The sequence below is a fragment of the Micromonospora sp. NPDC023888 genome (assembly GCF_040639415.1).
GTDB lineage: Bacteria > Actinomycetota > Actinomycetes > Mycobacteriales > Micromonosporaceae > Micromonospora.
The window spans coordinates 55,113-100,476 of record NZ_JBEZZW010000028.1; the positions used below are offsets into that span (position 1 = coordinate 55,113).

Here is a 45,364-nt window from a genome sequence, read left to right on the forward strand (position 1 = left end):
CGAAGGAGTTCCTCGCCGGCTTCTGGATCGTCGACTGCGACAGCCCGGAACGGGCGGTGGAGCTGGCCGCGTACATCTCCACCGCACCCGGCCCCGGCGGCCGGCCGCTGAACATGCCGATCGAGGTGCACCCGGTGATGTCCGCCCCGGCACAGGAACTTGACGGCTGATCACCGACCCCCGCATCGAGGACCTGCTGCGCGAGTTGGCGCCGCAGGTCCTCGGCGTGCTCGCCCGGCGTTTCGGTGACTTCGCCACCGCCGAGGACGCGGTGCAGGAGGCGTTGCTGGCCGCCGCCACCCAGTGGCCGACCGAAGGGTTGCCGGCGAACCCGCGCGGCTGGCTGATCCAGGTCGGTTACCGCCGGATGATCGAGCTGGTCCGCGGTGAGCAGGCCCGGCGTCGCCGGGAGGACCTGGTCGCACGTCGCGACCCGGACGACCGGCAGTACGCACCGGCCGCCGACGAGGAGTTGACAGCCGAGCGGGACGACACTCTGGTCCTGCTGATGCTCTGCTGCCATCCGGCGCTCGCCCCGACGTCGGCCGTGGCGCTGACCCTGCGCGCCGTCGGCGGGCTGAGCACCGCCGAGATCGCCCGCGCGTTCCTGGTGCCCGAGGCGACCATGGCGCAGCGGATCAGCCGGGCCAAGCAGCGCATCCGCGCATCCGGGCTACCGTTCCGGATGCCCGAGGAGGCGGAGCGGGCCGACCGGCTCGCCAGCGTGCGGCAGGTGCTCTACCTGGTCTTCACCGAGGGGCACACCAGCACCACCGGCCCGGACCTACGCCGGATCGACCTCGCGGTGGAGGCGATCCGGCTGACCCGCGCATTGCACGCGCTGCTGCCCGACGACAGCGAATCGACAGGGCTGCTGGCGTTGATGCTGCTCACCGAGGCGCGCGGTCCGGCGCGGACCGGGCCCTCCGGCGAGCTGATCTCGCTGGCCGACCAGGACCGCAGCCGCTGGGACGCGGCGGCGATCGCCGAGGGCACCGCCCTGGTCACCCAGGCCCTCCCGCGTGGGCCGATCGGCCCGTACCAGGTGCAGGCCGCCATCGCCGCCCTGCACGACGAGGCGCCGAGCACCGAGCAGACCGACTGGCCGCAGATCCTGGCGCTCTACGAGGTGCTGGAACGGCTCGTCGGCAGCCCGGTGGTGGCGCTCAACCGGGCCGTGGCGACCGCCATGGTGCACGGACCGGCGGCCGGCCTCGCCGCCCTCGACGCGTTGGCCGACGACCCCCGACTCGCCGGGCACCACCGGCTGCCCGCCGCCCGCGCCCACCTGCACGAGATGGCCGGCGACCGGGAGCAGGCAATCATCGACTACCGGGCCGCCGCCGCCCGCACGAGCAGCCTGCCCGAACAGCGTTATCTGACGATGCGGGCAGCCCGGCTGGCCACCGAGCGCGTTGATCCTTCGTAGGACAGGCCCGCGCGGCGCAACGCAGGGCAGCTTCGGCCGGCGTGGGCATCGCCGACGCCAGCCTGGGCGGCGGCGGGTTCGTCGACCACGAAGGGGGACGCATGGCGTACGTGCTGCTGGGGATCGCCATCCTCGCCGAGGTGCTGGCGACCAGCCTGCTCAAGTCCACCGCCGGGTTCAGCCGCCTCTGGCCGACGGTGGGTTGCCTCGCCGGGTACGTGCTGGCGTTCATCCTGCTGGCTCAGGCCGTCAAGCAGATCCCGGTGGGTGTCGCGTACGCGCTCTGGTCCGGTCTGGGTACCGCCACCATCGTGGCGATCGGGGCGGTGTTCCTGGATGAGCCGGTCGGGCTGTCCAAGCTTGCCGGAATCGCACTGATCATCGCCGGGGTGGTCATCGTGAACCTGGCCGGCGAACACTGACCGCGCCCGTCCCGGCGGTCGGTCCGGCCGGGCCGGCCCGCTTCAGCTCTTGTCCAACCAGAACCGATCGCCCGCAACCACCGTGAGGTCCGTCAGAAAGAGCCGGATCCGCCCATCCGACCTCGCCAGCGTCAGCGGCATGCCGTACCCGTCGGTCTCCACGACCACATCTTGACTGTGGTAGCGGTCCGGGGTCGACAGCCACCACTTGCCCGAGCCGCTGAAGGGCGTCGAGTAACGAGACGACTGGATGTTGAGGGGCAGATTCCGCGCGTCGAAGGTGTGGTCGGGATTGAGTGTCAGCGCGACACTGTCGCGACCACTCCAGTCGCCCACCACATCGGCCGCCATCGCCGCCGGTGGTGGCCGCAACAACAAGCTGGCCGTGGTGTAGACGCCGAAACCCATCAGCAGCACGGAGGTCATCCCAAGCGCCACCAGAACCAACGCAGTCCGCCGTTTCACGGGGTGAGCCTAACGATCGGACGGGTGGGCCACCGTCCCTCATGGACGTGCCGCGTCCCACAGCGGTCGCCGCAGCCGATTGGGGTGGCCGGGCCCGGACGGGCCCGGCCACCGCTGTCGGGCTTCGTTGATCAGCTCACCGTGCAACTCACCGGCGGTGTCGGGTTGCTGCCGGTCCAGCCGCCCAGGAACCCGAAGCTGACGCTGGCGCCGGCGGCCAACCTGCCGTTGTAGGCCAGGTTGCGCGCGGTCACCGCCGACCCGCTGCTGGTCAGTATGGCGTTCCAGGACTGGGTGACGCTCTGGCCGTTGGCGAAGGTCCAACGGATGGTCCATCCGGTGATCGCTGTGGTGCCCGCGGTCACTCGTACCTCACCCTGGAAGCCGCCCTGCCACTGGTTGGTCACCGTGTAGGTCGCCGTGCAGCCACCCGCGGGCGGCGGCGTGGTCGGCGGCGGCGTGGTGGGTGGCGGCGTCGTGGGTGGCGGGGTGGTGGGCGGGGGCGTCGTGGGCGGGGGCGTGGTCGGCGGGGGCGGGCCACCGAAGACGCTGGCCTCCCGGGCGGTCTGCCGGATGCCGTTGGCGCCGTTGAAGAGGCGTTGACCCCAGGTGGTCAGGCTGGCCGGGTTGAAGTTGGTGGCGAGGTCGAGATATTCCACCCCACCGCCGTTGCCACTCCACGACCAGCCCAACCAGCCGATCCCGTTGGCCTGGCTGTACGCGAGGATGGTGTCCTCGTCCGGGTCCCCGTCGGAGTGGTTGAAACCGAACTCGCCGACCACGATCGGCAGCCCTGCGGCACGGAACCGGCCCAGATAGTCGCTGATCTCCGCGGCGGTGTCGAAGACCCCGTACATGTGGATGGAGAAGACGGTGTTGCGGGCCGGGTCGGCGGCGAAGACCGAGGCGGCGTTGTCCCGCATGGTGAAGGACCAGTCCTGACCCCAGTTCGGCGCGTCCACCATGATCGTGTGGGTCAGCCCGCCGTTGCGTAGGCGTTTGATCGCGTTGGCGTTGTCGGTGGCCCAGGAGCCGTAGTTCTGGTTGCCGTACGGTTCGTTGCCGATGTTGACGATGACGTATCTCTCCTGGCCGACGAGAACGTCGGCGAGGCTGAGCCAGTAGTCGACGGCCCGGTCGAGGGTGACCGCCCCGCTCTGCTCGCCGTACCCGGTGGTGTCGTGGACCTCGAGCACGCAGATCAGCCGGTTGGCCTTGCAGGTCGAGATGACGTTGGCGACGTCGGCGTTGGTGTTGCGGGTCCACCGGTCCCCGCTGGAGAGCACCACCCGCACGGTGTTCGCGCCGAGCGCCTTGACGTCGGCGAAGGAGCTGGTCTGCTGCGGATACCAGGTGTGCGCGTGGTTGACGCCCCGCATGATGAATTCGGTGCCGTTGGCGTCGTACAACTTGCCACCCGCTACGGAGAAGCCAGCTGCGGCGTGCGCCGGCTGGCCGAACGCCAGCACGGCGACGAGCAACGCGAGCAGGGCGGCGCCGGTGGCGGTGAGTCGAGTCTTCATGGCCTTCCTCAGGGAGGACCCCCGGTGCCCGACAGGGGTGGGACGTGACAGGGGAAGGCGGCTGCAGCCCGGCAGCCGCGCCCGACTCCCGGCGCGCACGCATCAGCGTAGGGCGATGGATTGGCCCCCGCAACCGGTTCAGTTGGCCGGCCCGGAGGCCGGACAGCCGCAACGGCCCACGCGAACGCGGGCCGTCACGGGGCGGTCATCCCCACCACAGGATGTGCGCCACCTCCGGCTCTTAACCGGTTAAGACCGACGGTAGGCAGGTCACCGTCATCCGTCAAGCACTGCCATCCCGGAACCGGACGGGAGGGTTGACCGCGGCCGACCGGGGTATCCCGGGAACGATCAGTCGGTGAGAGGGGATACCAGGATGGTCAGCGTCGGTTACACCCTGATGGGCGAACAGGCCGGTCCCAAGCAGTTGGTCGACCACGCGGTCCGGGCCGAGGCGGCCGGCTTCGACCAACTGGTGATGTCCGACCACTACTACCCGTGGCTGGACTCCCAGGGCCACTCCCCGTACGCCTGGTCGGTGCTCGGCGCGGTCGCCCACGCCACCTCCCGCGCCCAACTGATGTCGTTCGTGACCTGCCCGATCCGCCGCTACCACCCGGCCGTGGTCGCGCAGAAGGCCAGCACGATCGGGGCGCTCTCGGACGGCCGGTTCACCCTCGGTCTGGGCGCCGGGGAGAACCTGAACGAACACGTGGTCGGTGGCTGGCCGCACGTGCAGCAGCGGCACGAGATGTTCGAGGAGGCGTTGCAGATCATCCGGCCGTTGCTCAACGGGGAGACGCTCACCTTCTCCGGCAACCACTTCGACGTGCCCGACGCCTACGTCTGGGACCGCCCGGAACGGCCGGTGCCGATGGCAGTCGCCGCGTCCGGTCGGCAGTCCGCGACCTTGGCCGCCGAGTACGGCAACGGCATCATCTCCACCGAACCCGACCGGCACATCATCGAGATGTACGACGACGCCGGCGGCGCCGGCCAGCCCCGGTACGGGCAGGTCGCCATCTGCTACGGCCCCGACGAGGCGGAGTGCCGCAAGATCGTGCACGACCAGTTCCGCTGGTTCGGGATGGGTTGGAAGGTCAACGCCGACCTGCCCGGCCCGGAGTCCTTCGCCGCCGCCACCCAGTTCGTCCGGGAGGAGGACGTCGCCGAGGGCGTCCCCTGCGGCCCGGACGTGGACAGGCACGTCGAGGCGTTCCGCAAGTTCGTCGACGCGGGCTTCACCCACGTGGCGATCATCCAGGTCGGTGGGGAGACCCAGCCGATGTTCCTGGACTGGGCGCAGGAGCAGCTACTGCCCCGGCTGCGGGCGTTGTGAAGCCGACGCCCAGCGGCCACTTCGGCCCGACCGAGCTACGACTCGCCATGGCCGCGCCCCGGCCGGCCGCCGGGTTGACAAGCGATTGGCGGCTCGTCGACGGGCTACGCACCCACACCCGGCGCAGCACGACCCCGGGGACCGGGACGCCACCCGTGGTGCTGGTGCACGGCCTGGCCGTCTCACACCGCTACCTCACCCCGCTGGCCGTCGCGCTCGCCACCACCCATCCGGTGTACGTGCCGGACCTGCCCGGCTTCGGGCTGACCGAACACCCCGACGGCGCGTACGACGTCCAGCGGCACGCCGCGCACCTGGCCGCCTGGCTGGCCGAGTACCGGCTGCCGCCGGTCTGCCTGCTCGGGCACTCGTTCGGCGCGGAGGTGGCCGCCGCGCTCGCCGCGAACCACCCGGACGCGGTACGCGCCCTGGTGTTGGCCGGGCCGACAAGTGACCCGTCGGCCCGGTCCCGTACGGCGCAGTTCGGCAGGTGGCTGGTGGACTGCCTGCGCGAAGCGCCGTTGCAGGCACCGATCCTGGTCCGCGACGTCTGGAACGCCCGGCCCTGGCGGGTCTACGCGACGGTGTCGCACTCGGTGCGCAACCCGGTCGAGGGCGACCTCGTCCGCGTCACCGCGCCAACCCTCGTCGTGACCGGTGATCGTGACCCGGTCGTACCGGCACCCTGGCGCGACGAGGTGACCCGGCTCGTGCCGGACGCGCGCCTGGTGGTCGTGCCCGGTGCCGCACACAACGTGGTCACGACCGCCCCGACGGAGGTGGCGGACGCGTGCCGCCGCCTGCTCGCCCCGCATCCGGCACTCTCGGACAGGTGACCCTCATGCGCTTCGGCAACACGGAGATCCGCCCGCTCGGCGGTGGCCTCGGCTGCCTCCTGATGATCCTCTTCTCGATCCTCGCGTCGGTGGTGCTCACCGTCCTGCTCAACCTGGTGCTCTGAGGCGTCCCGTCGGCGGCGCCGGCCCCGGACGCCGAGCACCTCGGGCCAGCGCCACGCCTCAGGCGTCGGTTGCCTTCGGGCCCAGGTCGAGTGTGGTGAGCAGCGGGTAGTGGTCCGAGGCGCGGTCCGCCGTTGCGCCCCGGACCACCCGGCACTCCCGCGTCCGCTGCGCCACCGCGCGGGTGCCGAGCAGGTAGTCCAGGCGCATTCCGGCGAACTCGGCCCCGCCGAAGCGGGTGGGCACCGTGTGGCCGTCGGCCTCCGGTGCCCCGACGTTGCGCGACGGCCAGAGGTCGACCAGGTCGGCGGCGAGCAGCCGGGCGATCGCCCGGGTGTCCACGGCCCCACCGAAGCGGCGCAGATGCCGCCGCCGGTAGAGGGCCGGCATCCCGGCCAGCCGCTCGGTGTGGTCGACGCTCGGGTCGAGCGAGTTGAGGTCACCTGTGACAACTGTCAACGGCCCCCGGGCCCGTCGCACCGCCCGGACCAGCCAGTCGGCCTCCATCCGCCGCCGTCCACCGGAGTACGGGTAGAGGTGCGTACCGAGCACGGTGAGCGGGCCGGCGGCGGTCGCCACCACGACACGGACGGCGGCGTGGTGGAACGGCCGGCGCAGCGTCCCCGCGTCGACGACCTGGTAGGGCGGCCGGACCAGCACCGCCACCGGCTGCCCCAGACAGGACCGGGCCAGGTACGGCGTCATCCCCACCCGACCCGCCACGGCGGCCATCAGCCCGTCGCGGTCGAAGCCGCGCAGCTCCTGGAGGGCCAGCACGTCCGGTGCCTGCTCGTCGATGACCCGGACCACCTGATCCAGCCGGTCGGCGCCGCCGCGATCCCGACCGCCGGTGCGGATGTTCCAGGTCATCAACCGCAGCACGTGGCCCTCAGTCGGCTCGGCCGGCGCGCGCCAGCTCGTCGTCGAGGGTGTCCACGTCCTCCGACTCGATGGCCGGTTGGTTGCCTTCCTTCAGGTCCGCGTTCGGGCGGACGACGAGGTAGAGCAGCCCGATCCAGAGCGCGGAGAGCAGGATCGCGCCCATGAAGTCGGTCGGGTGGTGCATGCCCCGGTACATCCGGGAGGTGGCGACACCGGCCGGCATGATCACGGCCAGCGCCACGAAGATCCAACGCCACCACCTGTCGGTACGCGGGAACACGATGACAGTGATGGCCAGCCAGACGCAGATGGTGGCCGCGATGTGCCCCGACGGGAACGACGAGGTGGGCATCTGCCCGTCGAGGTTCTCCACGGCCGGGCGCGGTCGGTCGACGGCGCGGGCCGAGGCGAGGAACAGGGTCAGCTCCCCCACCATCGCCAGCGCCAGGAACAGCACCGGACGCCAGCGCCGCCACACCGCCAGCACCAGTGGGCAGAACACCAGCGAGATGATCAGGATCGCGTGGGTGTCACCGAACTTGCTCCACCACCAGCTCACGTCGGTCAACACGTCGGTGTGCCGCTCGGCGAACCACCGCGGCACGTCGGTGTCGAGGGTGTCGAAGACGGTGCCCTTGGCGTGGTAGCTGACGTACGTGCCGAAGCCGTACAGCGCGCCGAACACGAGCACCCAGCCCACCAGCAACTCGGCCACCGCCGAGCGGGGGTGGGCCAGCACGTGCTCCTCGGCCGGGGCGGCGGCGATGTCGTGCCCGGCCTCCGGCTCCAGGCCCTCGGTCAGCGGCGGCACCGGCCGCCCGCGCTCGCGCCGCCACAGCCGGAACGCGTACGCGGTGACGCCCAGCCAGGCCGCGCCGAGCAGCCAGCCGGCCAGCACGTCGGAGATGAAGTGCACGCCCAGCGCGATCCGGGTCAGACCGATCACCGCCACCAGCACGCTGACACCGACGATCGCCGGCTTGCGCCAGCGGGGCGCCATGGCCGGCAGGAACACCAGCAGCAGAGCCCCGTACGCGACGAACGAGCCCAGCGCGTGCCCGCTCGGGAAGCTGTTGCCCGGCGCGCTGGCGATCGGCACGTCCACCACCGGACGGAGCCGACCGACAAGCGTCTTCAGCGACGGGTCGAGGATCAGGCCACCGACCCCGGTGATGATCAGGTAGACGGCCAGCCGTGGTTGTCTCCGAATCAGCAGCCCGACCACGGCGACGCTCACCAACCAGATGAGGATCGGTCGGCCGCCCAGGTCGGTCACCGCCTGCAGAACGGTGACCAGGGCGTGGTGCGGGGCGACGAGCCCGTTGAACCACTCGGCGACGGCGTGGTCGCCGTCCTGCAACGGGCTCCACCGCACCCGGACGAGCAGCAACAGCAGCCCGAAGGCCACCCCGGCGCCGGTGACGGCCGCCAGACCCGCGACGCTCCGCTCGGCGAAGTGACCGATCGGACGTCGCGCCATCTCCTTGACCGCGGTCACTCCGCACCTCCCTTTTCATCTCTGGCGAGGCGCTTTACCCGATCCGCGTCCGTCGTACACGCCGGGTGCCGCCAGGGCCTGTGTCAAAGCCCCTGGCCGGCCTGCGGCGGGCCCAGCTCGACCGAGGACTTTGACACAGGCCCTACAGCGCCGTCATGTCCCCGGTGTCGAGCAGCTCGGCACGGTCGGTGTCGGGCTCCCAGAGGTCTGGTTGGGCCGGCTCCCGTACCCCGATGCGCAGCGCCTCCAGTTGGGCGGCGAAGGCCAGCCCGCCGAAGAGCGCCATCCCGGTCAGGTTGGCCCAGAGCAGCAGCGCCATCATGCCGGTCAACGCGCCGTAGGTCTGCCCGAAGCCGTCGCTGAACCGCACGTACGCGGCGAGCAGCAGGCTGGCCAGCCACCACAGGGCCGTGGCGATGCCGGCGCCGAAGAACAGCCAGGACAGGCCGGGCTGGTTGCGTCGGGGCGCCTGCCGGAACAGCACGGCGACGGCCAGGACGGTCAGGCCGAGGCTCAGGGGGAAGCGGACCACGTCCCAGATGCCGTTGGCGAACGCACCCCACTCGTAGTGCCTGCGCACCGAGTCGCCCATCGCGCCGCCGCCGACCAGGATCAGGAACCCGGCGAGCGCGGGCAGGCCGGCGGTGACGGCCAGCACCGCGGCGCGGAGGTACTTGCGCAACGCGGGGCGGTCCCGTTCGACCCCGTAGATCCGGTTCGCGCCCCGTTCGATCTGGGCCATGGTGGTGGTCAGCGCGAACAGGCCGGTGAGCAGGCCGAGGGTGAGTGCCAGTTCTCCCGCGTCCTCGACGCGTTCCCCCTCGCCCAGCAGCTCGGCGACCATCTGGGCGCTCTGGCCCGGGGTGAGCGCCAGGACGGTGTCGGCCACCACCTGACCGCCCTCCTCGACGCCCAGTTCGCTGATCAGGCCGGTGAGGGCGATCAGGAACGGCACCACGGCGAGGCAGAGTTGCAGCGCGAACGCCCGTGAGTGGCTGAACCCGTCGCCGTAGCGGAACCGGATGAAGGCGTCCCGCAGCAGGGGCCAGCCGCCCTGCCGGCGCAGCGTGTGCCAGGCGTCGTCGGCGGACAGCTCCTCGTCGGCCATCAGCCGGGTCTCCGGCACGATCCGGGTGCTACTCACGGCGCGCGTCCTCGATGAGCTGCTCGCCCCGCTCTCCGGCGCCCTGCGCGTCGACAGCCAGGTCGGGGACATCCTCGGGTTGGGGGACGCAGAGCCACAGCGCCTCGGTCCGGATGTCGGCCCGCAACTGTCGGCCCGGGGCGATGAGGTCGCCGTCCAGTTCCCGGGGCTGGGCCCGGTTGCTGGTGACCACCACGCGCCGGCCCCGGAACACCTCCATCTGCGGCACCTGGCCGCTGCGGCGGATCACCGCCCAGCCGAGCGCGAGCCAGTGCCGCAGGTTGCGTGGGGTGAGTACGGCGACGTCGAGCCAGCCGTCGTCCGGCTCGGCCTCGGTGAGCAGGGTCACCCCGCCCTGGAGCCGGCCGACGTTGGCGATCAGGACCGAGCGGGCCCGGCGGCGCACCGGCGGGCGGTCGTCGATGCGGATCTGCACCCGCATCGGCCGGTCCCGCAGGTGCCGGGCGGCACCCACGACGTACGCCGGCCAGCCGATGCGGGCCTTGGTGGTCTCGGAGGTGGCGGCGAGCATCTGGGCGTCGAAGCCCATGCCGGCCATCACGGTGAAGTACTTGTCCTCGACGGCGCCGACGTCGAGCAGTCGTCGGCCCCGCTCGATGGCGACCTGCAACCCGGCGGCCAGGTCGGTGGAGAGACCGAGGTTGGCGGCGAGCAGGTTGCCGGTGCCCTGCGGCAGCACGGCGAGGGCCACGTCGGTGCCGACGAGCGCGCTGACACAGGACATCACGGTGCCGTCGCCACCGCAGGCGAAGACCAGGTCGACACCGGCCTTGACGGCCTGCTCGGCCTGACCGCGGCCCGGGTCGTCGACAGTGGTTTCGTACCACTGCGGCTCCGGCCAGCCGGCCGCGTTGAGCGCGTCGTTCACGGTCCGGCGCAACTCGTCGAGATCGTCGACCTTCACCGGGTTGACCACCACGGCGGAGCGCAACCCGCCGTCGCCACCCGAGGGCCGCCTGTCCTGTCCAGCATCCACGGGCGCCAGTGTGCAGCACGGGGGCACCTTCAGCGACCCAGCGGGGGGCTCGCGTCGAAAGTGCCACAGACACGTTTCAACGCGAGCGCACCCGTCAGGCCGCCGCCCGTAGCGCGCTCTCCACCCGCCGGCGCAGATCGTCGAGGTCGATGCCGGACTCGGTGAGCACAAGCGCGCCCAGCCCGTGCCCCTCCCGGAGCACCCCGAGCAGGATGTGCTCGGTGCCGATGTGCTTGTGGCGCAGGCGCAGCGCCTCGCGCAGGGACAACTCAAGCGCTTTCTTGGACCGGGGCGAGAACGGCCCGCCGAGGTAGCGCTTGCGCCCCCACCTGCGGCGCGGCGCCGGTACGGCCTCGCGCAGCGCGTCCGGGCCGAAGGACTGCTCAATGCGGGCCACGATCGCGGCCAGGTCGATGCCGATCTCCCGCAGGGCCGCCGCGTCCGCGTCGCCGAGGCCGGCGCCGCCGCTGACGGTGTGGCGGCGGACGCGCTCGCGCAGGTCGTCGGCGCGCACGCCGGCGTCGGCGAGCACCCGGCTGGCCAGGCCGGCGTCGTCGGCGAGCAGGGCGAGCAGCAGGTGCTCGGTGCCGACCGGCCGCTGGCCCTCGGCCCGCGCCTCCTCCAGCGCCCGGCGCACCACGTCGCGCGCCCGGTCGGTGAACCGTTCGAACATCACGCCTCCCAGGATGGGTTGACCGCCGGTCGCCCGGCGTGCTTCTTGTGCACCGCCTGCCGGCTGACCTCGAGCGCGTCGGCGATCTCCTGCCAGGACCAGCCCTGTCGACGGGCGTTGTCCACCTGGACCACCTCAAGCCTCTCGAGCAGCCGGCGCAGCGCGCGGACAGCGCGCAGCCCGACCCGGGGGTCGGTGCTGCCGGCTGCCGCCGCGAGTTCTGTCGCCTGACTCATGTCGTCAACATACGTTGACAACGCCAGTGCCGTCAACCCCGGTTGACGAGCCGGTGGTGCCCGAACCCGCCCGCCGCCGTGTCCACCCGACTACCCTCGGTCAGGGACAGCGTGGTCGTGCCGGGCGCGACGCCCGGGAGGTGATATCGATGGCCGTACCCGCCGACGCAGCGGTGCTGGTCGGCCTCGGCTCGGAACTCGACCTTCCGGTCGTCGAACAGGCCGCGCAGGAAGCCGCCGGACACGGCCGCCCACTGCACCTGCTGCACACCTTCGACTGGCACGCGGCCTTCGCCGCGGACAGCGTCGCCGCACCCCGCGACCGGGCCGAAGAGCTGCTCACCCGGGCCGCCCAACTCGCCCACCAGGCCGAACCCGGACTGACCGTGGGCAGCGAGATCGTCGAGAGCGCGATGCTGGCCACCCTCATCCGCCGGTCGGAGACAGCCTTCCTGCTGGCGGTCGGCGACAGCGGGATGGCCGGCAGCGGCCAGTGCGTACCGGCCGAGACGTCCGCCGTGCAGTTGGCCGCACGGGCCGGTTGCCCACTGCTCGTGGTCCGCCGCGAACCGCCACCGCAGGGCCCGGTGCTGGTCGGCGTGGACGGCTCGCCCAGCTCACACCTCGCGCTGCAATGGGCCGTGGAATGCGCCGCCCGCCGGGACGCCCGGCTGCTCGCGCTGCGGGTGGTGGAGCAGGACGAGGACACCGACGCCGTCGCCGAGCAGCTCAGCGAGGCGGTGGCCCGGCATGCCGGCCGCAACGGCTCGGTGCCCATCGAGTGCCGTGTCGTACGCGGCGAGCCCGGTCAGGTCCTGATCGACACATCCCGCGCGTCGCAGGTGGCGCTTGTCGCCGCCCGCGGCGACGAACCGGGACGAGCGATGCTGGGCGCCGTCGCGCAATCCCTGCTCTACCACTCCCCCGCGCCGGTGATCGTCGTCCGTGGGTTGACCGAGGCGCCGCTGACCGGTCCGGACGCACGGCCGGCCCGGGACCGACGGCCCTGACCCGGGGGCGTCCACGGCGGCGAAGCTGGACGCCGGACGCCCCACTCCTACCCGCGAGAGGCAGCCTGATGGACACCGCTCTCGACGTGCAACGCGCCCTCACCGACGACGAGCTGCGCCGGCTGGACGCCTACTGGCGCGCCGCGAACTACCTCACCGTCGGCCAGATCTACCTGCTGGGCAACCCGCTCCTGCGGGAGCCGCTGACCCCCGACGACATCAAGCCGCGGCTGCTCGGGCACTGGGGCACCAGCCCCGGGCTCAACCTCATCTACGCCCATCTCAACCGGGTGATCGTGGCGCGTGACCTCAACGCCATGCTGGTCACCGGCCCCGGGCACGGCGGCCCGGCCATCGTGGCCAACACCTGGCTGGAGGGCACCTGGTCGGAGCGCTACCACGACGTGGCGCGCGACGAGGCCGGCATGTCCAAGCTGTTCCGCCAGTTCTCCTTCCCCGGCGGCATCCCCAGCCACGTCGCGGCGGACGTGCCGGGCTCCATCCACGAGGGCGGCGAGCTGGGGTACGCGCTGAGCCACGCCTACGGCGCGGCCTTCGACCACCCGGACCTGGTGGTGGCGTGTGTGGTCGGCGACGGCGAGGCGGAGACCGGGCCACTGGCCGGGAGCTGGCTCTCCGACGTGTTCCTCAACCCGGCGCGCGACGGCGCGGTGCTGCCCATCCTGCACCTCAACGGCTACAAGATCGCCAACCCGACCGTGCTGGCCCGGATCCCCGAGGCCGACCTGCTCGACCTGATGCGCGGGTCGGGCTACCAGCCGTACGTGGTGGCCGGCGACGACCCGGCCGTGGTGCACCGCACGCTCGCCGCGACGATGGACCGCGCGCTTGACGAGATCGCCGAGATCCAGCGGCGGGCCCGCTCCGGTGGGGTCGTCGACCGTCCCCGCTGGCCGATGATCATCCTGCGGACCCCGAAGGGGTGGACCGGCCCCAACGAGGTGGACGGCCTCCAGGTGGAGGGCACGTACCGCGCCCACCAGGTGCCACTGTCGGGGGTACGCGACAACCCGGCCCACCTGGCCGAGTTGGAGCGGTGGCTGCGCAGCTATCAGCCCGAGGAGCTGTTCGACGCCACCGGCGCGCCGGTGGACGAGCTGCGGACGCTGCCGCCGCGCGGGGACCGGCGGATGAGCGCCAACCCGGTCACCAACGGTGGCGTGGTGTTGCGCGACCTGGCCCTGCCCGACTTCCGCGACTACGGAGTGGACGTCCCCGAACCGGGCCAGCCGATGGCCGGTGCGACAGGGGTGCTCGGCCCGTGGATCCGCGACGTCATCAGCGCCAACCCGGAGACGTTCCGACTGTTCGGCCCGGACGAGGTCGCCTCCAACCGGCTGGGCGCGGCGTTCGAGGTGACCGGCCGGGCGTGGGTCGCCGCCACCGTTGCGGGCGACGACCACCTCTCCCCCGACGGCCGGGTCATGGAGGTGCTCTCCGAGCACCTGTGCCAGGGCTGGCTGGAGGGCTACCTGCTGACCGGCCGGCACGGCATCTTCACCAGCTACGAGGCGTTCATCCACATCGTCGACTCCATGCTCAACCAGCACGCCAAGTGGCTCAAGGTGACCCGGGCCATCCCCTGGCGGCAGCCGATCGCCTCGTTGAACTACCTGCTCTCCAGCCACGTCTGGCGGCAGGACCACAACGGCTTCTCCCACCAGGACCCCGGCTTCATCGACCACGTGGTCAACAAGAAGGCCGAGGTGGTGCGGGTCTACCTGCCGCCGGACGCCAACACCCTGCTCGCCACGATGGACCACTGCCTGCGCAGCCGGCACTACATAAACGTGGTGGTGGCCGGCAAGCAACCCGCGCCGAACTGGCTGACGATGACCGAGGCGATCCAGCACACCCGACGCGGCCTGGGGATCTGGGAGTGGGCCAGCAACGACGGGGGCATCGAACCGGACGTGGTGCTGGCCTGTTGCGGGGACGTACCCACCCTGGAGACGTTGGCCGCCGTCGAGCTGCTCCGCCAGCACCTCCCGGACCTGCGGGTGAGACTCGTGAACGTGGTCGACCTGATGCGACTCCAGACGGACACCGAGCACCCGCACGGGCTGACCGACAACGAGTTCGACACCATCTTCACCGAGGACCGGCCGATCATCTTCGCGTACCACGGTTATCCCTGGTTGATCCACCGGCTGACGTACCGCCGCAACAACCACGACAACCTGCACGTACGCGGCTACAAGGAGGAGGGCACCACCACCACCCCGTTCGACATGGTGATGCTCAACGACCTGGACCGATTCCACCTGGTCATCGACGTCATCGACCGGGTACCCGGGCTGGGCGCCCGCGCCGCGCACCTGCGCCAACGGATGGTCGACGCCCGGCAGGCCGCCCGCGACTACACCCGCCGGTACGGCGAGGACGACCCCGAGGTCGCCGAGTGGCGCTGGGTCCGCGAGACCGACCCGACGAACCCCTGAGGAGGACGACGTGCGCGACGCGGAGATCCTGGTCGGCTACGACGGCTCCACCGACGCCTCGATGGCGGTGCAGTGGGCGCTGGAGGAGGCTCGGCACAGCGGCCAACCGGTGCGGCTCGCGTACGTCTTCGAGTGGCTGACCGTGGCCGGCTGGGTCGGCCCGGGTGTGGCGCCCGGGGTCTGGCCGGACGAGACCGCCCGCCGGCAGGTCGAGGACCTGGTCCGCAAGGCCACAGCGGACGCCGCCGCCACCCACCCCGGGCTGACGATCACCGGCGAGGTGTACGACGGACCACCTGCCCTGGTGTTGCAGGAACGTTCGGCCAAGGCCGGCATGCTGGTGCTCGGCAGCCGGGGCCACGGCGGATTCGGTGGCCTGCTGGCCGGGTCCACCGCCGTGTCGGTGGCCGCCCACGCACACTGCCCGGTCGTGGTGGTCCGCGACGGGACGGCAGGTGGGCCGGACGACCCGGTGGCGGTCGGGGTGGACGGTTCGGAGCCGTCGCTTGTGGCGCTCGGCTTCGCCGCGGAACGGGCGGCGCGGCGGCAGGTGCCGTTGCGTGTGCTGCACGCCTGGACTCCGGGCCCCGGTGGGGCGGCCGGGGTGCCCGACGAGCGGGCCGCGGTGGAGCAGTCGCTGGAGCCGTGGCGGCGAACCTTTCCCGAGCTGAGCATGACCGTCGACGTGATCCCGGGCAGCCCGGCGGCGATGCTGATCGAGGCGAGCCGGTCCGCGCAGTCGGTGGTGGTCGGCAGCCGGGGCCGGGGTGGGCTGGCGGGGATGCTGCTCGGCTCGGTCAGCCAGCAGGTGATCCAGCACGCCGGCTGTCCGGTCGCGGTGGTCCGGGAACGCTGACCGCCCGGCGGTCGCCGGCTGCCGACGGCTCGGGTGAGCTGCGGCACCGCCCTGCACCACGCCCGGCTGGCGCTGCGGATCGGGTACGGCCAGCCGGGCCGACCGACCCCCCGACGGGTGGGCAGACCTCGTCGAAACGCAGAAAAGCCGCCCAGGGCATGGTCAACGAGGCCGCCGATTGCGAAACTGCTTCAATCTGCGTGAGCACGGCCAATCGAGGCTCGTGACGTATGTGGCGGCCATGCGTGCCGTCCCGGTGACACCACGTGCCCGAGGCTGGCTCGACGTCGGCTGCAACCCGGACGGAGAAGGCAATGCCCAGCACACCGCTGTCCCTGGCGCAGCCGTCCGCGCGGGCGGCCGAGTTCGGCCGGGACGCGCTCATCGTCTGCGAGAACCTGGTGCGGATCTACCAGACCGGCTCGATCGAGGTGCAGGCGCTGCAGGGGCTGGACCTGGCCGTGGAGAGCGGTGAGCTGGTCGCCGTGGTTGGCGCCTCCGGGTCGGGCAAGTCGACGCTGCTGTCCATCCTGGCCGGCATCGACGCCCCCACCGCCGGGCGGGTCCGGGTCGACCGCTGGAATCTGCTGGCGATGTCCCGCGCGGACCGGGTGGACTACCGGCGGCGCACCGTGGGGTTCGTCCGGCAGCAGACAGCGAGCAACCTGATCCCCTACCTGACCGCACGGGAGATGGTGGACCTGCCGATGACGGCGGCCCGTACCGCGAAGCAGGAGCGCCGGGAGCGCGCGGCCGAGCTGCTGGACAGCCTCGGTGTCGCCGACTGCGCCGACCGACGCCCCGGGCAACTCTCCGGAGGGCAGCAGATGCGGGTCGCGATCGCCGTGGCGCTTGCCAACCAGCCGCGGGTCCTGCTCGCCGACGAGCCGACCGGCGAGCTGGACGCCGCCACGTCCGCGGAGGTCTTCGGCGTGCTGCGGGACGTCAACCGGCGCTACGGCGTCACCGTTGTCGTGGTGACCCACGACCCGGAGGTCAGCGGTCAGGTCGAACGGACCGTCGCCATCCGGGACGGGCGCACCAGCAGCGAGGTGCTGCGCCGCACCACCACCGACGCGGCGGGTGACACCCACCTGATCGCCGAGGAGTACGCCGTGATGGACCGGGCCGGGCGGGTCCAGGTGCCCCGCGAGTTCCGCCAGGCGCTGGCGCTGACCCGACGGGTCCGGCTGGCCCTGGAAGCCGACCACATCACGATCCGCCCCGACTCGGGAAGCGGCGAATGAGCGGCGAGCCGCTGCTTCGCGTGCGCGGCGTACACCGGCGCTTCCGCACCGGGCCGACCGTCGTCCATGCCCTGCGCGGCGTGTCGTTCGACGTGGCCGCCGGTTCCATGGTGGCGCTCGTCGGCCGGTCCGGCTCGGGCAAGACCACCCTACTCAACGTCATCGGCGGCCTGGACCGCCCGGACGCCGGCACCGTGCACGTCGACGGCACCGACGTCACCGCGCTCGACGAGGACGGCCTGTCCCGGCTGCGGCGCGAGAAGGTGTCGTACGTCTTCCAGAGCTTCGGGTTGATCCCGGTGCTGTCGGCCGCGGAAAATGTCGCCGCCCCGCTGCGGCTGGCCCGCGTCGCCCCGGCCGAGCGTGAGCGGCGGGTCGAGTTGCTGCTGGAGCTGATCGGCCTGGCCGACCACGCCCGGCAGCGGCCGGCCGAGCTGTCCGGCGGCCAGCAGCAGCGGGTGGCGATCGCCCGCGCGCTGGCCGCCTCGCCCCAGCTTCTGCTCGCCGACGAGCCCACCGGGCAACTGGACGCCGAGACCGGCCTGTCGGTGATGGCACTGCTGCGCGGGATAGTGGAATCCGAAGGCGTCACCGTTGTGGTGTCGACGCACGACGCGGTGATGATGGCCCTGGCCGACCGGGTGATCCGCATCCACGACGGGCACCTCGACGAACAGGCGGCCGGGCAGCCGGGCGAGCCCGTGCCGGACGCCAGGTGACGCGACGATGCTGAGGCTGGTCAGCCGGCGCGCCCGCGCGCAGTGGCCGTTGCTGGCTGCCCTCCTCGGGGTCGTCACGATCGGCGCGACCCTGCTGGGCACCTGCACCCTGCTGAGCACCCGCACCGCCGAGCGGGCGCTGGAGATCGCCATGGCCCGCGCCGCCCCCGCCGCCGTCGACGTGACCGTCTACACCGGGTCGGTCGAGGGCCGGGACGCGGCGTCCGTCGCCGCCGACACCCGCAGCGCGGTGGCCTCCGCGCTCGCACCGTTCCCGGTGAGGGCAACCGCGCGGGCATCGACAGTGCTGCGGGCGCTGCCGCCCGCGCTCGCCCCGGGCACCACCGTCGCGCCCCAGGCGTACCTGTCCGGGCTGGACGACCTGCCGGCCCGAGCCGAGCTGGTCACCGGGCGCTGGCCGCAGCACCCTGGCGACGCGGTGCTGCTGGAGTCCACCGCCCACCTGCTCGGCCTCACCCCCGGTCGCCGGGTGCGCCTCGGCGCCGAGCTGGCCCACGCGCCCGTCCCGGCCATCGACGTGACAGTCGTCGGTGTGGTACGCCCCCTGCCGGGGCGCGGCTGGGACCGCGACCCGCTGGCCGCGGCCGGCTCCGCCATCGGCTACTGGGACGGCCGATTCATGCAGCCGGTAAACGCCTACGGCCCGTTCCTCGTCGACCTCGCCGACCTGGTCACCACCGGCGCCACAGTCGACCGGATGGAGGTCACCACCCATCCGGACCTGTCCCACGCCCACCGCCGCGACCTGGAGGCCGTCGCCGCGGCGGTGCGCGGTGCCGACCGCCGGCTGGCCGGCACCCTCGGCGACCGCGTCCAGCTCGCCCGTGTCGCCTCCGACCTGCCGCTGACCCTGCGATCCGCAGACGACCAACGGCACGTCACCGCCGCCGTCGTGCTCGCCATCGCCGTCCTCGGCAGTGTCCTGACCGCGACGGCACTCGTCCTCGCCGGCCGGCTGACCGCGGGCATCCGCGCCGACGAGACCGCCCTGCGGTCCGCCCTGGGCACCAGCGGCCGCCAACTCGCCGCCACCGCGACACTCGAGGCCGGGCTCGTCGCCGCCGTCGCCGCCGCGCTCGCGATACCGGCCTCGTCGGCCCTGCACGCCGGCCTGACCCACCTGCCGCCGCTGGACGGCGCCGGCCTGACCGTCCGGCCGGCCATCGCCGGTGCCCAGGTCCTCGCGGTCGCCGGCGGCGCGCTGGCGCTCGCCGCTGTCCTCACCGTCCTGGCGATCCGGCCCGTCCCGGCACCCGGCGACCGGCGCACCCGCCGCGAACTGCTGGCCCGATCCGGTGCCGACCTGATCCTCGCGGTATTCGCCGCCGCCGGCTGGTGGCAGCTGTACGCGCAGCCCGCCACCGCCAGCCCACGCGCCGACGCGGTCCGGGTGCTCGCGCCGGCGCTGCTGCTCACCGCGGGCGCCGCCCTGGCGCTCCGGGTGGTCCTGCCCGCCCTGCGCGGCGCCGACCGGCTGGCGTACCGCGCCCGCGGGCTGGCGCTTCCCTTGGCGGTTTCCGAGAGCGCCCGCCGGCCCCAGGCGGTCGCCGCCGGGCTGCTCGTCGGGCTGGCCTGCGCGGCCGGGACCTTCGGCCTCGCCTTCGACGCCACGTGGCACCAGTCGCAGCGCGACCAGGCCGCGCTCGCCGTCGGCACCGATCTGGCACTCACCCTCGGCACGGCGCCGGTGGCCGGCGACGGCGCGGTCGTCAGCGCCGCCACCGCGGGGGCGGTCAGTCCGGTCCTCGACCGGGGTACCAGCGTCGGTCAGTGGCTCGGCACCGCCGGCGAGGCGCCGCGCCTGGTCGCCGTCGACACCACCCGCGCGGACGCGCTGCTGCGCGGGCGGTTGGACGACGACCGCGGATGGGCCGACGTTGGCGCCACGCTGGCACCACGTACCCGGGTCACCGGCCTCGCCATCCCGACAGGCGCGCCGCTCGTCCTGAGCGGGACCGCGGTCAGTGACACCCCGCTCGTTGTGAGGCCCCGGCTGCTGGTGCAGGACGCCACCGGCCTCCGCACCTCCTGTACCGGTCCAGCCGTACCGCTCGACGGCCGGGAGGTTCGACTGCCGACCTGCGCGACGGCTGACGGGCAGCACCTCGTCGCGGTCGCCCTGCCGGTCACCACCGACGCGGTCGGCAGACCCGTCGCCGTGGCCGTCACGCTCACCGTCCCGTCCGCCGGGTCGGCGGAGAGGTCCACTGACGGATCGGACTGGACCGCCACGTCCGCGCCGCCGGTCCCGACCAAGCTGAGCGACCCGACCGTCACGGTGTCCGCCACGCCGACGGGAACGGCGCTGCGGATGGCCGCGACCGTCGACCTCGGCGGCGCCGAGGACGCCGCCCGGACCCTGGTCGCCAGCGCCTTCCCGGACCCCGGCCCGGTGCCCGTCGCCGTCTCCGCCCGCTTCGCCAGCGAGGTCGGTGCCGAGATCGGTAGCCAGCTCAGCGTCACGGTCGGCATCACGCCCGTCCCGATCGTCGTCACCGAGGTCGTGCCGGCCGTACCGTCCGCACCCGGCGCCGTCGCCGTCCTGGCCGACCTGGACACGCTGTCCCGCGCACGCGTCGTCACCGGCGACCTCACGTTCCCGGTCGACGCCTGGTGGGTGGGCCACCCAGCCGACGGTGCCGCCGAGCGGGCCACCGCCCAGCACCTGGGCACCGTCGTGACCCTCGAGGCGGAGACCGCCCGCCTCACCGGCGGCCCGCTGCGCGCCGGGCTGCCGGCCGCGCTCCGGCTCATCGTCCCGGCCGCGGCGCTGCTGCTGCTCGCCGGCGTCGTCCTGCACGTCACCTGCGACCTCCAGGTCCGCGCCGTCGAGGTGGCGCGGCTGCGCGGCCTGGGAATGTCCCGGCGCGGCATCCGGGGCGTGCTGCTCGGCCAGCACGCCGGCGTACTGCTGCCCCTGCTCGCGGCGGGCGCGGCCGTCGGCGCGCTCGCCACCCGCGTCGTCACTCCCCTGCTCGTGCGCTCCGACACCGGCGCCGCGCCCGTTCCGGCCGCCCAGCCACACTGGCCGTGGCCGGCCGAGGCCACACTGCTCGCCGTCCTGCTGCTCGGATGCCTGCTGGCGGTCGCCGTCGTGGTCGCCGTGCAGGTCCGCCGGGCCGACGCCGCGCACCTGCGGGTGGCGCCGTGAAGCGGTGGCTGACCCGCAGGTGGCCGGCGCCGCACTGGCCCAGCATCCGCGGCCGGGCCCGTACCGACGCCGGACCGCTGCTGCTCACCGCCGCCGTCATCGCGGCCGTGGCGCTGCTCGCCGGGGCCGTGCCGGCGCTGCTCAGCGCCGCCGCCGACAGCGCCGTGCAGGACACGGTCCGCCGCGCCGGCCAGGACTCGAACGTCCTCGCACACGCCGACTGGGAACGCGACGACGGCCCGACCGGCGGGCGGGTCCGGGCACCCCGCCTCGCCGACGCCGTCGACGACTTCCGCGCCCGGGCGACCTACGCGCTCGGACCCGACCTGGACGCCGCGCTGCTCCCGCCCATCGCCGTCGTCACCGGCCCGATCCTCAAGGTCACGAACGGCAGCGTGCCGCGTACCTTCCAGTTCACCTACCTGACCGGTGACCTCGGTGGCCCGGCCGTGACCTGGATCGCCGGAAACGCGCCCGGCTCCGCTGTCCCCGACGACTACGTCGAGACGCCCTACGGCGGACCGCCCTGGCCGGTGCAGGTCGGCCTCTCCGAGGCGGACGCCGCCGCACTTGACCTCGGCCCCGGCGATCGGATCCCGGTCCGGGACGGCCGGGGTCGCGACAAGGACGTCCGGGTCAGCGGGATCTACCGACCCGCGGACGGCGGCGACCCCGCCTGGCGACTCGCCCCGTCGCTCCTGCGCCCCGTGCCCGGCGCCGACGGCGTGGGGACCACCCGGTTCGCCGGCCTGCTGTCGCGCGAGTCGTTACCGGACGCCCGGCTCGCCGTCGACCAGGACCAACTACGGCGCACCGTCCACTTCGCCACGGAGCCCGACGCGCTCACCTGGGACACCACCGCGGCTCTCGCCGGCCAGGTGGTCAAGCTCAAGGCGGCCTCCGGCTCGTCAGGCGAGCGCGACCAGTCCCTGAAGTGGGAATCGCAGCTCGACACGGCGCTGCGCGACGCCCGGACACGGATCAGCGCCGTCGCCGCACAGGCCGCCGTCCTGCTCACCGGGGTGCTGACCGCCACGGTACTGGTCCTGCTGCTCGCCGCCGAACTGCTGGTCCGCCGCCGTACCCCGGCGTTGAGCGCCGCCCGACAGCGTGGGGCGGCGCTACCCGACCTCGGTACGGAACTGACCATCGAGTCCACTGTGGTGTCCCTGTCGGCCGCCGCCGTCGGGCTCGCACTCGCCCGCGCGGCGGCGCCGGGCGTCGCGTGGGCCTGGGCCGTTCCCGCTGTCCTGGCCGGTGCCGTCGCCGGGCCGGCGTTCGGCACCCTCGCCGCCGCCCGCGCCAGCCGCGACCGGCGTCAACCCGCCAACCCGGCCGCTCGGCGCTGGATCCGGGCCACCGGCCACCTGCGCCGCGCCGCCGTGGAGACCGCTGTCCTGATCGCCGCGGTCGCCGCCTTCGGCACGCTGCACCAGCGCGGGCTGCTGCCCGTCGGCTCCGACGGCGACACCGGTGAGCTGACCGGCGACCTGATCCTGCCGATCAGCGCCCCCGCTCTGGGCGCGCTCGTCGGCGCGCTCGTCCTGCTCCGGCTGCTACCCCTCGGGGCGCGGTTCGCGCTCCGACAGGCCCTGCGCTCGCGCCGCCCGCTGGCCGTATTCGGTGCCGCCCGGGCGGCCACAACGGCCGGGCGCGCGCTGCCGCTGCTGGTTCTGGTCAGCACCACGGCGCTCGCGTCGTTCGCGCTCGTCCTCGGCACCACCGTCACCCGGGGTCTGGCCGACGGCTCGTGGAGCACCGTCGGCGCCGACGCCCGCCTGGACGTCGGCGCCGGCGCCGAGGCCGCCACACCCGCACTCGCCGAGCGCATCGCTGCCGCACCCGGGGTGGGGCAGGTCGTCGTCGCCCAGGTGACCGACTCGGCGCGCGTCCTGACCGAATCGACACCGCTCACCCCACGACTGGTCATCGTGGACGCCGACGCGTTCGAGCGCCTGCTGGCCACCACCCCGCTGCCCGACGCGCCGGAGCTGACCCGGCTCACGGCACCCGGTCCCGGCCCCGGGGACGTCCCGGCGCTGGTCCGATCGAGCGACGGCGTTCTGCCGGCCGGTACGCGGTTGCAGCTCACCCGGGACGACGCCCCGGCGATCCATCTCACCGCGGTCGGTACCGCTCCCTCCGTCGGCGGCGCCGGAGACGTCGTCATCGTGGACGCCGCAGCCCTCGCCGACGCCGGGCTGCCCGCCGTTCCGAACACCGTCTGGGTGACCGGTTCCGGCGCGGCGCGGGCCGTGTCGAACAGCGGGGTCGCCGCCGACGTGGTGCTGCGCGCGGACGCCCTGCGGACGCAGCGGGCGGCGCCACTGACCACAGGGCTGCTACGGCTGGCGTGGACGGCCGCCGCGGTACTGCTGGCGCTGGGCCTGCTCGGCCTCACGCTCGCCGCCGCCGCGGGTGCGTCCGAGCGGTGGCAGACCCTGACCCGACTGCGGACCCTCGGCCTGCGGCCACGCGACGCCCGCTGGGTCGCCGCCGGGGAGCTGCTGCCGCCGGTCGTGGTCACCGCGGTGTGCGGCCCGCTACTCGGGGCCCTGCTCGCACGTTCGCTGCTCGGCCCGCTCGACCTGCGGCTGCTCACCGGCCAGGCCGCCGACCCGGGCGCGGTCCTGCCGTGGTGGCTGCTCGGCCTGGTGAGCGTGGCGCTGCTGGCGGCGGCCGCCGCGGTCGTACCTGTCGAGTCGGCGCTGCGGCGACGCGACCGGCTGGGCGAGGTGCTCCGCGCCGGCGATTGACAGGCCAGTGGCACTGCCGGGTGGTGGTTCGAGATCCGGTGGCGGATCTGCCCGCGGCAGCACCGTCAGGTGAGCAGCCGGTCCAGTGGTCGCGGGATCGCGCCCGGGTCGAGGGCACGGACGAGCGCGCGAGCGTAGCGCGCCTTACGGCCGCTCATCGTGCCCATGAAGCGGCGCAGTTGCCGCTCGATCGTCCGCCCACGCTGCGCGGGCTGGTTCTGGAAGACCCGGAACCGGGCCAGATCCCGCTCGGCGTCGATGACCCGCTCGACACCGACGCTGCCGAGCGCGCGGATCAGCTCGTCCTCCAGGTCGGTCACGCAGACCTGGAAGCCGAGCGCCTCCATGTCCGGGCGGGTCAGGTCGCCGCCGAAGCCGGCCTGCTCCAGCCCCCGCCGGGAGAAGCCCTCCTCGGCCTCGTCGCAGAGCCCTCGTACGGTCAGTGCCAGCCCCTGCGCGCCGAAGAGCCGCAGGTACCTGGCGACACTCATCGCGCCGCCGATCGGCAGGACGCACACGCCCTCGCCGGCCAGGTCGCGGCCCCGCCGCTCGGCAAGTGCCTCGACCGCGCACTGGTCGCTGAAGCCCTCGACGAGCACCACGGTGCTCAGGTCGTCGGCCACCTCACGGGCCACTGTGGCGGCTGCCGCGGCGTCGGCACCGCCAGCCGCCCAGACCTGCACGGCACCTCGGAAACGGTCCGGCTCTCGCACAGGGCAGAGTCTCGCAACCTCCGATGAGGACCGCCACCGGATTGGGTACGGCAACGGCTCGTCACCGGGTTTCGATGACGAGCCGTCTTCTCTGGTGGGCGATACTGGGTTTGAACCAGTGACCTCTTCCGTGTCAAGGAAGCGCGCTCCCACTGCGCCAATCGCCCGTGGTGACCGCCGGAACCGGCAGTCAGCCCCCGTCGGGGCGAATCACGAGCGGACGACGGGATTCGAACCCGCGACCCTCACCTTGGCAAGGTGATGCGCTACCAGCTGCGCTACGTCCGCACGTCCCCGGCAAGCGCCGGCGACAGGTGAACTCTACCCGATGCCAAGATCGCTTGACGCGGCACCCTGGGCGGTGACGGTTGCGCTGGTCCGGGCCGGGGTACTGAGGGGCACGACAGCACACCACACCCCCTAAGGAGGCTGTCGTGGGTATCGGCACCAGCATCTTCCTGATCGCGCTCGGCGCGATCCTCACCTTCGCGCTGGACGCGAGCGTCGGCGGCATCAACCTCGACGTGGTCGGCTGGATCCTGATGGGCGCCGGCGTCCTCGGCCTGATCATGACCACGCTGATCTGGGGACGCCGCCGCCAGGTGGTCACCACCACCGAGCAGCCGGTGGAGTACCAGCGGGTCGAGGAACGGCGGGACATCGCCCCGCCGCTGTGACCCGACCACGCCCCACCGCCGGCGCAGCCGGCGGAGCGCGCCATGCCGGGCCGGCCGCCTCGACGAGGGCAGCCGGCCCGTCGCCGTAGGTACCGGCCCGTCGTACGGCGGTCAGTCCAGGCAGGTGAGCGCGACTTCGGCGTACCGCGTCAGCGCCGCCCGGTCCGGGTTGATGGCGCCCATCACCCGTAGACCCTGGAGGCTGGTCACCAGGAACCCGGCCAGGTCGCTGGCGCTGCGGTCGGACGTGATCTGACCCCGTAGCTGCGCCTCGGCGAGCAGGTCGTAGAGCGCCAACTCAAGGGACTGGGTGGTGGAGCGGAGCCGCTCGGCGACCCGCAGGTCCTGGTGGGCCCGTTCCATCGACGCCCCGACGATGAGGCAGGCGAGGTGCTGGCCGTCGCCGGTGATGTCGTCCACCGTGCCGATGAACACCTCGCGGATGACCGCCCGCGCGTCGTTGCCGGAGCGCAGCAGATCGACCATCGGCGCGGCGTAACGCTGCCGGTAGAGGTCGAGCACCGCCAGGTAGAGGCCGTCCTTGCTGCCGAAGGCGGCGTAGATCGAGCCGCTGCCCAGGCCGGTCGCCTCGGAGAGGTCGCGCATGGAGGTGCCCTCGTACCCCTTGCTCCGGAACACGTCCATGGCGGCGGCGACCGCGGCGTCGAAGTCGAACTCGCGGGTTCGTGCCATGCCCGGAACGCTACCCGCTATCTGGAACGATCGACAAAGTACCGCCGGTCACAGCCCTCGGATGCGCCATTTCCCCAGGTGAGGACCGCACGGAGGCCGCCCCAACATCCGGATCATGGAGTCTCTCGACACGGTGCTTGCCGCGCACCGGGCGACACGTTCGTGCCGGCCTACACCCGGGTGTCCGGAATTCCGGCCGCCGGGGTGGCCGCGACGATCGAGCGGGAGAAGGCGTTCACCGGCGACGGCAGGGTGCTCAGACTGGCCGGGCCGCCTCGGCTTCCGGCCGGTGGGCGAGTTCCGCGTGTTGACGTTCTAGATCGACTCGGTTTCGCGGAAAGCGCGGTGTTCCCGCGAGGTTGACAGCGCGACTTCACCGAAGCCGAGTGGATCACGCCCAGGGCCGACCGTCCGCCACAAACACGAGCGGCTCGTCACCGGAAACCGGTAACGAGCCGCTGATCTGCTGGTGGGCGATACTGGGTTTGAACCAGTGACCTCTTCCGTGTCAAGGAAGCGCGCTCCCACTGCGCCAATCGCCCGTGCTTGTTGCCGAGGTGGGGACGGGATTTGAACCCGCGTACACGGCTTTGCAGGCCGTTGCCTCGCCTCTCGGCCACCCCACCGAGGTTGCCCCCGTCATGCGTGGCGGCAGCTCCGAGCGGACGACGGGATTCGAACCCGCGACCCTCACCTTGGCAAGGTGATGCGCTACCAGCTGCGCTACGTCCGCACGCCCCCGGACGTTCCCGGGTGACGGATGAGAACTTTAGCCGAGCCGGTGAAAGACTGCCAACTCGGGGTCACCTCGGCGCGTCCCGTCGAGGGCGGGCGGGATCGGGACCACCACCGGCAGGCTTCCTAGGGGGCTGGTCAGGTGCCGCCGACGGCCACCGACCGTCACGCTCGGCCGCCACCGGCCGATGACGGCCATCACTGCGCCGAACGCCGGCCACCAGGCACTTCGTACGTCCTCCACTCGCGGCGGACCTCGGTGAACGCTCTCTCAGGAACGATCGACGGCACCCCGAGGAAGTGTCCGGCTTCCGACTGTCGCATCGCGGATCCGGCCGCAGCGGTAACTGTTCGTGTTCAGTCGGATGGGCTACGGTAACGGTCGTGACGAGACGTGCGGCCGAGATCCGCCTGGATGCCCTGCTGCGCACCGCCTGTGACGTGATCGTGGAGCGCGGTCTGGCCAACACCCGCACGGCCGACGTGGCACAGGCCGCCGGCGTGAGTCAGGCACTTGTGTTCTACCACTTCGCCACCAAGGAGCGCCTGCTCGCGCAGGCCTTCGCGTACGCGGTCGAGCAGGATCTGGCCCGACTGGACACGGTGACCCGCTCCTCGGCTCCCCCGCTGACCAAACTCCGCCGGATCCTCAAGCTCTACACCCCCGCCGGTCGGGCGACCTCGTGGTCGATGTGGATCGACGGGTGGTCCGAGTCGCTGCGTACCCCGGAGTTGGAAAAGGTGTCCCGCCGGCTCGACCTGCGCTGGCGGCAGGACCTGGCCGAGGTGATCTCCGCCGGGGTGGCCGACGGCACCTTCCAGTGCGCCGACCCGGACGGGGCCGCCTGGCGAATCAGCGCGGTGATGGACGGCCTCGCCGTCCAGCTCGCCGTGCACGACCGGGTGATCTCCCGTCGGCAGTTCGGCGAGTGGGTCCGGCTGGTCACCGCCCGGGAGCTCGGCCTGGATCTCACCGCCCTGGACTGAGCCGGGCAGCCAGCGCAATCACCCACACCAGGCCTGGCAAAACGGCTCGGCCCGGCCCGCCGACCGGAACAATCGGCAGCATGGATCTGCTGGAGGCGTACCGCCGGAGCCTGGCCGAATTCGTCGACCGGGTGGACCAGATCGAGGCCGGCCAGTGGTCCGACCCGACACCCTGCTCCGACTGGGACGTACGCACGCTCGTCAACCACGTGGTCAGTGAGGACCGGTGGAGCGTCCCGCTGCTCGCCGGCCGGACCATCGACGAGGTCGGCGACCGACTCGACGGCGACCAGCTCGGCGACGACCCGATCGCGGTGGCGCGGGAGGCGGCCGCGCAGGCCGAGATCGCCGCCACCCATCCGGGCACGCTCGACCGCAGCGTGCACCTCTCCGCCGGCGAGACCCCGGCCGCGGAATACCTTCAGCAACTCCTCGCCGAGCATCTCGTCCACGGCTGGGACGTGGCGGTGGCGATCGGCGCGCAACCGCGGTTCGACAGGGACGTGGTGCACGTGGCCACCCGGTGGTTCGCCGGCCAGATCGACGACTACCGCCGCAACAACCTGGTCCGGACCGGGGTGCGGGTGCCCGACGACGCCGACGAGCAGGACCAGCTGCTGGCCGCCTTCGGCCGCGACCCCGACTGGACACCTGACGACTGACCTCGCGCGGCGGGCCCGACGAGCGACCACCCGGGGCGTCACCGGCGGCGGTGCACGTTGGCGCGCGCCACGTCGCCGCCGTAGTGGGCGAGCACCCGACGGTCCATCACCCGTCGCCACAGCGGTGGCACGAGCGCGACGACCACCATCGTGGCGTAACCGGCCGGCAGCCGCGGTGAGGTGTCGAAGGTGCGCAGGGTCTGGTAGCGGCGCAGCGGGTTGGCGTGATGGTCGCTGTGCCGCTGGAGCTGGAAGAGGAAGACGTTGGTGACCACGCGGTCGCTGTTCCAGCTGTGCCGAGGGTCCACCTTCTCGTAGCGGCCGGCGGCGGTGCGTTGCCGGGCCAGCCCGTAGTGCTCCAGGTAGTTGACCACCTCCAGCAGGGAGAAGCCGACCACCGCCTGGAGGACCAGGAACGGCAGCACCCCGGGGCCGAAGGCCAGGGTCAGCGCCGCGTACAGCAGCAGGGTCATGGCCCAGGCGTTGAGCACGTCGTTGCGGTGGGTCCAGGGTGACCGGCCGCGGATCCGGAACCGAGAGGTCTCCAACCGCCACGCCGAGCGCAGGCTGCCGAAGACGGTACGCGGCCAGAACGCCCAGAGGCTCTCCCCCAGCCGGGAGCTGGCCGGATCTTCCCGGGTGGCGACCCGTACGTGGTGGCCGCGGTTGTGCTCGACGTGGAAGTGCCCGTAGCCGGTCGGTGCCAGGGCCACCTTGGACAGCCAGCGCTCCACCCGCTCCCGCTTGTGGCCCAGCTCGTGGGCGGTGTTGATGGCGATGCCGTTGACCACGCCGACCGTGGCGACCAGGCCGGCGGCAGCCGGCATCGAGAGCGTGTCGTGGGTCCACACCGCACCGCAGAGCACCAGGGCCCCGTACTGGGCCGGCAGGTAGAGGTAGGTGAGCCAGCGGTAGTAGCCGTCGGCGGACAGGCGGGGCACCGCCTCCTCCGGTGGGTTCTGCCGGTCGTCGCCGAGCAGCAGGTCGATCACCGGGATCAGGCCGAACACGACGACCGGGGTGAGCCACCAGGCCCAGGCGCCGCCGCCGGCCCGCCACAGCGCGAATCCGGCGAAGGGCAGCGCCGGCACCAGGAGCGCCAGTGGCCAGAGCGCCCTGCGCGGATCTCGCCACCGGGTGGGCTCGACGGTCGGATCGACATCGACGGCCATGACCAACCTCCGGTCTCGCGTCCCTGTTCCGACTGTGGCAGTCGCCCCGGAAATTTACAAGAGGACAGTTTTTGTAAAGTCGACTATTTTCGATCAACCGGCGCGTCGAGCGGCCCGGGCCTTGCCGCCACCACAAGCGACTGATATTCACAAACGCACATGCGTCATCGCGCATCGACGGCCGGCGACCGCCGGCCATTTCGCTCCCACGAGGAGGTCCCGTGCCACTACCCGAATGGTCACCCCCGATGAGCCGGCGGCGACGCCGGCTCATCGCCGTCCTGGCGACGACGGCCATGGTCGCCGCGTTGCTCCCCACCGGCGTGAGCACCGCGGCCCCCACCGGCAGCGCGGCGTCCGCCGAGCGCCGGTCCGGACCGTTCAGCGAGGGGCACGAGCCCGCCGACGTCGACAACCGCACCGGTACGGCGGCACCCGACGCCCGCCAGCGCGGCCTGGCTCGCGCCGCCGACCCCGACGTGCGGTGGAACCGACTCGGCACCCCGCAGGCGCTCGGCCCCGGCCGCACCCCGCTGGCCAGGGGGCTGCCCGCCGACCCGGAGGCCGCCGCCCGCGCCTACCTGACCGCCAACCGCGACCTGTTCGGCCTGGACGCCGCAGCGGTGGCCGCCATGGAACGGGTGCTGGTCCGACCGATCGGCAGCGGCGCCGTGGTCACCCTCCGGCAACGGTTCGGCGACCTGCCCGCCGGGCCGGACGGTCTCGTCACCCTCGCCGTCACCAAGGGCACGGTGCTCTCGGTCAGCTCCTCGCTGGCCCGCAACACCGGCACGCCCGCGCCGGCCACCCGCACCGCCGAGCAGGCGTACGCCGCCGCCCTCGCCGACGCCAGGCTGACGGCCAGCGCGGTGTCCAGCCACACCATCCGGCAGGTGGCAGTGCCCACCCCGCTGGACGGGCCACGGGCCGCCTACGAGGTCACCATGATCGGCGCGGACAGCGAGAACCCAGCCGCGTTCACCAGCTACGTGGACGGCGGCACCGGGCAGGTGCTGGTCCGCGAGGACCTCGTCGACTTCGACTCCGACAACCCGAGCTGGGCGGTCTTCCCCGCCACGCCGCCCCGCGACCTCGGCCCCGGGCAGGACCCCCGGGTGCGCTGGTGCGGCGACTCCGCACCCGGCTGTCAGGCCGCCTTCCGCGACCCGGCCACCGGCCAACCCTGGGACGTCGACGCGGCCACCGGCACACCCACCTTCACCTCGCGCGGCAACTCGGCCAACACGGTGCTCTCCTGGGGTGCCGGCACCCCGATCGTCCCGGCCACCACCAGCCCGGACCGCCGCTACGAGTACCCCTTCACCGACCAGTGGCACCAGGCGAGGTGCAACCCGCAGGCGTTCACCTCCGCCCAGCGCAACGACGCCGACGCGTCGATCGCCAACCTCTTCGCCATGCACAACCGGATGCACGACTGGTCGTACCAGTTGGGCTTCACCGAGTCGGCGTGGAACCTCCAGGCGGTGAACCTCACCCCGGACGGGCTGGGCGGTGACGCCGAGCAGGGCCGCGCCCAGCAGGGCGCGCTCACCGGCAACCGGAACAACGCCAACCAGGGCACCGGGCGCGACGGGCTGCCGCCGACCACGAACATGTACCTGTGGCAGCCGCAGGCCGGTGGCCCGTACCCGCCGTGTGTGGACGGCGACTACGACATGACGGTGATCGGCCACGAATACACCCACGCGATCACCAACCGGATGATCGCCGGCCCGGACAGCGGGATCGGCGGCCACCAGGGCGGAGCGATGGGCGAGTCGTGGGGCGACCTGCTCGCCGCCGAGTACCTCTTCCAGAACGGGTTGCGCGCACCAGGTGAGACGCCCTTCGTGACCGGTGGCTACGTCACCGGCAACCTGGTCAGCGGCATCCGCAACTACGACCTCAGCCGCAGCCCGCTCAACTACTCCGACATCGGCTACAACACCGGCGGCCCCGCCGTGCACGCCGACGGGGAGATCTGGGGCGCCACCAACTTCCGGGTCCGCGCCGCACTCGTCAAGCGGTACGGCCTCGGCACCCCGCAGCGGCAGCTCGACTGCGCACAGGGGAAGGTCGCCGCCGACAAGTGCCCCGGCAACCGGCGCTGGTCGCAGTTGGTCTTCGACTCGTTCCTGCTCCAGGCCGCCAGCCAGGTCAGCATGCTCGACATGCGGGACAACATGCTCACCGCCGACCTGCTCCGCTTCGGCGGCGCCAACCAGGACCTGATCTGGGCCGAGTTCGCCCGCTCCGGGATGGGCCGCGACGCCGCCACCAACGGCGCCGGCGACACCGACCCGACGCCGAGCTTCGCCTCGCCGCGCGGCGGCAACGCGACGCTCACCCTGCGTCCGCGCGGCGACAGCGCCGACGCGCCGATCCGGGTGTACGTCGGGGCGTACGAGGCGCGGGCCACGCCGATCGCGGACACCGACCCGGCGACGTCGATCCCGGACACCGTGGAGCTGGTGGCCGGCACGTACGACCTGCTCGCGGTGGCTCCCGGCTTCGGGCACCAGCGGCTCAGCGTGGACGCCAAGGCCGACCAGGACGGGTATGTGGACCTGCGGATGAGCCGCAACCTGGCGTCCACCGCGTCCGGGGCGACGATCACCGGCGACGGGGTCAACCTGGACCGGATCGCCGACGACACCGAGGCGACGAACTGGGCCTCCCTGGACGGGGTGGCCGGCCGGCAGCTCACCGTGGCGTTGCCCGGGGACGCCCCGCAGACGGTCAAGCGGGTGAACGTCAGCGCGATGCTGCGCCCGGCGATCACCGGCGACGCCGACACCGGCAGTCAGAACGCGCTCAGCGCGCTGCGCTCGTTCGCGGTGTCCGCCTGCGACGCGACGACCACCGACTGCGCGGACCCGGCGCGCTGGCAGCGGATCTACACGAGCGCGGGCGACGCGTTCCCCGGCGAGGCGTACCGGTCGTACAGCCGGGACATCAACCTCCGGACGTTCGCGGTGCCCACCACCCTCGCCACCCACCTGCGCCTGGAGGTGTTGGCGAGCCAGTGCACCGGCGGCCCGCGGTACGCGGGCGAGCAGGACGACGACCCGGCCACGACGACGGACTGCGCGACCGCCAGCCCGGCCCGTACGCAGGTCAGGATCGCCGAGTTCCAGGCGTTCTCGAAGTGACACCGTGGGGGCCGGCGGACTGCCCGCCGGCCCCCACGTCCCCCGATCAGCGGCGGGCCGGTCGCCAACGGTCGGCCGGGACCGGCCGCTCCCAGCGCCGGTCCACCGGCGGATCCTCGGCCTCGTCGGCCGTGGCCCGGGTCAGGTGTCGCAGCCGCAGCAGCAACCCCATCCCGAGGAAGAGCAGCAGCCCGCCGAGCAGGAACGCGGCCTGCACCACGCCGAACCCGCCGGCCTGCGCCACCGGCCGACCGGCCGGTGGCGCGGCGTCGGCCGGGTAGTCCCCCGCCGGCTCCGCCGTCGACGTGTCCTCCTCGACCGGGGCGCTCGCCGGCTCACTGGGCTGCGCCGGGGTGGCGCTCGGCTTCGGCGTGGCGGTGGGGGTGGCGCCCGCGCCCCGCACCGGGCGGGTGGCCGTCTGCCGGGCCAGCAGGCGCGCGTTGGCGTCGTACGCCTCGGCGGCGAGGGTGACCCGCCCCTGGGTGACGTCCTCGGCGAAGGCCACCCGGTAGCGTGCCGTGACCGTGCGGCCCGGGCAGAGCGTGCCCGGGTCGAGCTGCCGGTCGGTCAGCCGGGCCACGTCACCCTCGGTCCGGATCTCCAGGGGAAAGTCCCCGGCCTCCTCCACCCGGTCCATCTTCACCTGGTCGAGTCGGATGCCCTGCACGCTGAGCACCATCGACCAGCGCACCTTCAGGCATCCGCCGCGCCGATCCGTCTGGGACACCACCGCGGAGATCGTCCGCACCTGATCCCCGGCGGTGAACCGGGCCGGCAGGCCGCTCATCTCGGTGGCGAAGGCCGCCTGCGCCGGCGCGGCCAGGGTCAGCACCGCCCCGGTCACGCCGGCAACCAGAGCCCCGACCCGCAGCGCGTACCGCCACACGATCACCACCACCTCGCCTCTTCTCGTCGCTCCCGGGAAACGCTAGGAGGAAACGGGCGGGCCGGACAGAGGGGTGTCTTCGCATCGGACGCCAAGGACGGGTGGTGATTTCACCGAGAGTGGTGAACCCCTTACCCGCACTGCCGTCTCCTCGACGCACCTCCCCGCGTCGGCGGGGTTGCCGGTGCGCGAGAATCGCCAGGTGTCCGAGCTCTCCAGCACGTTCGTCCGGCTGCACGCCCGGCTGGCCCCGGTCCCCTTCGTCCCCGAGGTGCGACTGCACCAGGCCGACGAGCCGATCGGGCTGTGGGAGCTGACCGAGGGCGAGTTCTCCACCGACCGGCCTCCGCCGTTCTGGGCGTTCGCCTGGGCCGGCGGTCAGGCCCTCGCCCGCTACGTGACCGACCACCCGGAGCTGGTCGCCGGCCGCCGGGTGCTCGACCTCGCCTCCGGCTCCGGCCTGGTGGCCATCGCCGCCGCCCGCGCCGGGGCGGCGGCGGTGCGGGCCGTCGAGGTGGACGAGCTGGCGGTGGCGGCCGTCGCGCTCAACGCCGAGGCCAACGGGGTACGCGTCGACGCCGAGTTCGGCGACATCCTCGACTCCGACGCCGGAGACGCCGAGGTGGTGCTCGCCGGTGACGTCTTCTACAGCGACGCGATGGCCCGGCGGGTGCTGCGCTTCCTGCTGCGTGCCGCCCGTGCCGGGGCGCCGGCGCTGGTCGGTGACCCCGGCCGGGCGTTCCTGCCCCGCGACCGCTTCGACGAGTTGGCCGCGTACGACGTGCCGGTGCCGGAGGCGCTGGAGAGCGTCCGGGTGAAGCGCACCACCGTCTGGCAGCTGCGCGCCGGGTTGCCGGGAGCCGCCCGCTAGCGTGTCGACGTGCTGTTCTCCAGCTGGGGGTCCGCGGTCCAGGCACCCTGGCCGGACGTCGCCGAGGTGAGCGACCACGTCGGCGTACGCCACCTGGTCGTCACCCGGCACGCGCTGGTCCGTCAGGTCCTGGCCGACCCGGTCAGCTACCGGCCGGACAACGCGCTGGACGCTGTGACACCGATGCCGGTGACCGCGCTGCGGGTGCTCGCCGGGCACCGGTTCCGGCTGCCGCCGACCCTTGCCAACAACTCGGGCGCCAGCCATCCCCAGATCCGGGCGATCGTCGCGGCGGCGTTGCACCCCGAGCGGGTCGCCGCGCAACGGCCCTGGCTCACCGCGCTGGTCCGGGACCGGGTCGCCCGCCTCGGTGCCCGGCTCGACACCGGCGCGCCGGTCGACCTGTACGCGGACCTCGCCGCCGACCTGCCGCTGCTGGTGCTGGCCCGGCTGGTCGAGTTGCCGGACGCACCCGTCGGCGCGGTCAAGGAGTTCGCCCGTGCCGCGCTGGAGTTGTTCTGGGCGCCGCTGGACGCCGACCGGCAGCTCGCACTCGCCACCGAGGTGGGCCGGTTCCACCGCGTACTGCGGGACTTCGCGGCCACCGGCGGCGGGTTGGCCGCCGAGCTGCGCGCGGCCGGGCACTCGCCGGACGTGGTGGTCGGCGCGCTGTTCTTCCTGCTGGTCGCCGGGCAGGAGACCACCTCGCAGTTCCTCACCCTGCTGCTGCACCGGCTGGCCGGCGAGCCCACGGTGCGGGCCGGCCTGCGCACCGGCGACGTCGCGGTGGCCGACGTGGTGGAGGAGGGGCTGCGACTGGAGCCGCCGATCGTCACCTGGCGGCGGGTGGCGGCGACGGACAGCACGCTCGGCGGTACGGCGGTGCCGGCGGGCAGCAGCCTCGTGCTCTGGCTGGGTCGCGCCGGCCGCGACCCGGCGGTCGTCGAGGCGCCCGACGAGTTCCGGCCGGGCCAGCGTGGGTCCCGCCGACACCTGGCGTTCGGGGCGGGCGCCCACCGCTGTGTCGGTGACGTGCTGGCCCGGATGGAGGCGGCAGTGGTGGTGGCCGAGGCCGCACCGCTGCTGGACGGGGTGACGGTGGTCCGCCCGCCCTGGTGCCCGGACAATCTCACCTTCCGGATGCCGGACGCCTTCGTGGTGCGGTCAGTCGAGCGGCCCGCTGACCAGTAGCACGATGCCCCCGACGATCGCGATGGCGCCGACGAGCAGGGCGCCGCCGCCGACGAAGAACCGCGCGACGTCGATGCCCTCCCGCAGCTCGGCCGGATCACGGTCGGGCGCCCCCCACAGGCGGTTCCACGAGCTCTTTGACAACCGTCGGGACTCGGAGTCGACGAACCCGAACAGGTTGAGGGTCATCGTCAGGCCGATGAACCCCAGCAGCACGCCGAAGCCGACGACAGCGAGCACCTGCAGGATCCACCGCGCCATCGGCCGCCTCCGCTCGTCGCATCGATTCCGATCCGAGGCTAGGCCGCCCGGGCAAGACCGCTCGGGGTGATCGTCACGGGGCGCGGCACCTGACCGTGACCCGCTATGTTTCCGGGCGTGTCATCAGCCCCTCCGCGCCGCATCCCCGCAGTGGCAACGCTTCTGACCCTGCTGACGCTGACTTCCTGCACAGTCGGCCCCGGCCACACGATCCACGCGCGGCAGATCACCGCGACCCAGCCGACGCCGTCCGCCCAGCCGACACCCTCGGCCTCGCCGTCCCCGACGACCAAGCCCGTCCCCGGGAGCCTGGACTGGTACGTGTCCCAGGTGCCGACCTTCCCCGAGGCGCCGCCGCCGCAACCGGTGCCGCTGCCCGCGACCGGCGCGGCCCAGTTCTGGCACCGCCTGCCGACCGACCAGAGGGTCGCCTTCATCACCATCGACGACGGTGGGCTGGCCCGCCCGCCCGAGGTGGCCGACTTCATCTGGCGGGCGCACATCCCGGTCACCATGTTCCTCAACTCACCGGCGGCCGAGGAGCACACCGACTACTTCCGGCAGATCCAGGTGGCGGGCGGGGTCGTCGAGAACCACACCATCAACCACACCTCGCTGGCCGGCCGCTCGTACGACCGCCAGAAGCAGGAGATCTGCGGGGCCGCGGACAAGCTGGAGACGTTGTTCGGCAAGCGAGCGACCCTGTTCCGGCCACCCTTCGGCGAGTACGACAGCACCACGTTGAAGGCGGCGCACGACTGCGGCGCGAAGGCGGTCTTCCACTGGACCGAGACCGTGCACGAGGGGAAGGTGCGCTACCAGACCCCGGAGAAGGTGGTGCAGCCCGGCGACGTGCTGCTGATGCACTTCCGGCCGGCGCTGATGGACGACCTGCTCGCCGCGCTCAAGGCGATCCACCGGGCCGGGCTCACGCCGGCGCTGCTTGAGGACTACGTGCGCTGACCGACCCGCCGACGACCTCACGAAAGTCAGGGTCGGATGGTGCCGTTCGGGCGCGGTGCGGCAGCGGGTCGCGCGCCTAGCGTCAGCGCATGATCACATTACGTGGGTTGACGAAACGGTTCGGGGCGACCGTCGCGGTCGACTCGTTGACCGTCGACGTCGCGCCCGGCCGGGTCACCGGCTTCCTCGGCCCCAACGGCGCCGGCAAGTCCACCACCATGCGGATGATCCTCGGGCTGGACCGCCCCACCGCCGGGCAGGCCCTGGTCGGCGGGCGCGCGTACCGGGAACTGCGCCGACCGCTGCACGAGGTGGGTGCGTTGCTCGACGCCCGAGCCATCCACCCGGCCCGGTCCGGCCGGGCCCACCTGTTGGCGATGGCCCGCAGCAACGGCATCCCCGCCCGCCGGGTCGACGAGGTGCTGGACACCGTCGGGCTGGACGCGCGGGCCGCCGGCAAACCGGGCCGGACCCTCTCCCTCGGCATGGGCCAGCGGCTCGGCATCGCCGGCGCGCTGCTCGGTGACCCGCCGGTGCTGATGTTCGACGAACCGGTGAACGGCCTCGACCCGGACGGGGTGCGCTGGGTGCGGCAACTGACGCGCTCGCTCGCCGACCAGGGGCGGACCGTCTTCGTCTCCAGCCACCTGATGAGCGAGATGCAGCTCACCGCCGACCAACTCGTGGTGATCGGCCGGGGCCGGCTGCTCGCCGACGCACCGATCGGCGACGTGATCGCCGGCAGTACGGTCGCCGTCCGGGTGCGCAGCCCGCACCCGGACGGGTTGGCCGCCCTGGCCGAGCGCCTCACGGCCGCCGGGGCGAGCGTGGTGGCGGCCGACCGCGACGAGCTGACCGTCACCGGCACCACCGCGGGCCGGGTCGGTGACCTGGCCTACGAGCTGGGGGTACGACTGCACGAGCTGACCGCGCAGGCCGCGACCCTGGAGCAGGCGTTCATGGAGCTGACCGCCGACAGCGTCGAGTACGCCGGCGGCCCGACCGAGGGTGGGCAACGATGAGCACGCGGACCGACGCGGGCACCCGCCCCGCCAGCACGCCGACCGCCGGTGCGCCGGGCGCCTTCCGGGGGGCGGTGGCCGCCGAGTGGACCAAGCTCTCGTCGGTGCGCAGCACCTGGTGGACGGCGCTGGCCGGGCTGCTGGTGATGGCCGCGAGCGCCGGCCAACTCGCCATCTACGCCGCGAACGCCAACACCAATGACGATCCGGCCGACGACCGGGGGGTCGTCACCGTCGGCAGCGTGCTGATCGACTCGGTCGAGCTGACCCAGTTCGTGGTGCTCGCCCTCGGCCTGCTGGCGATCACCGCCGAGTTCACAAGTGGCACCATCCGGACCACGTTGCAGTGCACCCCGTCACGCGGTCGCGTGCTGCTGGCCAAGGCCGCGGTCGCCGGCACAGTCACCTTCGTCCTCGGGTTGCTGCTCGGCGGCGTCGGCACCCTGGTCGCCCGGCCGGTGCTCGGCGAGTGGGGCAGCGCCCCGGCAGCCGAGACGATCGGCGACATCGTGGCGGTGGCGGTCTACCTGGCGCTGATCGGCGTGTTCGCCCTGGGTCTCGGCGCCGCACTACGCAGTGCGGTGCTCACGATCACCGTGCTCCTCGCCACCCTGATGATCGTGCCGCTGTCCCTTCAGGAACCGGACATCGACGTGTTGAACCGGATCGCCGACGTGTTACCCGGCGTGGCCGGCGGGCACTTCCTGGCCGGCGACACCGAGCCGTACCCGAGTCTGGTCGGGCTGCTCCTGCTCGCCGGGTGGGCCGGTGCCGCACTGCTGCTGGGCCGGGTCGCACTGCGCCGCCGCGACGCCTGACGAGCTGAGCGGGGGCTCTCCGGCCCCCGCTCAGCCGTCGACAAGCCCCGCCTCGTACGCGAGGATCGCCGCCTGCACCCGGTTACGCACGTCCAGCCGGGTGAAGATGCTTGTCAGGTAACTCTTCACGGTGCCCTCCACCAGGTGCAGCCGGCGGGCGATCTCGGCGTTGGACAGCCCCGCCCCGACCAGGGCCAGCACCTCCCGTTCCCGCTCGGTGAGCCCGGCCGTACGGTCCCGCGCGGCGGGGCGGCGGGCCAACCGCCCGGCACCCAGCTCGATCACCCGACGGGCCACCCTCGGCGACAGGTACGCGCCACCGTCGGCCACAGCGTGCACACCGGCGATCAGCTCACGCGGGTCACCGGCCTTGAGCAGGAACCCGTTGGCACCGTGCCCGAGCGCACGGGCCACATGGTCGTCCTCGCCGAACGTGGTCAACATGATCGTCGCGGTCTCCGGCACGATCCGGCGGATCTCGGCGGCGGCGGCCAACCCGTCCAGCCGCGGCATCCGGATGTCAAGCAGCACGACGCGAGGTCGGTGCGCACGGACCAGCTCCACCGCGGCGCGTCCGTCACCGGCCTCGGCCACCACCTCGATGCCTGGATCGGTGGCGAGGATGGCCCGGACGCCGGCCCGGATCATCGCCTCGTCGTCGGCCAGCACCACCCGCACCGGCGCTGCCCCGGCCCTGTCGGTGTCCACTAGGCGATCCACTCCTTGCTGGCCAACCGGCCGTCGGTGAAGCAGAGCCGCCAGGTCGGCTCGGCCAGAGGGAAGTTGCCATCGGTGTAGTACTCGCAGCCGGCCCGGTCCACGCCGACCGGGCTGTCCAACTGCCGCCGGGGCAGACCCTTGAGATCCGACCTGGCCGTGCCGACGCGCATCTGGTCGAAGGTCTCCCGGTCCAGCACCGTCCCGGCGGTCGCCACCGGGTAGTAGACGAAGGAGAGCACCAGGGCGAAGCCGGCCGGGGCCAGGAGCGCCACGAGCAGACTGCGCCGGACCCGTCGGCGGGCGTCGTGCAGCCGCCGCTCCGCGTCCACCGGCCGCTCCGCCGGACCGGGCGCACCGTCACCGGAGCGCGCTGCCCGGCCCTCCGGCTCGATCGCCTCCACCGGCGGCGCGCTGACCGGCAACGCCGCCACCACGGCGAACCCGCCGCCGGCGCGGGGACCGGCGTCGAGCGTCCCACCGGCGAGGCGGACCCGCTCGGCGAGGGCGAGCAAACCGCTGCCCTGCGACGGCGGGGCGGGCGGCGGCCCACCCGGCGGAGCACCGTTCACCACGCTCACCTCGACCCGTTCGCCGTCGCGGGTGAGGCGAACGTCGACCGGGGCGCCCGGCGCGTACCGGGCGGCGTTGGTGAGCGCCTCACGGACGACCCGGTGGGCCGCGTGGCCGGTCATCGCCGGCAGCTCCGCGACCGCCGAGGCGGCGTCCATCCGTACCACCAACCCGGCCTCCCGGGCGTTGTCGACCAGGTCGGCGACGGTCTCTCCACTCGGACGCACCGACGCGCCACCGTCCTCGCGCAGCACCCCGATGATCTCGTGCAGTCGCTCGGTGGCGGCGGAGACGCTGGCCCGCAACTCGCCCGCCGCGGCCCGGTGCCGGTCGTCGAGGTCGGCGGCCACCTCCAGGGCGGCGGCGCGCAACGCGATCAGGCTGAGGTCGTGACCGAGCGAGTCGTGCATCTCCCCGGCGATCCGGGCCCGTTCCCGCAGCCGGATCCGCTCGGCGGCGCCGTTCTTCTCCCGGGTCAGCGCCTCCACGTGGCGACGACCGGCATCGGTCAACTCCTGCTGCTGACGCCGGTACCGGCCCGCCAACCAGGGGAACACCGCGGCGAAGAGCAGCACCGAGGCCAGCAGGAACCAGGTGGCCGAACCGGTGCCGAGCAGACCCAGGTTGAGCGCCGTGCCGCCGGCCGCGATCAGCACGAAGACCCCGGCGGCCGGGCCGGCGGAGTCGGTACGTCGCCCGGCGAGATAGCTGAAGACGGGGATGGCGAAGACGAAATTGCCGTCCACAACCGATCCGGACACCGCCAGGACGAGGGCGACCAACGGTCGGCGTCGACTCGCCACCACGGCCCCGCCGAGCAGCAGCAGCTTGCCGACGAGCAGCGGCAACGCGTACCGCGGGTAGGGCGGGCTGACCCCGGCATAGCCGACCGGGGCCGCGACGACCGCCCAGAGCAGCGCGTCGAGCAGCAGGCGACGCCGCCGGTCCAGCGGACCGGGCGGCGAGGAGTCGAGGATCCGCACGGCGGCCAGGCTACCCACGCCCGACCTGCGCGGACACCGACGAAAGTCAGGTGGTCAGCCGCTCTCCTCGGCCCAGACCCGCCAGTCGTCGAGCACGCCGTGCAGGGCCGGAGTGAGCCAGCCCGGCGCGGAACGACGGAACACCCCCGGGTCCATCGCGCCGGCGCCGTCGGGCAACGCGCCGAGCAGATTGGGCACCAGATCGGTGAGGTTCGTCCAGTGCACCAACTCCGGCCGGCTCGGCCAGGCCCCGATCACCACACCGGCCGGCACCGCCCGCCGGTCGAGCGCCTCCAGGGTCAGCGCGGTGTGGTTGAGCGTGCCCAACCCGGCGCGGGCGACCACCACGGCGGGCGCGCCGAGCGACACCGCCAGGTCCGCCATCGTCCACGGCTCGCCCGACGGACGCAGCCCCATCGGAACCAGCAACCCACCCGCGCCCTCGATCAGCACCAGGTCGTGTTTGTCCGCCTCCGCACGGACGGCGTCCACCGCCTCGTACAACTCCAACGGCGGCAGGTCGGCGACCCGGGCGGCCGCCAGCGGGGCGAGCGGGTCGGGGTAACTGGACAGAGTGCGGCCGGTCAGCGGGGCAGCCAGCCGGTTCACCGCGTCCACATCGCCCGGCTCGCCGCCGGCCGTACCCGTCTGGGCCGGTTTGACCACCGCCACCCGCAGCCCGGCGGCCTGCGCCGCGGCGGCGATCGCCGCGGTCGCCACCGTCTTGCCGACCTCGGTGTCGGTCCCGGTGACCAGGACCGGCCCTTCCCACCCGGTCACCGGGCCACCTCCGCCCGCGAGGCTCGCCAACCCGGCCCAATCCTCGCGTTCACGGGGCACACTCCACGATGACCTCCAAGGCCCGCTCGAAATCCGCCCGGGGCACCCCGGCGCCGACCGTGAGGCGCAGGCGGGAACGGCTGTCCGGGGTGGACGGTGGCCGGAAGCAGCCCACCGCGACACCCCGCTCCCGGCAGTCGGCGGCCCAGGCGGTCGCCGCCTCCGGCCCGGGGGCGGTCACCGAGATCACCGCCGCGTCCGGCGCGGAGACGGTCAGCCCGGCCGCACGCAGTCGACCGACCGCCAGCCGCACCCGGTCGGAGAGCTCCGCGCGCCTGTCGTCATCGACCCGGGCCAGCCGCAGCGCGGCGTGCACCCCGGCGGCGACCGCCGGTGGCAGTGCCGTGTCGAAGATGAACGTACGCCCGGTCTCGACCAGGTGCCGGACGAACTCGGCCGGGCCGGCGACCACACCACCGGCACCACCGAGCGCCTTGGACAGGGTGGCGGTCACCAGCACGTCCGGTGCACCGGCCAGCCCCGCGGCGGCCACCGCGCCGGCGCCGGCCGGACCGGTCACGCCGAGCGCGTGCGCGTCGTCGACCAGCAGGAGCGCACCGTGGCGGCGGGCCACCGCGTGCAGCCGGGCCAGCGGCGCGAGGTCACCGTCGACCGAGAAGACCGACTCGGTCACCACCACCGCCGGGCGGCCCGGAGCGGCCGCGAGCGCGGCAGCCACCGCGTCCACGTCGGCGTGCGGAGTGACCACCGTCTCGGCCCCGGAGATCCGGCAACCGTCGATCAGGGACGCGTGGTTGTGCGCGTCGGAGACGAGCAGCGTCCGAGGTTGGACGAGCGCCCGCAGCGCACCGAGGTTGGCCAGGTAGCCGGAGGAGAAGACGAGGGCGCGGTCGGTGCCGAGCCACTGCGCCAGCTCGTCCTCCAGCGCCTGGTGGGCGTCGGTGGAACCGCGCACCAGACGCGACCCGGTGGCCCCCAGCCCGTACGCCGACAGCGCCGCCGTGGCCGCGGCGATGACCTCCGGGTGGGTGGCCAGGCCGAGGTAGTCGTTGCCGGCCAGATCGGTCACCTGATCGCCAGCGGGTCGCGGGTGCAGTCGCCGGGTCAGCCCCGCCTTCGCCCGCAACCGCGCCCGGCGGTCGAGCGCCGCCAGCCAGTCCGCCACCGTCATCCCCTCGCCGCCGCCCGCGCCGGTCGGCCCGACACCTGCCGGGCGAAATTACCACCCGCCACCGTCAGCCCGACGGATCCACTCGACGCGAGCGGTCGCCGGGCTGCCAGGCCATTCCGGCTGATCGGGGCCTAGTAGGGTACGAGCCATGCCAGAGATCCTCGACCAGGCCCGGACCCAGGTGCTGGGTGACGGTGTCGGCCTCGACCAGGCCGGCGTCCTCGCGGTGCTGAACCTGCCCGACGAGCACCTGCCCGCCGCCCTGCAACTCGCCCACGACGTGCGGATGCGCTGGTGCGGTCCCGAGGTCGAGGTCGAGGGCATCGTCTCGCTGAAGACCGGCGGCTGCCCGGAGGACTGCCACTTCTGCTCCCAGTCCGGCCTGTTCACCTCCCCGGTGCGGTCGGTCTGGCTGGACATCCCGTCGCTTGTCGAGGCGGCGAAGCAGACCGCCAAGACGGGGGCCACCGAGTTCTGCATCGTGGCCGCGGTGCGCGGCCCGGACGCCCGGTTGATGAAGCAGATGCGCGAGGGCGTCGCCGCCATCAAGGCCGAGGTCGACATCCAGGTCGCCGCGTCGCTGGGCATGCTCACCCAGGAGCAGGTCGACGACCTGGTCGACATGGGCGTGCACCGCTACAACCACAACCTGGAGACCTGCCGGTCGTACTTCCCGAACGTGGTCACCACGCACTCCTGGGAGGAGCGCTGGGAGACGCTGCGGATGGTGCGCGACTCCGGCATGGAGGTGTGCTGTGGTGGCATCCTCGGCCTCGGCGAGACCGTCGAGCAGCGGGCCGAGTTCGCCGCGCAGCTCGCCGAGCTGAACCCGCACGAGGTGCCGCTCAACTTCCTCAACCCCCGGCCGGGCACGCCGCTCGGCGACCGTCCGGTGGTGGAGGGCAAGGACGCGCTGCGGGCCATCGCCGCGTTCCGGCTGGCCATGCCCCGCACCATCCTCCGGTACGCGGGTGGTCGGGAGATCACCCTCGGTGACCTGGGCACCCGTGACGGTCTGCTCGGCGGCATCAACGCGGTGATCGTCGGCAACTACCTGACCACGCTGGGTCGGCCGGCGACCGCCGACCTGGACCTGCTCGACGAATTGAAGATGCCGGTCAAGGCGCTTTCTGCCACGCTGTGACGACCATGACGACGACCGAGGTGTGGTGCGACAGGTGCGGTGAGTCGGCGACGGCCGCCGCCCACCCGGGCTGCGCGTCGGCCCGCCAGTTGGAGCCGCCCCGGTTCTGCCACCGGTGCCGCCGCCGGATGAAGGTGCAGGTGCTGCCGGTCGGCTGGTCGGCGGTCTGCGTCGAGCACGGCGAGATCCGGGGCTGAGCCGGTGCTGCGCGGGCGGGCGGTGACCCTGCGACCGGCGACGGTCGCGGACGTGCCGGCTCTCGCGGCGATCCGGGCCGCCCCGGAGGTACGCCGGTGGTGGCGCGGCGGCGACGACCTGACCGATTCCGTGCGCGCCGACCTCGGCGACGACGACCTGCACGTGTACGCGATCGAGCACGACGGCCGGGTGGTCGGTGCGATCCAGTGGCACGCCGAACCGGACCCGGACTACCGGCACGCCAGCATGGACGTCTTCCTCGACCCGGCGGTGCGCGGTGCCGGGCTCGGCGTGGACGCGATCCGCACCCTCACCCGGCACCTGATCGACGAGTACGGCCATCACCGCTTCACCATCGACCCGGCCGCGGCGAACAGCTCCGCGATCCGCGCGTACGCGAAGGTCGGTTTCCGCCCGGTGGGTGTGCTGCGCCGCTACGAGCGCGGCGAGGACGGGCGCTGGCACGACGGCCTCCTGATGGACCTGCTGGCCGACGATCTCGTGGAGTGACTCACCCGTCCCAGCACAGGTGCCCGTCGGGGAGCCGGCGGGCGCCCTCGGCGGGCTGGTGGGGGCTGAGCCGCCCCTCCGGCATGAGGTGCGCCACCGGGGTTCCCCGACCGAGGGTCGCGACGTCGGCGATCAGCCGGCGGTGGCAGCGCCACCAGAGGCTCTCGCTGCACATCACGGCGGTGGTCCGCTGGGCCGCGTCGGTGAGCACCTCGGTCAGCGCCACGTCGAACTCCGGCCGGCGGGTGTACGCGGCGTACGCCCGGAACGCGGCGACCTTCCACCAGGTGTCCGGCTCGGGCTCGCCGGCCCGGACGTGGCGGCGTCCGCCCAGATCCGGCTCCCAGCGGTAGTCGATCCCGTACTCGGGCAACCACCGCTCCAGCTCCTCGCGGTGCACGTCGGGGTTGGTGCGGCTGGCAGGGTACCGTCGCACGTCCACCAGCAGGGCCACCCCGGCCCCGGTCAGCAGCTCTCCCAGCCGCACCCGGTCGGCGGTGCCGTGCCCGACGGTCAGCAACTCCCCCACACGGTTGCCTTGCCCGAAATCCCCTCCGGTTATCCCCGGTCCCGGGCGAGATCTTGCACGGTCACCGCTCCACCCGAGGAACGGCGGCCGCGCAGCTTGACCGCGACGACCACGGCGTACACGATCGGCAGGCCGAGGACGAAGGC

General features: G+C 73.2%; 43 protein-coding genes and 5 tRNA genes (1 of these 48 running past the window's edge). 25 read left to right on the forward strand and 23 right to left on the reverse strand.

Going from position 1 to position 45,364, the window contains the following annotated elements; translation table 11 throughout:
* The 3 genes in view from AB0F61_RS23485 to AB0F61_RS23495 are tightly spaced (at most 41 nt apart) and all read left to right on the forward strand, a layout consistent with a single transcriptional unit that may run on beyond the window.
* A protein-coding gene (locus AB0F61_RS23485) for a YciI family protein (protein ID WP_357813136.1) crosses the window boundary here: on the forward strand, positions 1–170 show its 3' end. 238 nt of this gene lie to the left of the window's left edge; only the last 170 of its 408 coding nucleotides appear in the window; the start codon falls outside the window, past its left edge; the stop codon is at positions 168–170.
* Positions 170–1,429, forward strand: coding sequence for a sigma-70 family RNA polymerase sigma factor (locus tag AB0F61_RS23490; protein WP_357813245.1), 1,260 nt, complete (start codon positions 170–172; stop codon positions 1,427–1,429). Before AB0F61_RS23485 ends, AB0F61_RS23490 begins: the two co-directional genes overlap by 1 nt.
* Positions 1,430–1,470: 41 nt before the next feature.
* Complete coding sequence (locus AB0F61_RS23495) at positions 1,471–1,851, forward strand: multidrug efflux SMR transporter (protein ID WP_357813139.1); 381 nt, start codon at positions 1,471–1,473, stop codon at positions 1,849–1,851.
* 42 nt (positions 1,852–1,893) lie between these two features.
* On the opposite strand, the gene AB0F61_RS23500 is transcribed toward AB0F61_RS23495, so the two are convergent.
* Both AB0F61_RS23500 and AB0F61_RS23505 read right to left on the reverse strand, forming a co-directional pair.
* On the reverse strand, positions 1,894–2,316 hold the full coding sequence (locus AB0F61_RS23500) for a hypothetical protein (protein ID WP_357813142.1): 423 nt from the start codon (positions 2,314–2,316) through the stop codon (positions 1,894–1,896).
* Positions 2,317–2,447: 131 nt separating this feature from the next.
* On the reverse strand, positions 2,448–3,839 hold the full coding sequence (locus tag AB0F61_RS23505) for a cellulase family glycosylhydrolase (protein WP_357813144.1): 1,392 nt from the start codon (positions 3,837–3,839) through the stop codon (positions 2,448–2,450).
* 376 nt (positions 3,840–4,215) lie between these two features.
* On the opposite strand from AB0F61_RS23505, the gene AB0F61_RS23510 reads away from it, so the two are divergent.
* Genes AB0F61_RS23510 through AB0F61_RS23520 form a run of 3 tightly spaced genes read left to right on the forward strand, consistent with a single transcriptional unit; the run spans position 4,216 to position 6,139 of the window.
* On the forward strand, positions 4,216–5,178 hold the full coding sequence (locus AB0F61_RS23510; protein WP_357813147.1) for a TIGR03557 family F420-dependent LLM class oxidoreductase: 963 nt from the start codon (positions 4,216–4,218) through the stop codon (positions 5,176–5,178).
* Positions 5,175–6,014 carry an alpha/beta hydrolase gene (locus AB0F61_RS23515; protein ID WP_357813150.1) on the forward strand — a complete coding sequence of 280 codons (840 nt, stop codon included), beginning with the start codon at positions 5,175–5,177 and terminating at the stop codon, positions 6,012–6,014. Before AB0F61_RS23510 ends, AB0F61_RS23515 begins: the two co-directional genes overlap by 4 nt.
* Positions 6,011–6,139: a hypothetical protein gene (locus AB0F61_RS23520; RefSeq protein ID WP_355029451.1), complete on the forward strand. Its 129-nt coding sequence runs from the start codon at positions 6,011–6,013 to the stop codon at positions 6,137–6,139. Before AB0F61_RS23515 ends, AB0F61_RS23520 begins: the two co-directional genes overlap by 4 nt.
* Before the next feature lie 58 nt (positions 6,140–6,197).
* Here AB0F61_RS23520 and AB0F61_RS23525 read toward each other — a convergent pair whose 3' ends face one another.
* The 6 genes from AB0F61_RS23525 to AB0F61_RS23550 form a co-directional block, all read right to left on the reverse strand.
* Positions 6,198–7,019 (reverse strand): endonuclease/exonuclease/phosphatase family protein, encoded by an 822-nt coding sequence (locus tag AB0F61_RS23525; protein ID WP_357813152.1) that lies wholly within the window; start codon positions 7,017–7,019, stop codon positions 6,198–6,200.
* A 7-nt stretch (positions 7,020–7,026) separates the two neighbouring features.
* Entirely contained in the window at positions 7,027–8,517 is a 1,491-nt protein-coding gene (locus AB0F61_RS23530; protein ID WP_357813155.1) for a phosphatase PAP2 family protein, read from the reverse strand.
* A gap of 142 nt (positions 8,518–8,659) precedes the next feature.
* A complete protein-coding gene (locus tag AB0F61_RS23535; RefSeq protein ID WP_357813157.1) occupies positions 8,660–9,661 on the reverse strand; it encodes a YihY/virulence factor BrkB family protein in 1,002 nt (333 codons plus the stop codon).
* The gene (locus AB0F61_RS23540; RefSeq protein ID WP_357813159.1) at positions 9,654–10,658 is read right to left on the reverse strand and encodes a diacylglycerol kinase family protein; all 1,005 of its coding nucleotides are present in this window, start codon (positions 10,656–10,658) and stop codon (positions 9,654–9,656) included. Before AB0F61_RS23540 ends, AB0F61_RS23535 begins: the two co-directional genes overlap by 8 nt.
* A 94-nt stretch (positions 10,659–10,752) precedes the next feature.
* Complete coding sequence (locus tag AB0F61_RS23545; RefSeq protein ID WP_357813163.1) at positions 10,753–11,331, reverse strand: Clp protease N-terminal domain-containing protein; 579 nt, start codon at positions 11,329–11,331, stop codon at positions 10,753–10,755.
* Positions 11,331–11,567 (reverse strand): HTH domain-containing protein, encoded by a 237-nt coding sequence (locus AB0F61_RS23550; RefSeq protein ID WP_088946910.1) that lies wholly within the window; start codon positions 11,565–11,567, stop codon positions 11,331–11,333. Before AB0F61_RS23550 ends, AB0F61_RS23545 begins: the two co-directional genes overlap by 1 nt.
* 149 nt (positions 11,568–11,716) lie before the next feature.
* Here AB0F61_RS23550 and AB0F61_RS23555 point away from each other — a divergent pair, with 149 nt between their 5' ends.
* The 7 genes from AB0F61_RS23555 to AB0F61_RS23585 all read left to right on the forward strand — a co-directional run bounded on the left by AB0F61_RS23555 (position 11,717) and on the right by AB0F61_RS23585 (position 23,789).
* The gene (locus tag AB0F61_RS23555; protein WP_357813166.1) at positions 11,717–12,577 is read left to right on the forward strand and encodes a universal stress protein; all 861 of its coding nucleotides are present in this window, start codon (positions 11,717–11,719) and stop codon (positions 12,575–12,577) included.
* Between the two features lie 68 nt (positions 12,578–12,645).
* Positions 12,646–15,039, forward strand: a complete 2,394-nt coding sequence (locus tag AB0F61_RS23560; RefSeq protein ID WP_357813168.1) for a phosphoketolase family protein — start codon at positions 12,646–12,648, stop codon at positions 15,037–15,039.
* A 10-nt stretch (positions 15,040–15,049) separates the two neighbouring features.
* On the forward strand, positions 15,050–15,895 hold the full coding sequence (locus AB0F61_RS23565; protein ID WP_357813170.1) for a universal stress protein: 846 nt from the start codon (positions 15,050–15,052) through the stop codon (positions 15,893–15,895).
* Positions 15,896–16,209: 314 nt separating this feature from the next.
* On the forward strand, positions 16,210–17,142 hold the full coding sequence (locus AB0F61_RS23570; protein WP_357813172.1) for an ABC transporter ATP-binding protein: 933 nt from the start codon (positions 16,210–16,212) through the stop codon (positions 17,140–17,142).
* Positions 17,139–17,861 carry an ABC transporter ATP-binding protein gene (locus tag AB0F61_RS23575; RefSeq protein ID WP_357813175.1) on the forward strand — a complete coding sequence of 241 codons (723 nt, stop codon included), beginning with the start codon at positions 17,139–17,141 and terminating at the stop codon, positions 17,859–17,861. The genes AB0F61_RS23570 and AB0F61_RS23575 overlap by 4 nt, the downstream gene beginning before the upstream one ends.
* Positions 17,862–17,868: 7 nt before the next feature.
* Complete coding sequence (locus AB0F61_RS23580) at positions 17,869–21,033, forward strand: FtsX-like permease family protein (RefSeq protein ID WP_357813178.1); 3,165 nt, start codon at positions 17,869–17,871, stop codon at positions 21,031–21,033.
* Entirely contained in the window at positions 21,030–23,789 is a 2,760-nt protein-coding gene (locus AB0F61_RS23585) for an FtsX-like permease family protein (protein ID WP_357813181.1), read from the forward strand. The genes AB0F61_RS23580 and AB0F61_RS23585 overlap by 4 nt, the downstream gene beginning before the upstream one ends.
* A gap of 65 nt (positions 23,790–23,854) precedes the next feature.
* Here the strand turns inward: AB0F61_RS23585 and AB0F61_RS23590 are convergent, their stop codons facing one another.
* The 3 genes from AB0F61_RS23590 to AB0F61_RS23600 form a co-directional block, all read right to left on the reverse strand.
* The gene (locus AB0F61_RS23590; protein ID WP_357813183.1) at positions 23,855–24,502 is read right to left on the reverse strand and encodes a TOPRIM nucleotidyl transferase/hydrolase domain-containing protein; all 648 of its coding nucleotides are present in this window, start codon (positions 24,500–24,502) and stop codon (positions 23,855–23,857) included.
* Between the two features lie 92 nt (positions 24,503–24,594).
* Positions 24,595–24,669: transfer RNA gene (locus AB0F61_RS23595), tRNA-Val, on the reverse strand.
* Positions 24,670–24,717: 48 nt separating this feature from the next.
* Positions 24,718–24,790 (reverse strand) — tRNA-Gly (locus tag AB0F61_RS23600).
* Between the two features lie 146 nt (positions 24,791–24,936).
* On the opposite strand from AB0F61_RS23600, the gene AB0F61_RS23605 reads away from it, so the two are divergent.
* Positions 24,937–25,179, forward strand: coding sequence for a DUF6458 family protein (locus AB0F61_RS23605; RefSeq protein WP_124819826.1), 243 nt, complete (start codon positions 24,937–24,939; stop codon positions 25,177–25,179).
* A 111-nt stretch (positions 25,180–25,290) separates the two neighbouring features.
* Here AB0F61_RS23605 and AB0F61_RS23610 read toward each other — a convergent pair whose 3' ends face one another.
* The 4 genes from AB0F61_RS23610 to AB0F61_RS23625 all read right to left on the reverse strand — a co-directional run bounded on the left by AB0F61_RS23610 (position 25,291) and on the right by AB0F61_RS23625 (position 26,605).
* On the reverse strand, positions 25,291–25,872 hold the full coding sequence (locus tag AB0F61_RS23610) for a TetR/AcrR family transcriptional regulator (RefSeq protein ID WP_357813185.1): 582 nt from the start codon (positions 25,870–25,872) through the stop codon (positions 25,291–25,293).
* A 467-nt stretch (positions 25,873–26,339) separates the two neighbouring features.
* A tRNA-Val gene (locus AB0F61_RS23615) sits at positions 26,340–26,414 on the reverse strand.
* Between the two features lie 13 nt (positions 26,415–26,427).
* Positions 26,428–26,498, reverse strand: a tRNA-Cys gene (locus AB0F61_RS23620).
* A gap of 34 nt (positions 26,499–26,532) precedes the next feature.
* Positions 26,533–26,605 (reverse strand) — tRNA-Gly (locus tag AB0F61_RS23625).
* Positions 26,606–26,991: 386 nt separating this feature from the next.
* On the opposite strand from AB0F61_RS23625, the gene AB0F61_RS23630 reads away from it, so the two are divergent.
* Positions 26,992–27,594, forward strand: a complete 603-nt coding sequence (locus tag AB0F61_RS23630; RefSeq protein WP_357813187.1) for a TetR/AcrR family transcriptional regulator — start codon at positions 26,992–26,994, stop codon at positions 27,592–27,594.
* A gap of 80 nt (positions 27,595–27,674) precedes the next feature.
* Positions 27,675–28,256 carry a TIGR03086 family metal-binding protein gene (locus tag AB0F61_RS23635; protein WP_357813190.1) on the forward strand — a complete coding sequence of 194 codons (582 nt, stop codon included), beginning with the start codon at positions 27,675–27,677 and terminating at the stop codon, positions 28,254–28,256.
* A gap of 38 nt (positions 28,257–28,294) precedes the next feature.
* Here the strand turns inward: AB0F61_RS23635 and AB0F61_RS23640 are convergent, their stop codons facing one another.
* Complete coding sequence (locus AB0F61_RS23640; RefSeq protein WP_357813192.1) at positions 28,295–29,428, reverse strand: alkane 1-monooxygenase; 1,134 nt, start codon at positions 29,426–29,428, stop codon at positions 28,295–28,297.
* 221 nt (positions 29,429–29,649) lie between these two features.
* Between AB0F61_RS23640 and AB0F61_RS23645 the strand changes: the two genes are divergently transcribed.
* The gene (locus tag AB0F61_RS23645; RefSeq protein ID WP_357813195.1) at positions 29,650–32,580 is read left to right on the forward strand and encodes a M36 family metallopeptidase; all 2,931 of its coding nucleotides are present in this window, start codon (positions 29,650–29,652) and stop codon (positions 32,578–32,580) included.
* A 46-nt stretch (positions 32,581–32,626) separates the two neighbouring features.
* Here AB0F61_RS23645 and AB0F61_RS23650 read toward each other — a convergent pair whose 3' ends face one another.
* Positions 32,627–33,478: a hypothetical protein gene (locus AB0F61_RS23650; RefSeq protein WP_357813197.1), complete on the reverse strand. Its 852-nt coding sequence runs from the start codon at positions 33,476–33,478 to the stop codon at positions 32,627–32,629.
* A gap of 190 nt (positions 33,479–33,668) precedes the next feature.
* On the opposite strand from AB0F61_RS23650, the gene AB0F61_RS23655 reads away from it, so the two are divergent.
* Together AB0F61_RS23655 and AB0F61_RS23660 are read left to right on the forward strand one after the other, a co-directional pair.
* Positions 33,669–34,337, forward strand: coding sequence for a 50S ribosomal protein L11 methyltransferase (locus AB0F61_RS23655; RefSeq protein ID WP_355029349.1), 669 nt, complete (start codon positions 33,669–33,671; stop codon positions 34,335–34,337).
* A 66-nt stretch (positions 34,338–34,403) separates the two neighbouring features.
* On the forward strand, positions 34,404–35,528 hold the full coding sequence (locus AB0F61_RS23660; RefSeq protein ID WP_357813247.1) for a cytochrome P450: 1,125 nt from the start codon (positions 34,404–34,406) through the stop codon (positions 35,526–35,528).
* Here the strand turns inward: AB0F61_RS23660 and AB0F61_RS23665 are convergent.
* Positions 35,502–35,789 (reverse strand): hypothetical protein, encoded by a 288-nt coding sequence (locus AB0F61_RS23665; protein WP_357813202.1) that lies wholly within the window; start codon positions 35,787–35,789, stop codon positions 35,502–35,504. The two genes, AB0F61_RS23660 and AB0F61_RS23665, sit on opposite strands and share 27 nt — an antisense overlap.
* Before the next feature lie 150 nt (positions 35,790–35,939).
* On the opposite strand from AB0F61_RS23665, the gene AB0F61_RS23670 reads away from it, so the two are divergent.
* The 3 genes from AB0F61_RS23670 to AB0F61_RS23680 all read left to right on the forward strand — a co-directional run bounded on the left by AB0F61_RS23670 (position 35,940) and on the right by AB0F61_RS23680 (position 38,592).
* The gene (locus AB0F61_RS23670) at positions 35,940–36,752 is read left to right on the forward strand and encodes a polysaccharide deacetylase family protein (protein WP_357813205.1); all 813 of its coding nucleotides are present in this window, start codon (positions 35,940–35,942) and stop codon (positions 36,750–36,752) included.
* An 89-nt stretch (positions 36,753–36,841) separates the two neighbouring features.
* Positions 36,842–37,774, forward strand: coding sequence for an ATP-binding cassette domain-containing protein (locus AB0F61_RS23675; RefSeq protein ID WP_357813208.1), 933 nt, complete (start codon positions 36,842–36,844; stop codon positions 37,772–37,774).
* Complete coding sequence (locus tag AB0F61_RS23680; protein WP_357813210.1) at positions 37,771–38,592, forward strand: ABC transporter permease; 822 nt, start codon at positions 37,771–37,773, stop codon at positions 38,590–38,592. The genes AB0F61_RS23675 and AB0F61_RS23680 overlap by 4 nt, the downstream gene beginning before the upstream one ends.
* 30 nt (positions 38,593–38,622) lie before the next feature.
* Here the strand turns inward: AB0F61_RS23680 and AB0F61_RS23685 are convergent, their stop codons facing one another.
* Genes AB0F61_RS23685 through AB0F61_RS23700 form a run of 4 tightly spaced genes read right to left on the reverse strand, consistent with a single transcriptional unit; the run spans position 38,623 to position 42,831 of the window.
* Positions 38,623–39,300 carry a response regulator transcription factor gene (locus AB0F61_RS23685; protein WP_357813213.1) on the reverse strand — a complete coding sequence of 226 codons (678 nt, stop codon included), beginning with the start codon at positions 39,298–39,300 and terminating at the stop codon, positions 38,623–38,625.
* Positions 39,300–40,865, reverse strand: coding sequence for a histidine kinase (locus AB0F61_RS23690; RefSeq protein ID WP_357813216.1), 1,566 nt, complete (start codon positions 40,863–40,865; stop codon positions 39,300–39,302). Before AB0F61_RS23690 ends, AB0F61_RS23685 begins: the two co-directional genes overlap by 1 nt.
* A 54-nt stretch (positions 40,866–40,919) precedes the next feature.
* Entirely contained in the window at positions 40,920–41,645 is a 726-nt protein-coding gene (gene bioD / locus AB0F61_RS23695; RefSeq protein WP_357813219.1) for a dethiobiotin synthase, read from the reverse strand.
* A 49-nt stretch (positions 41,646–41,694) separates the two neighbouring features.
* A complete protein-coding gene (locus AB0F61_RS23700) occupies positions 41,695–42,831 on the reverse strand; it encodes an 8-amino-7-oxononanoate synthase (RefSeq protein ID WP_357813221.1) in 1,137 nt (378 codons plus the stop codon).
* 154 nt (positions 42,832–42,985) lie between these two features.
* Here AB0F61_RS23700 and bioB point away from each other — a divergent pair, with 154 nt between their 5' ends.
* From bioB to AB0F61_RS23715, 3 genes are read left to right on the forward strand one after another with little or no spacing between them, the layout of a single operon-like run.
* Positions 42,986–43,981 (forward strand): biotin synthase BioB, encoded by a 996-nt coding sequence (bioB, locus tag AB0F61_RS23705; protein WP_357813224.1) that lies wholly within the window; start codon positions 42,986–42,988, stop codon positions 43,979–43,981.
* A 5-nt stretch (positions 43,982–43,986) separates the two neighbouring features.
* Positions 43,987–44,178: a hypothetical protein gene (locus AB0F61_RS23710; RefSeq protein ID WP_357813226.1), complete on the forward strand. Its 192-nt coding sequence runs from the start codon at positions 43,987–43,989 to the stop codon at positions 44,176–44,178.
* A 4-nt stretch (positions 44,179–44,182) separates the two neighbouring features.
* Complete coding sequence (locus AB0F61_RS23715) at positions 44,183–44,689, forward strand: GNAT family protein (RefSeq protein WP_357813229.1); 507 nt, start codon at positions 44,183–44,185, stop codon at positions 44,687–44,689.
* Position 44,690: 1 nt separating this feature from the next.
* On the opposite strand, the gene AB0F61_RS23720 is transcribed toward AB0F61_RS23715, so the two are convergent.
* Positions 44,691–45,218, reverse strand: a complete 528-nt coding sequence (locus AB0F61_RS23720; protein WP_357813231.1) for a DUF488 domain-containing protein — start codon at positions 45,216–45,218, stop codon at positions 44,691–44,693.
* Positions 45,219–45,364: the final 146 nt, after the last annotated feature.

Excerpts from the sequence above, each read along its gene's own strand:
- AB0F61_RS23505 (WP_357813144.1), bottom strand. The coding sequence starts at position 3,839 with ATGAAGACTCGACTCACCGCCACCGGCGCCGCCCTGCTCGCGTTGCTC.
- AB0F61_RS23510 (WP_357813147.1), top strand. The coding sequence starts at position 4,216 with ATGGTCAGCGTCGGTTACACCCTGATGGGCGAACAGGCCGGTCCCAAG.
- AB0F61_RS23545 (WP_357813163.1), bottom strand. The coding sequence starts at position 11,331 with ATGTTCGAACGGTTCACCGACCGGGCGCGCGACGTGGTGCGCCGGGCG.
- AB0F61_RS23550 (WP_088946910.1), bottom strand. The coding sequence starts at position 11,567 with ATGAGTCAGGCGACAGAACTCGCGGCGGCAGCCGGCAGCACCGACCCC.
- AB0F61_RS23555 (WP_357813166.1), top strand. The coding sequence starts at position 11,717 with ATGGCCGTACCCGCCGACGCAGCGGTGCTGGTCGGCCTCGGCTCGGAA.
- AB0F61_RS23560 (WP_357813168.1), top strand. The coding sequence starts at position 12,646 with ATGGACACCGCTCTCGACGTGCAACGCGCCCTCACCGACGACGAGCTG.
- AB0F61_RS23570 (WP_357813172.1), top strand. The coding sequence starts at position 16,210 with ATGCCCAGCACACCGCTGTCCCTGGCGCAGCCGTCCGCGCGGGCGGCC.
- AB0F61_RS23575 (WP_357813175.1), top strand. The coding sequence starts at position 17,139 with ATGAGCGGCGAGCCGCTGCTTCGCGTGCGCGGCGTACACCGGCGCTTC.
- AB0F61_RS23580 (WP_357813178.1), top strand. The coding sequence starts at position 17,869 with ATGCTGAGGCTGGTCAGCCGGCGCGCCCGCGCGCAGTGGCCGTTGCTG.
- AB0F61_RS23610 (WP_357813185.1), bottom strand. The coding sequence starts at position 25,872 with ATGGCACGAACCCGCGAGTTCGACTTCGACGCCGCGGTCGCCGCCGCC.
- AB0F61_RS23635 (WP_357813190.1), top strand. The coding sequence starts at position 27,675 with ATGGATCTGCTGGAGGCGTACCGCCGGAGCCTGGCCGAATTCGTCGAC.
- AB0F61_RS23640 (WP_357813192.1), bottom strand. The coding sequence starts at position 29,428 with ATGGCCGTCGATGTCGATCCGACCGTCGAGCCCACCCGGTGGCGAGAT.
- AB0F61_RS23665 (WP_357813202.1), bottom strand. The coding sequence starts at position 35,789 with ATGGCGCGGTGGATCCTGCAGGTGCTCGCTGTCGTCGGCTTCGGCGTG.
- AB0F61_RS23675 (WP_357813208.1), top strand. The coding sequence starts at position 36,842 with ATGATCACATTACGTGGGTTGACGAAACGGTTCGGGGCGACCGTCGCG.
- AB0F61_RS23680 (WP_357813210.1), top strand. The coding sequence starts at position 37,771 with ATGAGCACGCGGACCGACGCGGGCACCCGCCCCGCCAGCACGCCGACC.
- bioB (WP_357813224.1), top strand. The coding sequence starts at position 42,986 with ATGCCAGAGATCCTCGACCAGGCCCGGACCCAGGTGCTGGGTGACGGT.
- AB0F61_RS23710 (WP_357813226.1), top strand. The coding sequence starts at position 43,987 with ATGACGACGACCGAGGTGTGGTGCGACAGGTGCGGTGAGTCGGCGACG.